Annotated in this window: 51 protein-coding genes and 1 pseudogene (1 of these 52 cut by a window edge); 25 read left to right on the top strand and 27 right to left on the bottom strand. The window is 61.8% G+C overall.

The window, feature by feature from the left end; translation table 11 throughout:
- A protein-coding gene (rhlB, locus tag ACVDHI_RS18920; protein ID WP_029313424.1) for an ATP-dependent RNA helicase RhlB crosses the window boundary here: on the bottom strand, positions 1–1048 show its 5' portion. 242 nt of this gene lie to the left of the window's left edge; only the first 1048 of its 1290 coding nucleotides appear in the window; it begins with the start codon at positions 1046–1048; the stop codon falls past the left edge of the window.
- A 113-nt stretch (positions 1049–1161) separates the two neighbouring features.
- Here rhlB and trxA point away from each other — a divergent pair, with 113 nt between their 5' ends.
- From trxA to fre, 5 genes are all read left to right on the top strand, one after another.
- Positions 1162–1488, top strand: a complete 327-nt coding sequence (trxA, locus tag ACVDHI_RS18915; RefSeq protein ID WP_010672369.1) for a thioredoxin TrxA — start codon at positions 1162–1164, stop codon at positions 1486–1488.
- A gap of 207 nt (positions 1489–1695) precedes the next feature.
- Positions 1696–2961 carry a transcription termination factor Rho gene (rho, locus tag ACVDHI_RS18910; protein WP_010672370.1) on the top strand — a complete coding sequence of 422 codons (1266 nt, stop codon included), beginning with the start codon at positions 1696–1698 and terminating at the stop codon, positions 2959–2961.
- A gap of 106 nt (positions 2962–3067) precedes the next feature.
- Complete coding sequence (locus ACVDHI_RS18905) at positions 3068–4075, top strand: hypothetical protein (RefSeq protein ID WP_010672371.1); 1008 nt, start codon at positions 3068–3070, stop codon at positions 4073–4075.
- A 33-nt stretch (positions 4076–4108) separates the two neighbouring features.
- Positions 4109–5578, top strand: coding sequence for a 4-hydroxy-3-polyprenylbenzoate decarboxylase (gene ubiD, locus ACVDHI_RS18900; protein WP_447212407.1), 1470 nt, complete (start codon positions 4109–4111; stop codon positions 5576–5578).
- Positions 5579–5733: 155 nt separating this feature from the next.
- On the top strand, positions 5734–6432 hold the full coding sequence (fre, locus tag ACVDHI_RS18895; protein ID WP_010672373.1) for an NAD(P)H-flavin reductase: 699 nt from the start codon (positions 5734–5736) through the stop codon (positions 6430–6432).
- A 138-nt stretch (positions 6433–6570) separates the two neighbouring features.
- Here the strand turns inward: fre and ubiK are convergent, their stop codons facing one another.
- Positions 6571–6828, bottom strand: coding sequence for a ubiquinone biosynthesis accessory factor UbiK (gene ubiK, locus ACVDHI_RS18890; protein WP_010672374.1), 258 nt, complete (start codon positions 6826–6828; stop codon positions 6571–6573).
- A 301-nt stretch (positions 6829–7129) separates the two neighbouring features.
- Here ubiK and ACVDHI_RS18885 point away from each other — a divergent pair, with 301 nt between their 5' ends.
- Positions 7130–9550, top strand: coding sequence for a VolA/Pla-1 family phospholipase (locus ACVDHI_RS18885; RefSeq protein WP_324050797.1), 2421 nt, complete (start codon positions 7130–7132; stop codon positions 9548–9550).
- 405 nt (positions 9551–9955) lie between these two features.
- Here the strand turns inward: ACVDHI_RS18885 and glpG are convergent, their stop codons facing one another.
- Together glpG and glpE are read right to left on the bottom strand one after the other, a co-directional pair.
- Positions 9956–10789 carry a rhomboid family intramembrane serine protease GlpG gene (gene glpG, locus ACVDHI_RS18880; protein WP_201895268.1) on the bottom strand — a complete coding sequence of 278 codons (834 nt, stop codon included), beginning with the start codon at positions 10787–10789 and terminating at the stop codon, positions 9956–9958.
- A gap of 29 nt (positions 10790–10818) precedes the next feature.
- Entirely contained in the window at positions 10819–11142 is a 324-nt protein-coding gene (glpE, locus tag ACVDHI_RS18875) for a thiosulfate sulfurtransferase GlpE (RefSeq protein WP_124244180.1), read from the bottom strand.
- A 163-nt stretch (positions 11143–11305) separates the two neighbouring features.
- Here glpE and ACVDHI_RS18870 point away from each other — a divergent pair, with 163 nt between their 5' ends.
- Positions 11306–11899: a LysE family translocator gene (locus ACVDHI_RS18870; RefSeq protein WP_010672378.1), complete on the top strand. Its 594-nt coding sequence runs from the start codon at positions 11306–11308 to the stop codon at positions 11897–11899.
- Here ACVDHI_RS18870 and ACVDHI_RS18865 read toward each other — a convergent pair.
- The 6 genes from ACVDHI_RS18865 to ACVDHI_RS18840 all read right to left on the bottom strand — a co-directional run bounded on the left by ACVDHI_RS18865 (position 11878) and on the right by ACVDHI_RS18840 (position 17753).
- On the bottom strand, positions 11878–12723 hold the full coding sequence (locus ACVDHI_RS18865; protein ID WP_279987478.1) for a helix-turn-helix transcriptional regulator: 846 nt from the start codon (positions 12721–12723) through the stop codon (positions 11878–11880). The genes ACVDHI_RS18870 and ACVDHI_RS18865 overlap by 22 nt on opposite strands.
- Positions 12724–12805: 82 nt before the next feature.
- Entirely contained in the window at positions 12806–13507 is a 702-nt protein-coding gene (locus ACVDHI_RS18860; RefSeq protein WP_010672380.1) for an ABC transporter ATP-binding protein, read from the bottom strand.
- A gap of 10 nt (positions 13508–13517) precedes the next feature.
- A complete protein-coding gene (livG, locus tag ACVDHI_RS18855; protein WP_010672381.1) occupies positions 13518–14291 on the bottom strand; it encodes a high-affinity branched-chain amino acid ABC transporter ATP-binding protein LivG in 774 nt (257 codons plus the stop codon).
- Entirely contained in the window at positions 14288–15556 is a 1269-nt protein-coding gene (locus ACVDHI_RS18850) for a high-affinity branched-chain amino acid ABC transporter permease LivM (protein ID WP_039041002.1), read from the bottom strand. The genes livG and ACVDHI_RS18850 overlap by 4 nt, the downstream gene beginning before the upstream one ends.
- A gap of 82 nt (positions 15557–15638) precedes the next feature.
- A complete protein-coding gene (livH, locus tag ACVDHI_RS18845) occupies positions 15639–16565 on the bottom strand; it encodes a high-affinity branched-chain amino acid ABC transporter permease LivH (RefSeq protein ID WP_119197145.1) in 927 nt (308 codons plus the stop codon).
- A 66-nt stretch (positions 16566–16631) separates the two neighbouring features.
- Complete coding sequence (locus ACVDHI_RS18840; RefSeq protein ID WP_039041003.1) at positions 16632–17753, bottom strand: branched-chain amino acid ABC transporter substrate-binding protein; 1122 nt, start codon at positions 17751–17753, stop codon at positions 16632–16634.
- A 435-nt stretch (positions 17754–18188) separates the two neighbouring features.
- Here ACVDHI_RS18840 and ACVDHI_RS18835 point away from each other — a divergent pair, with 435 nt between their 5' ends.
- Entirely contained in the window at positions 18189–19193 is a 1005-nt protein-coding gene (locus ACVDHI_RS18835; RefSeq protein ID WP_041214151.1) for a substrate-binding domain-containing protein, read from the top strand.
- Between the two features lie 82 nt (positions 19194–19275).
- On the opposite strand, the gene norR is transcribed toward ACVDHI_RS18835, so the two are convergent.
- Positions 19276–20802 carry a nitric oxide reductase transcriptional regulator NorR gene (gene norR / locus ACVDHI_RS18830; RefSeq protein ID WP_041214150.1) on the bottom strand — a complete coding sequence of 509 codons (1527 nt, stop codon included), beginning with the start codon at positions 20800–20802 and terminating at the stop codon, positions 19276–19278.
- A gap of 170 nt (positions 20803–20972) precedes the next feature.
- On the opposite strand from norR, the gene norV reads away from it, so the two are divergent.
- From norV to ACVDHI_RS18790, 8 genes are all read left to right on the top strand, one after another.
- A complete protein-coding gene (gene norV, locus ACVDHI_RS18825; protein WP_447212406.1) occupies positions 20973–22457 on the top strand; it encodes an anaerobic nitric oxide reductase flavorubredoxin in 1485 nt (494 codons plus the stop codon).
- Positions 22454–23620, top strand: coding sequence for an NADH:flavorubredoxin reductase NorW (norW, locus tag ACVDHI_RS18820; RefSeq protein WP_447212405.1), 1167 nt, complete (start codon positions 22454–22456; stop codon positions 23618–23620). Before norV ends, norW begins: the two co-directional genes overlap by 4 nt.
- A gap of 51 nt (positions 23621–23671) precedes the next feature.
- Positions 23672–24010: a DUF1971 domain-containing protein gene (locus tag ACVDHI_RS18815; RefSeq protein WP_447212404.1), complete on the top strand. Its 339-nt coding sequence runs from the start codon at positions 23672–23674 to the stop codon at positions 24008–24010.
- A 122-nt stretch (positions 24011–24132) separates the two neighbouring features.
- Positions 24133–25350: a 4Fe-4S binding protein gene (locus ACVDHI_RS18810; protein WP_447212403.1), complete on the top strand. Its 1218-nt coding sequence runs from the start codon at positions 24133–24135 to the stop codon at positions 25348–25350.
- A gap of 177 nt (positions 25351–25527) precedes the next feature.
- Positions 25528–25611 (top strand): tryptophanase leader peptide, encoded by an 84-nt coding sequence (gene tnaC, locus ACVDHI_RS18805; protein ID WP_069652909.1) that lies wholly within the window; start codon positions 25528–25530, stop codon positions 25609–25611.
- Between the two features lie 203 nt (positions 25612–25814).
- Complete coding sequence (gene tnaA, locus ACVDHI_RS18800; RefSeq protein WP_010672391.1) at positions 25815–27281, top strand: tryptophanase; 1467 nt, start codon at positions 25815–25817, stop codon at positions 27279–27281.
- Between the two features lie 70 nt (positions 27282–27351).
- Positions 27352–28566, top strand: a complete 1215-nt coding sequence (locus ACVDHI_RS18795; RefSeq protein WP_323908280.1) for an aromatic amino acid transporter — start codon at positions 27352–27354, stop codon at positions 28564–28566.
- 198 nt (positions 28567–28764) lie between these two features.
- A complete protein-coding gene (locus tag ACVDHI_RS18790; protein ID WP_039041010.1) occupies positions 28765–29985 on the top strand; it encodes an aromatic amino acid transporter in 1221 nt (406 codons plus the stop codon).
- 93 nt (positions 29986–30078) lie between these two features.
- On the opposite strand, the gene ACVDHI_RS18785 is transcribed toward ACVDHI_RS18790, so the two are convergent.
- The 3 genes from ACVDHI_RS18785 to ACVDHI_RS18775 all read right to left on the bottom strand — a co-directional run bounded on the left by ACVDHI_RS18785 (position 30079) and on the right by ACVDHI_RS18775 (position 32525).
- On the bottom strand, positions 30079–30483 hold the full coding sequence (locus ACVDHI_RS18785) for a hypothetical protein (RefSeq protein ID WP_010672394.1): 405 nt from the start codon (positions 30481–30483) through the stop codon (positions 30079–30081).
- A gap of 338 nt (positions 30484–30821) precedes the next feature.
- Complete coding sequence (locus ACVDHI_RS18780) at positions 30822–31595, bottom strand: hypothetical protein (protein ID WP_128343212.1); 774 nt, start codon at positions 31593–31595, stop codon at positions 30822–30824.
- 165 nt (positions 31596–31760) lie between these two features.
- Positions 31761–32525, bottom strand: coding sequence for an EAL domain-containing protein (locus ACVDHI_RS18775; RefSeq protein WP_124812784.1), 765 nt, complete (start codon positions 32523–32525; stop codon positions 31761–31763).
- 497 nt (positions 32526–33022) lie between these two features.
- On the opposite strand from ACVDHI_RS18775, the gene ACVDHI_RS18770 reads away from it, so the two are divergent.
- Positions 33023–33529: an AAA family ATPase gene (locus ACVDHI_RS18770; RefSeq protein ID WP_447212402.1), complete on the top strand. Its 507-nt coding sequence runs from the start codon at positions 33023–33025 to the stop codon at positions 33527–33529.
- 165 nt (positions 33530–33694) lie between these two features.
- On the opposite strand, the gene ACVDHI_RS18765 is transcribed toward ACVDHI_RS18770, so the two are convergent.
- The 3 genes from ACVDHI_RS18765 to glyQ form a co-directional block, all read right to left on the bottom strand.
- Complete coding sequence (locus ACVDHI_RS18765; RefSeq protein ID WP_447212401.1) at positions 33695–34855, bottom strand: hypothetical protein; 1161 nt, start codon at positions 34853–34855, stop codon at positions 33695–33697.
- A gap of 148 nt (positions 34856–35003) precedes the next feature.
- Complete coding sequence (glyS, locus tag ACVDHI_RS18760) at positions 35004–37073, bottom strand: glycine--tRNA ligase subunit beta (protein WP_447212400.1); 2070 nt, start codon at positions 37071–37073, stop codon at positions 35004–35006.
- Positions 37074–37082: 9 nt separating this feature from the next.
- Entirely contained in the window at positions 37083–38006 is a 924-nt protein-coding gene (glyQ, locus tag ACVDHI_RS18755; protein ID WP_041212022.1) for a glycine--tRNA ligase subunit alpha, read from the bottom strand.
- Between the two features lie 187 nt (positions 38007–38193).
- Between glyQ and ACVDHI_RS18750 the strand changes: the two genes are divergently transcribed.
- The gene (locus ACVDHI_RS18750) at positions 38194–38772 is read left to right on the top strand and encodes a DNA-3-methyladenine glycosylase I (RefSeq protein ID WP_447212399.1); all 579 of its coding nucleotides are present in this window, start codon (positions 38194–38196) and stop codon (positions 38770–38772) included.
- 55 nt (positions 38773–38827) lie between these two features.
- Here the strand turns inward: ACVDHI_RS18750 and ACVDHI_RS18745 are convergent, their stop codons facing one another.
- Positions 38828–39388, bottom strand: a complete 561-nt coding sequence (locus ACVDHI_RS18745) for a cysteine hydrolase family protein (RefSeq protein WP_128344751.1) — start codon at positions 39386–39388, stop codon at positions 38828–38830.
- A gap of 424 nt (positions 39389–39812) precedes the next feature.
- Here ACVDHI_RS18745 and ACVDHI_RS18740 point away from each other — a divergent pair, with 424 nt between their 5' ends.
- Both ACVDHI_RS18740 and ACVDHI_RS18735 read left to right on the top strand, forming a co-directional pair.
- Positions 39813–40055 carry a hypothetical protein gene (locus tag ACVDHI_RS18740; RefSeq protein ID WP_039041018.1) on the top strand — a complete coding sequence of 81 codons (243 nt, stop codon included), beginning with the start codon at positions 39813–39815 and terminating at the stop codon, positions 40053–40055.
- Positions 40056–40218: 163 nt separating this feature from the next.
- A complete protein-coding gene (locus ACVDHI_RS18735; RefSeq protein WP_010672405.1) occupies positions 40219–40875 on the top strand; it encodes an OmpA family lipoprotein in 657 nt (218 codons plus the stop codon).
- A 256-nt stretch (positions 40876–41131) separates the two neighbouring features.
- Here the strand turns inward: ACVDHI_RS18735 and ACVDHI_RS18730 are convergent.
- From ACVDHI_RS18730 to tusA, 3 genes and pseudogenes are all read right to left on the bottom strand, one after another.
- Positions 41132–41221 (bottom strand): annotated as a pseudogene (locus tag ACVDHI_RS18730) (endoribonuclease L-PSP); the annotation flags it as partial.
- Positions 41222–41367: 146 nt separating this feature from the next.
- Positions 41368–41715, bottom strand: a complete 348-nt coding sequence (locus ACVDHI_RS18725) for a RidA family protein (protein WP_447212398.1) — start codon at positions 41713–41715, stop codon at positions 41368–41370.
- 18 nt (positions 41716–41733) lie between these two features.
- The gene (gene tusA, locus ACVDHI_RS18720; protein ID WP_041214136.1) at positions 41734–41979 is read right to left on the bottom strand and encodes a sulfurtransferase TusA; all 246 of its coding nucleotides are present in this window, start codon (positions 41977–41979) and stop codon (positions 41734–41736) included.
- Positions 41980–42260: 281 nt separating this feature from the next.
- Here tusA and ACVDHI_RS18715 point away from each other — a divergent pair, with 281 nt between their 5' ends.
- On the top strand, positions 42261–42452 hold the full coding sequence (locus ACVDHI_RS18715; protein ID WP_010672410.1) for a hypothetical protein: 192 nt from the start codon (positions 42261–42263) through the stop codon (positions 42450–42452).
- A 44-nt stretch (positions 42453–42496) separates the two neighbouring features.
- Here ACVDHI_RS18715 and ACVDHI_RS18710 read toward each other — a convergent pair whose 3' ends face one another.
- From ACVDHI_RS18710 to ACVDHI_RS18685, 6 genes are all read right to left on the bottom strand, one after another.
- Positions 42497–43753 carry an ABC transporter substrate-binding protein gene (locus tag ACVDHI_RS18710; RefSeq protein WP_039041362.1) on the bottom strand — a complete coding sequence of 419 codons (1257 nt, stop codon included), beginning with the start codon at positions 43751–43753 and terminating at the stop codon, positions 42497–42499.
- Between the two features lie 3 nt (positions 43754–43756).
- Positions 43757–45202: an ATP-binding protein gene (locus tag ACVDHI_RS18705; protein ID WP_010672412.1), complete on the bottom strand. Its 1446-nt coding sequence runs from the start codon at positions 45200–45202 to the stop codon at positions 43757–43759.
- A gap of 113 nt (positions 45203–45315) precedes the next feature.
- The gene (locus tag ACVDHI_RS18700; protein ID WP_010672413.1) at positions 45316–46038 is read right to left on the bottom strand and encodes a response regulator; all 723 of its coding nucleotides are present in this window, start codon (positions 46036–46038) and stop codon (positions 45316–45318) included.
- Positions 46039–46385: 347 nt separating this feature from the next.
- Positions 46386–47549, bottom strand: coding sequence for an acetyl-CoA C-acyltransferase FadA (fadA, locus tag ACVDHI_RS18695; RefSeq protein ID WP_042881333.1), 1164 nt, complete (start codon positions 47547–47549; stop codon positions 46386–46388).
- Positions 47550–47570: 21 nt separating this feature from the next.
- On the bottom strand, positions 47571–49718 hold the full coding sequence (fadB, locus tag ACVDHI_RS18690; RefSeq protein ID WP_447212397.1) for a fatty acid oxidation complex subunit alpha FadB: 2148 nt from the start codon (positions 49716–49718) through the stop codon (positions 47571–47573).
- A gap of 204 nt (positions 49719–49922) precedes the next feature.
- On the bottom strand, positions 49923–51860 hold the full coding sequence (locus ACVDHI_RS18685; RefSeq protein ID WP_447212396.1) for an acetoacetate--CoA ligase: 1938 nt from the start codon (positions 51858–51860) through the stop codon (positions 49923–49925).
- A gap of 196 nt (positions 51861–52056) precedes the next feature.
- Between ACVDHI_RS18685 and pepQ the strand changes: the two genes are divergently transcribed.
- The 4 genes from pepQ to hemG are packed head-to-tail and all read left to right on the top strand — an operon-like array spanning position 52057 to position 56022.
- Complete coding sequence (pepQ, locus tag ACVDHI_RS18680) at positions 52057–53379, top strand: Xaa-Pro dipeptidase (protein WP_447212395.1); 1323 nt, start codon at positions 52057–52059, stop codon at positions 53377–53379.
- On the top strand, positions 53379–53996 hold the full coding sequence (locus ACVDHI_RS18675) for a YigZ family protein (protein ID WP_010672418.1): 618 nt from the start codon (positions 53379–53381) through the stop codon (positions 53994–53996). Before pepQ ends, ACVDHI_RS18675 begins: the two co-directional genes overlap by 1 nt.
- A 36-nt stretch (positions 53997–54032) precedes the next feature.
- Positions 54033–55490 carry a TrkH family potassium uptake protein gene (locus ACVDHI_RS18670; protein ID WP_010672419.1) on the top strand — a complete coding sequence of 486 codons (1458 nt, stop codon included), beginning with the start codon at positions 54033–54035 and terminating at the stop codon, positions 55488–55490.
- Between the two features lie 7 nt (positions 55491–55497).
- Positions 55498–56022 carry a menaquinone-dependent protoporphyrinogen IX dehydrogenase gene (hemG, locus tag ACVDHI_RS18665; RefSeq protein ID WP_029313439.1) on the top strand — a complete coding sequence of 175 codons (525 nt, stop codon included), beginning with the start codon at positions 55498–55500 and terminating at the stop codon, positions 56020–56022.
- Positions 56023–56299: the final 277 nt, after the last annotated feature.

Here is a 56299-nt window from a genome sequence, read left to right as displayed (position 1 = left end):
CGCGGCCGGTACGACCGATGCGGTGGACATAGTCTTCGGCATCATCGGGCAGGTCGTAGTTGAAGACGTGGGTCACGTCGGGGATGTGCAGACCACGGGCGGCCACGTCGGTGGCGACCAGGATATCCAGGGTGCCCTTGGTGAACTCTTCCAGGATCTTCATCCGCTTCTTCTGCGGCACGTCGCCGGTCAGCAGACCGACGCGGTGGCCGTCATTCTCCAGCCAGGCGTGAACGTCTTCACAGACGTGCTTGGTGTTGGCGAAGACGATGGCTTTCTCGGGCCACTCCTCTTCCATCAGGGAGAGCAGCAGCAACATCTTGTCTTCGTTGGAGGGGTAGAAGAGCTCCTCCTTGATCCGCACGCCGGTCATCTGTTCCGGTTCGACCTGCACATGTTCCGGGTGGTTCATGTGTTCATAGGCCAGCTCCTGCACCCGCAGGGAGAGGGTGGCGGAGAACAGCATGCTCAGACGCTCGGTGGCGGGGGGCATGCGGCGGAACAGGAAACGGATGTCCTTGATGAAGCCCAGATCGAACATGCGATCCGCTTCGTCCAGAACCACGACCTGGATGTTGCCGAGATCGATGACCTTGGACTTGAAGTAGTCGATGATGCGACCCGTGGTGCCGATAAGGATGTCGACGCCCTGTTCCAGCACGGCCAGCTGCTTGTCGTAGCCTTCGCCACCATAGGCGAGACCGAGCTTGAGCCCGGTGGAGGCGGACATGCTCTCTGCATCGTTATAGATCTGGACGGCCAGCTCCCGGGTCGGGGCCATGATGATGGCGCGGGGCTGGTTGACGAGGCGCGGCCTGGTCAGCGGATGGGTCAGCAAATAGTTGAATGTCGCCGCCAGGAAAGCCAGGGTTTTGCCGGTCCCCGTCTGAGCCTGACCGGCAAGGTCATGACCTTCAACCAGCAGGGGCAGGGACAGTGCCTGGATGGGCGTACAATAGTGAAATCCCTTTGATTCCAGACCAGCCAGAACTTCGGGTTCGAGGCCCATTTGGGCGAATTTTTCGGTCGTTAGATGTGTTTTGCTCATGGCGGTAGGTTATCAGGTTAGGCTTGCAATAATAAACAGGATCATTTCAAATAGGGCAACTATTGCCTTTGTTGAACCATCAATAAAGCCTTAATTACTGACTGGAGTTGGAGATGAGTGACAAGATTGTTCAGCTGAGCGATGCCAGCTTCGAGGCCGATGTAATCAACGCCGACAGCCCTGTTCTGGTCGATTTCTGGGCCGAATGGTGTGGACCGTGCAAGATGATTGCCCCGATCCTGAACGAAGTTGCTCAGGAATATGAAGGTCGCGTGACCGTGGCGAAATTGAACATCGATCATAACGCCGACACTCCGCCCAAGTACGGCATTCGTGGTATCCCGACCCTGCTGCTGTTCAAGAATGGTGAAGTGGCAGCGACCAAGGTCGGCGCCCTGTCCAAGACCCAACTGAAAGAGTTCCTGGACGGTAACCTGTAATAATCAAGAAGGAGCGCATTGCAATAATGCGCTCCTTGTGTTTTATCACCTAGACGCTCACCCTGATTGGTGCTAGTTTATCGCTCGTTTGCTAACCTTTTTGCCTGACTCTTTGCTTAACTACCAGCCTGGCAAGTCAAATCCGATCAGCATCAATCCAGCAGACTGTCTCCTCATTTCAATCCTTGCTTACAGACTTTCACCACTATGAATCTGACTGAACTTAAGAACACTCCTGTGTCCGAGCTGGTCCAGCTTGGCGAATCCATGGGGTTGGAAAATCTGGCTCGGGCGCACAAGAAAGACATTATCTTTGCAATCCTCAAGGCGCACGCCAAGGGCGGCGAGGATATCTTTGGCGACGGTGTGCTGGAAATCCTGACCGACGGTTTCGGTTTCCTGCGCAGTGCAGACGGCTCTTATCTCGCTGGTCCGGATGACATCTATGTCTCCCCGAGCCAGATCCGCCGCTTCAACCTGCGTACCGGCGATACCATTTCCGGCAAGATCCGGCCGCCGAAAGAGGGCGAGCGCTATTTCGCCCTGCTCAAGGTCAACGACGTCAACTACGACCGTCCGGAAAACTCCCGCAACAAGATCCTGTTTGAAAACCTCACTCCCCTGCACGCCAACGAGCGTCTGCGCATGGAGCGTGGCAACGGTTCCACCGAAGACATCACCGCCCGCGTACTGGATCTGGCATCCCCGATCGGCAAGGGCCAGCGCGGTCTCATCGTTGCACCGCCCAAGGCCGGTAAGACCATGCTGCTGCAGAACATCGCCCAGAGCATCGCCTACAACCACCCGGATTGTGAGCTGATCGTGCTGCTGATTGACGAGCGTCCGGAAGAAGTGACCGAGATGCAGCGGATGGTGAAGGGCGAAGTGATCGCCTCCACCTTCGACGAGCCGGCCTCCCGTCACGTCCAGGTCGCCGAAATGGTGATCGAGAAGGCCAAGCGTCTGGTCGAGCACAAGAAGGACGTAGTGATCCTGCTGGACTCCATCACCCGTCTGGCCCGCGCCTACAACACCGTCATCCCGTCTTCCGGCAAGGTGCTGACCGGTGGTGTGGACGCCAACGCCCTGCACCGTCCGAAGCGTTTCTTCGGTGCGGCGCGCAACGTCGAAGAGGGCGGCAGCCTGACCATCATCGCCACCGCGCTGATCGATACCGGCTCCAAGATGGATGAAGTCATCTACGAAGAGTTCAAGGGTACCGGCAACATGGAACTGCACCTCTCGCGCAAGATTGCCGAGAAGCGCGTCTACCCGGCCATCGACATCACCCGCTCCGGCACCCGCAAGGAAGAGCTGCTGACCGCACCGGACGAGCTGCAGAAGATGTGGATCCTGCGCAAGATCATTCACCCCATGGGCGAGATCGACAGCATCGAGTTCCTCATCGACAAGCTGGCTGCGACCAAGACCAACGACGAGTTCTTCGACTCCATGAAGCGTCAACAGAAGTAACAGCCTCTTCAATGACAAAACCGCGGCCCAGGTCGCGGTTTTTGTTTATCTATTTCACGGCTGGCTTAGTAGTATGAAGCCTCGATGTCACAAGGAAAGGGACGTCATGAAGCTGGTGTTGTTCATATGGATGGGTTGGTTGTGGCTGGCGGCCCCGGTGCATGCCGACTCCCCGCCGCAATTGCAGGCTCCCCTGGTGGCGGACGAGGGACTGGAGGGGCATCGGGCGTACCTGGACGGCCGTATGGCGCTCGGGCAGTTTGATGCCATGGACTCGTTGCTCGAGACCCTGTCGGTGGGGCAGCGGGAGTTCCTGTTGTTCCAGTTGCTGGGTGAGCTCAAGTCATCGGGCGCACCGAGCCCAGCGCTGCTGGCCTGGGTGCGGGCACAAGCGGCCAAGGCGCCACAATGGCTGGTGGAAGGGAAGGTGGACGGTTTCCTGGTGCAGCTACCCGCCTATGACTTCCCCGCCGAGGCCCGGCTGGTGCTGAGCCACTGGCAGCAGCTGGCCTGGCAGGACAACTATCGCCAGTTGCTGGAGCAGGATCGCTTCGACTTCAAGCAGGTCTACTACAGCCGCAATCCCGAGCTGGCACAGCAGCAGCAGGCCCTGCTGGCGGTGCTCGATCGGCAGCCGGTATCCGTGCTGCGTCGGGAGGCGCAGCGGCTTGCCGCCCTCAATCTCTTCCTGCCGGACAACCAGTTGCTGCTGCACTTCATCGAACAGACCGGGGAGACGGCACTCTACCTCAAGCTGTGGCGTCAGCCAGTGGATCACGATAGCCTGACTGCTCTGCACACCATTTCCCGCTTTTATTCAGGTCAGGAGGCGAGCGATCTGCTGATCGCCGCCAGCCAGAACAGCCGCCTGATGGTCCCCGCCCTGCACCAGCTCAGCCGCCTCTCCCCCTTGCCGGACGGGGCCCAGCAGTTCCTCCTGGCCGAACTCGGCAAGCACCAGTATGGCGGGTTGGTGGCCGGCCTGTTGTTGCAGATGGACGAGCCCAGGCTCCTGGGTCAATTGGCAAACCGGCTGACGCTTCAGGAGCGGCGACACGCCTCGTCCGTCATGAGGTCCGATACGGGTACACCGGATACGCCGCCAGGGTTATAATGCGGGACCACCTGATCCCGCTGGGGTACTTGCATGAAATACAAGGACTTGCGTGATTTTATCGCGCAGTTGGAACAAAACGGACAGCTCAGGCGCATCAGTCGCGAGATAGACCCCTATCTGGAGATGACCGAGATCAGCGACCGTACCCTGCGTGCGGGGGGCCCGGCCCTGCTGTTTGAGAATCCCAAGGGCTACACCATGCCGGTGTTGACCAACCTGTTCGGCACGCCGGACCGGGTTGCCATGGGCATGGGCCAACCCAACGTCAGCGCCCTGCGCCAGGTGGGGACCTGGCTCTCCTACCTGAAAGAGCCGGAGCCGCCTCGCGGGCTCAAGGAGCTGATGGAGAAGCTGCCCATCTTCAAGCAGGTGCTCAACATGCCGACCAAGCGGCTCTCTTCGGCCCCCTGTCAGCAGGTGGTGCTGGAAGGGGGCGCGGTGGATCTGGATCAGATCCCCATCCAGCACTGCTGGCCCGGGGATGTGGCGCCCCTGGTCACCTGGGGTCTGACCATCACCCGCGGTCCCTACAAGAAGCGGCAGAACCTCGGCATCTATCGTCAGCAGAAGATCGGCAAGAACAAGCTGATCATGCGCTGGCTGGATCACCGGGGCGGCGCCATCGATTTTCGCGAGTGGCAGGAGGCCCACCCGGGCGAACGCTTCCCGGTGGCGGTGGCGCTGGGCGCCGATCCGGCGACCATCCTGGGCGCGGTGACGCCGGTGCCGGACAGCCTCTCCGAATACGCCTTTGCCGGTCTGCTGCGGGGCAACCGTACCGAGGTGGTGAAGGCGCTGAGCTGCGATCTGGAAGTGCCCGCCAGCGCCGAGATCGTGCTGGAAGGCTATCTGGAGCCGGGGGAGATGGCCCCCGAAGGGCCTTACGGCGATCACACCGGCTACTACAACGAAGTGGACGAGTTCCCGGTCTTCACCATCACCCACATGACCATGCGCCGGGATGCCATCTACCACAGCACCTACACCGGCCGTCCGCCCGATGAGCCGGCGGTGCTCGGGGTGGCGCTCAACGAGGTGTTCGTGCCGCTGTTGCAGAAGCAGTTCCCCGAGATAGTGGATTTCTACCTGCCGCCGGAGGGGTGCTCCTACCGGATGGCGGTGGTGACCATCAAGAAGCGTTACCCCGGCCACGCCAAGCGGGTGATGCTGGGGGTCTGGTCCTTCCTGCGCCAGTTCATGTACACCAAGTTCGTGATCGTCTGCGATGACGACATCAACGCCCGCGACTGGAAGGACGTTATCTGGGCCATCACCACCCGGATGGATCCGGCTCGGGACACCACCCTGATCGAGCACACCCCCATCGACTACCTGGACTTCGCCTCGCCGGTCTCCGGGCTCGGCTCCAAGATGGGGCTGGATGCCACCAACAAGTGGCCGGGGGAGAGCAACCGGGAGTGGGGTCAGCCCATCGTCCAGGATGAGGCGGTAAAGCAGAAGATCGATGCCATCTGGGACGAGCTGAAGATCCTCGACTGAGGGATCCCCGATGCGGCGCGGCCATTGTGACGCAAAAGTGCGGTATTGCCGTGCCGAATTGGGTATGCTCGACGGACCTGACCACCAACTGGTCGCCATAAAAACAGTGAAACCATGAGCGAAGCGGGCCGGGCAGGCCCCTCACAAGGACAAGAATGCAACGTATCAAGTGCCGCGTAGAGGAACTGCGCGAATATGTCGACACCATCTGGCACGTGGCGCTGGCGCCGCAGCAGGAGGTGAGCTTCAAGCCGGGCCAGTATCTGCTGGTGGTGATGAGCGATTCGGACAAGCGCCCCTTCTCCATCGCCAACTCGCCGACCCGCTCCGGCGTGCTGGAGCTGCAGATCGGTGCCACTCCCGAGAATGCCTATGCTGGTCAGGTGCTGGCCCGCATGCGCGAGCAGGGAGAGATCGAGGTCGAGCTGGCCGCTGGCAAGGCGTTCCTGCGCGACGAATCCCCCCGACCGCTGATCCTGATGGCGGGCGGCACCGGCTTCTCCTATGCCCGCGCCATCCTGGAATACCTGATCGGCAGCGGCAGCAAGCGTCCGGTGTTCCTCTACTGGGGGGTACGCCAGGCGCACTGGCTCTACGAGCTGGAGCAGATGCAGCAGTGGGAGCGCGACTACGCGCCGCTGACCTTCATTCCCGTGGTGCAGGAGCCCGAGAGCGACTGGACCGGCAGGACCGGGCTGGTGCACAAGGCCATCATGGATGACTTCGTCAGCCTGCATGACTACGACATCTATGTGGCGGGCCGCTTCGAGATGGCCGGTGCCGCGCGGGAAGAGTTCAAGGTGCTGGGCGCCGAGCCCGAGCGCATCTTCGGCGATGCCTACGAGTTTATCTGACCACGGCCAACCGCAGAGCGTCGATCTGCCCCCTTATCGTCTTGCGAGAGAGGGGGGATGAGAAACTCGTTGTCCCCATAAAAACGACAAACCCCAGCCTGGCTGGGGTTTGTGCTATCTACGGCGGGTCACGCCGGATCATTCGCCCTTGGCGGCGAGCTGCTGCTCGAGCTGGGCCAGCTTGGCCTCGAGGGCGGTCAGCTTCTCCCGGGTGCGCAGCAGCACCTTGGTCTGCACGTCGAACTCCTCGCGGCTCACCAGATCCAGCTTGTTGAGCTGGGCCTGCAAGACCTGACGGGTCTTTTTCTCCACCTCTTCACCCATGCTGCGAATGCCGGGGGGCAGGGCGTTGTGTATCTGTTTGGCGATCTCTTCCAGTTTTTTCGGGTCGATCATGGGGGTCTCCTTAAGCAATGGCGCCATTCTACCGACAAATCGTCCCCTTTGCCGAGATCGGGGCGGCTTTTTGCGCCATGGATCCCATCGGGCTCTGGTCGGGTCTGGTTGATGCACCCTGGCTGCTACCCTGTGACACCGGGAATCAATTCCAATTCCTTGATGGTGTACACAAAAAAATCAGATCAGATGACTGACCAGAGGCTTATTAATTGTTGCGTTGCTGTTAATATGATTCGGTCGGGTTTGAACCCTACCCCGTCAGGCTCATCATGGATAACAACATAAAAGAGATAAGGATATGAAGAAAAAGCTAATTTACGCGGCCGTCGTCAGTGCGCTGCTGAGCGGTTGTGGTGGCAGTGACGACAACACAGGCGATACCTCAAGCTATCTCGATTATCTGCTGAGCGGCTCCAATGCAGTCCGACCCAGCGCCCTGGCAGCCCGTGCGACCGACGGTACCCTGAAATTCTCCACGGAAACGGCGGATCTCTCCAACCCGGTGTCCGCCCTCTCCACCCTGGATGGCTGGTCGACTACCCAGGCGATCCAGATCGTGCCGGTGACGGCCTCCGGCATCCAGGTCAAGGCGCCGGCCGCTGCTGAATTCGCAGCCTCCGTGGCACCCCTCTACCTGATGGAGCTGGAGTTTGACAGTGCTGCCCTGCGTCCGAGCGGTGTGAAAAAGGTGCTGACCTACGGGGTGGACTTCGTGGTGGCCGAGACGACCGGCAAGCTGAATCTGGTGCCGCTCAAGCCGCTCAACCCCTCTTCCTACTACATGATAGTGGCGACCGATACCCTCAAAGACAGCACGGGCGCCCCCCTGCGACCGGGTAGCGACTACAGCAACTACAAGACCAGCACCGGCAGCAACGCCCAGGAGCAGACCATCAGCGGCCTGATTGCGCTGCAGGAAGGGCTGTTCAAGGCAGCCACCGGCATCACCAGCGACCACGTGATCTTCTCCGACTGGTTCGGTACCCAGTCCGGCGCCGACGTGCTGGTGGCGGTGAAAGGGGCGGCCGCATCCGTGCTCAAGAGCCCGACCCTGGACGCGGCTGCATTGTGGAAAGAAGATGCCCTGGGTAACACCAGCCTGCCGGGAACCTACACTATCGCCAGTTTGGATAGCGGTACTGCCTTCTTGACCAAGCTGGATGCCGAGCAATTCCTGCCACAAGAGCAGAAGGATGCCATTGCCGCTGCCGTTGACGCTAACCCGCAATTGAAAGGTCTTGCCGGTATGACCCAGGTCTATACCGGTACGGTCAAGCTGCCCTATTTCCTCTCCTCGCCAGCCACCGCCGGCTCCTGGGACAAGGCCAGGACCCAGTCCTGGCACGGCGCCATCCCCAGCCTCTACGCCATCGCCAATGCGCTGAAGGCACAGGATGCCGAGGTGATCGGCGGTCTGGTGGGCGCCGGTGTGGATCCGGCCCTGCTGGGCGAGCTCATCGCCGACCCGAGCCGTCAGGCCGAGCTGCTGGCGGAGGCGAGCAAGCTGATCGGGGTGACCCTCACCTCCGGCGGCAAGGCGCTGGATCCCGAGATGAATATCGGGCGCTTCAACCCGCTGCCGGCACTGGAAGAGGTGCAGTCCGTCCCGATGCGGATCTTCGCCGCCGCACCGCTGGCGAACATCACCGACGTGATCATCTATCAGCACGGCGTCACCTCCGTGAAGGAGAACGCCTATGCGCTGGCCCTTGGCCAGATTGGTGCCGGTGGCCAGGCGAGCAAGAACGTGGCCGTGGTGGTGATCGATCATCCCCTGCATGGTGAACGCGGCTTCGCCCTGACCGGCAGCATGGACTCGGTGACCACCTCCGACAACCCGACCCCCTACCTGAACCTGAGCTACCTGACCGTGGCCCGCGACAACCTGAAACAGAGCGTGGCGGATCTGCTGGGCCTGCGTCTGGCGGTGGGGCTGGCCAATGCCAAGGGCGCCATCGGCACCGCAGGCAGCCTCAAGGTACACTTCCTGGGTCACTCTCTGGGCGCCATCGCGGGGGCCAACCTGCTGGCGGTGGCCAACCAGTCTGTTGGCAACCCGACGGCAGACGCCCTGTTCAAGTTCGACACTGGCGGCCTGGCCATGCCGGGTGGCGGCATAGCGCCGCTGTTGCTGAACTCGCCGACCTTCGGTCCGACCATCCAGATGAGCGTGCTGACCGCTGGCAGTGCGGCCCTGAAGGCAGCTTTCACCGCCTACGCCCCGAACTGCAAGACGGCAGTACCGACCTGCTTCGTCAACGAATTCCTGCCGAGCCAGGATGCGGCCACCCAGGCCACGGCGGCCAGTACCTTGCAGAGCTACAGCTTTGCGGCGCAGTCGGTGCTGGATTCGGCAGACCCCATCAACCTGGGGAGCGGCATCGCGGCGAACTTCCCGCTGTTTGCCACCGAAATCGTCGGCGACGGCGCCCTGAGCCTGTCGGATCGAGTGATCCCGAACAGCATCGCCACCGCCCCGCTGGGTGGCACCGAGCCGCTGTTCAAGGTCCTGGCCCTGCAACCGCTGACCGCCACCGGCGCCGCCAACCACAGAGCGGCCCGCTTCGTGGCCGGGGGTCACAGCTCGCTGCTGGCACCGGACGAGAACTTCGATCCGACCGGCGCCGTCACCACCGAGATGCAGACCCAGTTCGGCAGCTTCTTCGCAAGCGGCGGTACCGCGGTCAAGGTGACCGACGGCAGCCTGCTCAAGCAGTAAGCCGGCCGACCAATAAAAACGCCGCCCCAAGGGGCGGCGTTTTTTTATGGCAAATCGGCTCAGGCTGGCCGGTGGTGCCTGTCCAGCCAGCCCTGGGCAAGGCCGACCAGCAGACCCGCCAGGTGACCATGTTGGTGGTCGCTTTGGTTGCCGAGCCGTTGCCGGCAACCAGGCCTCACCCCGGCCTGTGGTGCCTGTCCAGCCAGCCCTGGGCAAGGCCGAGCAGGCCCGCCAGGTGAGCCATGTTGGCGGTCGCTATGGTTGCCGAGCCGTTGCCGACAACCAGGCCTCACCCCGGCCTGTGGTGCCTGTCCAGCCAGCCTTGGGCAAGGCTGACCAGCAGGCCTGCTAGGTGACCATGTTGGTGGTGGCTTTGGTTGCCGAGCCGTTGCCGACAACTAGGTCTCACCCCGGCCTGTGGTGCCTGTCCAGCCAGCCCTGGGCAAGGCCGACCAGCAGGCCGACCAAATGGGCCATGTTGGCGGTGGGGGTACCGAGCATGTCCAAGAAGCCGAGCACCAGCCAGACCAGCATGAAGCCCATCAGGGCTGGCGGCATGGCGAGGCCGCAATCCGGTTGCAGCCTGGTTCGCAACCAGCTGTAGCCGAGCAGGGCATAGACCACCCCGGAGAGGCCGCCAAAGCGCGGGCCGCTGGCAAAGAACTCGGCGATATTGGGCAGGGCAGCCCCGACGATAAGCAGGATGAACAGCTTGCCGCTGCCGAGGCGCTGCTCTATCTGGCCACCGAGATACCACCACCACAACAGGTTGAACACCAGGTGCAGCACCGAGAAGTGGATGAAGGCCGGGGTGACGTAGCGCCAGGCCTGCCAGTCGGTGAACTGGGCCAGGGTGGGGTGGAAGGCGAGTTCGTCGAAGATGGGCAGGCCGATGGCATCCAGAGCGTAGATGGCCAGGCAGGCGATGATGACCACCAGGGTCAGAGGGCCCGCCTGGTGGAGGAAGTCGGTGACCGGATCCGTCATCCCCTTGCTGTAGTCGATCCGGGCATCGGCATGGCCGGATTGCCAGGAGGCCTCCATGTAGCGGGGGTGATTGGGTTCGCTCAGGAAGCGTTTGACCTCCTGCTGGGCCTGGGCGAGGCGCCGTTCGTCCGCCAGCCAGACCGAGACGCCGAGCTCGGACTGGGTCAGCTCGCACGAAATGCCCAGGGTAGCGAGATAATCCACCAGCGCCTGGGCCATGCGGGCGTCACCCAGCACCAGCAGCTGGATCATGCCGGTGGAGGAGGAGCGACCCGCCTCTGTCATGCGTCCCCCGCCTGGATGGGGAACTCCCTGCGCCAGGCCTCGAAACCGCCATCCAGGCTATAGACCTCGTCATAGCCCTGTTGCAGCAGGTACTGGGCCACCCCCTGGCTGCTGTTGCCGTGATAGCACATCACGATGACAGGGGTATCGAAGTCCACCTCGTTCATAAAGCGAACCAGGGTGCCGTTGGTGAGGTGGAAGGCGCCGACCGCGTGGGCCGTCTCGAAGGATTGGGGATCGCGAATGTCCACGAGACGGGCTTCGCCTGCGCTCAGCTTCTGGTGGGCATCATGGGCGCTGATATGGGCAAACTGGTCCATTGAGATGTCCTGAAAATGGAGGGTTGAAGGGCAGTTTACCGCAAGCGGCGGTTTGCGCTAAGTGTGCAATGGGGGCGGCATCCAGGGGATCGCAATTTTCTTCAATATCGGGCCGCCCAGGCCGGGTAGGCTCAGACTTCCCTCAATTGAACGAGCATCATCCATGGAATTCAGTCTGCTGTTATCCATGGCCGGGTTTGCCCTGGCCATGTCCATCTCCCCGGGGCCGGTCAATCTGGTCGCCCTTGGCACCGGCGCCCGGTACGGTTTCACGGCCAGCCTGCGCCACGTGGTGGGGGCCACCCTCGGCTTCATCCTGCTGCTCCTGCTGATGGGGCTGGGTCTTGGCGGCGCCCTGTCCCGCTGGCCTGTGGCGCTGGGGGCCATTCACTGGGGCGGCGTGCTCTTTCTCGGCTGGATGGCCTGGCAGTTGCTGGTGGACAGCGGCGAGGTGGAGGAAGTGGAGGGCGTACCCCCCGCCTTCTGGTACGGGGCCTTGATGCAGTGGCTCAATCCCAAGGCCTGGCTCGCCGCCAGCATGGGGATGGGAGCCTATGGGATCGCGGGCGGCATGAGCCAGATCGCCCTCTTTACCGGCATCTATCTGGTGATCTGCCTCGGCTCCATCGCCTGCTGGGCCTATGCGGGCAGCCGATTGCAGGGGTGGCTGGTCTCTCCTCGCCGGTTGCGCTGGTTCAATCGGGCCATGGCGCTCTTGTTGCTGCTCAGCGCCGCCTATCTGGTGCGCTCGTCCTGAGGGACGAGCTGCGCTCTGTACTGGCCCGGGGTGGCTGCCACCCGGCGTTTGAACTGGCGCTGGAAGTGGGCCTGATCGGCAAAACCGCTGGCAAGGGCCACTTCCGCCAGGGGCTGCCCCTGGCGCAGCAGGGTGCGGGCGTGGCGAATGCGCTGATCGAGCAGGTAGGCGTGGGGCGTCATGCCGTAATGGCGGCTGAAGGCGCGCACGAAGTGGGAAGGGGTAAGCCCGGCCACCGCACTCAGCTGTGCCAGGGTGAGGGCGCAGGCACTCTCGTCCTGCATCAGCTCGGCGGCTCGCTGCAGGTGCTGGGGAGGGCGGTCATCCCACCTGGCCGGGGTGAGCCTGGCCAGAAGCTGGCGGCTGAAGAGGTGGCAGGCCACTTCGCGAGCCAGGGGATCCGGCTCCTCCACCAGTTGCCGATGAAGCCGGCAGAGCCCCTGGTAGAGCAGGGGATCCCGGCTTGCGGTCATGTCGAAGGGGCGAAACGCGTTGCCGAGCCCGGCCTCCTCCTGCTGGCGCTGCAACCAGAGGTTGTCGATGTAGAACATCAGATAGGACCAGGGCTGGTCAGCGACGGGATTGCAGGCGTGCACCTCTTCCGGGTTCATCAGCACCAGGCTGCCGCGGCCGACCTCTTGCAGGCTGCGCTGGTTGAGGTAGTGGCTGTGGCCGCCGGTGATGGCGCCGATGGAGAAGTGGGGGTGGCTGTGCTTGTCGTAGCAGACGCGCCGGCCATCCTGCACCGCCCGCGCCTCGATGAAGGGCAGGGCGGGATCATGCCAGAAGTGGTGCTGATCCTGCGTCGCCCGCGCACGGCTCACGATGTGCTCCTCGGCGGGGGGCTGTTCCCCTGCCGGGCTCGGAGAGCGCGGCAGGGGAAGGGTGACGATGGTTGCTGCATCCTCAGCCGCCGAGATAGGCCTGGCGGACGGCGGGGTTGGCCAGCAGGGCCTCTCCCGTGTCTTGCAGCACCACCCGGCCGTTCTCCAGCACATAGCCGCGATCCGCCAGCTTGAGCGCCTGGTTCGCGTTCTGCTCCACCAGGAAGATGGTCATCCCCTTCTGGCGCAGCTGCTCTATGGTGTCGAAGATCTGCTGGATGACAATGGGCGCGAGTCCCAGGGAGGGTTCATCCAGCAGCAGCAGGCGCGGCTTGCTCATCAGGGCGCGGCCGATGGCCAGCATCTGCTGCTCGCCGCCGGACATGGTGCCTGCCCGCTGCTCCAGCCGCTCGTGCAGGCGGGGGAACAGGGTAAATATCTGATCCAGCAGGCCGCGCTGCTCCGCCTTGTCGACGAAGAAGGCCCCCATCAGCAGGTTCTCCTCCACCGTGAGGCGGGCGAAGATGCGGCGCCCCTCCGGCACCACGGCGATGTCCTTGCGCATGATGCGGGCGGTGGTGAGGGAGTCTATCTGCTCCCCCTCGAACCAGATGGAACCGCTGCTGGGCTTGGGCTCGCCACACAGGGTCATCAGCAGAGTGGTCTTGCCGGCGCCGTTGGCGCCGATCAGGGTGACGATTTCCCCCTCTTTCACCTCGACGCTGACGTCGTGCAGCGCCTGAATTTTGCCGTAGTGGGTCGATACGTTGCGAAGTTCTAACATCTTTTTGTCCTTACGACTCGCCCAGATAGGCCTTGATCACCGCCGGATTGCTGCGGATTTCGTCCGGTTTGCCGTGGGCCAGCGGGGTGCCCTGGTTGACCACGAAGATGCGGTTGGAGATCTCCATCACCAGCTTCATGTCGTGCTCGATCAGCAGCACCGAGACCCCGAACTCGTCCCTCAGGTTGGAGATGAGCTCGTTGAGCTCGTCGGTCTCCTTGGGGTTGAGGCCTGCGGCCGGTTCATCCAGCATCAGCAGCTCGGGCCGGGTCGCCATGCAGCGGGCGATCTCGAGGCGGCGCTGCTGGCCGTAAGCCAGGTTACCCGCGGCGCGGTTGGCGAGATCCTTGAGGCCCACCTTTTCCAGCCAGAAGGCGGACTGCTCCAGCCCCTCTTTCTCGGCACGGCGGAAGGAGGGGGTCTTGAACAGGCCGGCGATGAAGCCGGTATTGAGATGCCTGTGCTGGGCCACCAGCAGGTTTTCTACCGCTGTCATTTCCTTGAACAGGCGCACGTGCTGGAAAGTCCGCACAATGCCCTTGCGGGCGATGAGGTGGCCGGGCAACCCCTGGATCTCCTCACCCTTGTAGCGAATGACACCGCCACTCGGGCGATAGAAGCCGGTCAGGCAGTTGAAGATGGTGGTCTTGCCCGCCCCGTTGGGGCCGATGATGGAGATCACCTCCCCCTTTTCCACATCCAGCTTGACGCCGTTGACCGCGAGCAGGCCGCCAAAGCGCATCGACAGATCTGAGACATCCAACAATGGTTGATTGTTGCTCATTTACGCAGCTCCATATGGGGTCGACTCATGGGCAGCAGTCCCTGCGGCCGCCAGATCATCATGAATACCATCAAGAGACCGAACATCAGCATGCGATATTCGTTGAACTCGCGGGCGAGCTCCGGCAGCACCGTCATCACGATGGCCGCCAGCACCACCCCGATCTGGGATCCCATGCCCCCCAGCACCACAATCGCAAGAACGATGGCCGACTCGATGAAGACGAAGGATTCCGGGCTGATGAAGCCCTGGCGCGAGGCGAAGAAGCTGCCGGCAAAGCCCGCGAAGCAGGCGCCTATGGTGAAGGCGGTCAGCTTGATGATGGTGGGGTTGAGCCCCAGGGACTTGCAGGCGATCTCGTCTTCCCGCAGCGCCTCCCAGGCACGGCCGAGCGGCATGCGCAGCAGGCGGTTGATGACGAACAGGGTCGCCACTACCAGCACCAGGGCCATCAGGTAGAGGAAGATCACCTTGTGGTTGGCGTTGTAGGCGATGCCGAAGAAGTCGTGGAAGGTGCCAAAGCCCCCATCCTTGACGGTGCGGTTGAACTCGAGCCCCCCCAGGGTCGGTTTCGGAATGCCGGAGATCCCGTTCGGACCGCCGGTCAGGGTGGTCATGTTGTTGAGCAGGATGCGGATGATCTCGCCAAAGCCCAGGGTGACGATGGCCAGGTAGTCCCCCCGCAGCCGTAGCACCGGGAACCCGAGCAGGAAGCCGAAGGTGGCCGCCAGCAGACCGGCGATGGGCAGACACTCCCAGAAGCTCAGACCGAAGTAGGTGTTGAGCAGGGCGTAGCTGTAGGCGCCGACCGCATAGAAGCCGACATAGCCGAGGTCGAGCAGACCGGCGAGGCCCACCACCACGTTCAGTCCCAGCCCCAGCATGATGTAAATCAGGGTGAGAGTGGCCAGATCGATGGCGCCGCGAGAGGCCATGAAGGGCCAGCTCACCGCAAACAGCAGCACCAGCACGGCGGTGAGGTTATAGAGCTTGGGGGCCTCTTCGGGGCTTGGCAGCACCAGCTTGGTGAAACCGACGGAGAAGCCGCTGATGGAAGCCTGGAACAGCCGGCTTATCTGGCCGCGCAGCATCTGGAACCAGAAGACGATGGTGGCGCCCCCCAGCAGCCAGGCCAGCGATACATCGAGGCGGCTCACCACCAGCAGGCGGGAGCCATCGGTCTCCAGCTTGAAGCCGAGCAGCCAGAAGGAGAGCACCAGCAGCACCAGGCTGGCGATGCAGGCATGGATAAATTGACGTTTCATCAGACTTTCTCCACTTCCGGACGGCCGAGAATGCCAGTGATGGTCATGAACAGCAGCACGAGGGCATACATAGATTGGTTTTTCATACCTTCTCGACCTCCGGACGACCCAGGATGCCGGTGGGCATGAAGAGCAACACGAAGATGAGCAGGGCGAACGCCATCACATCCTTGTACTCGGTGCTGAGATAGCCCGCGGTGAGCGCTTCCACCACGCCGAGCAGCAGGCCGCCCAGTACGGCACCGGGAATGCTGCCGATGCCGCCCAATACCGCAGCGGTGAAGGCCTTCAAGCCCGCCATGAAGCCGAGATAGGGGTTGATGACACCGTAGTACATGCCGAGCAGCACCCCCGCGACGGCGGCCAGGGCGGCCCCCAGCACGAAGGTGATGGAGATGACCACGTGGGTGTCTATCCCAAGCAGGTTGGCCATCTTGATGTCTTCGGAACAGGCACGGCAGGCACGCCCCATGCGGGAGCGGCCGATGAACTGGGTCAACGCCAGCATGGTGATGAAGGTCACCACGAAGATGATGAGCTGCATGTAGGAGAGGCTGGCCTGGAAGCCATCCTCGCCGCCGAGGGTCCAGCCCCCGGAGATCAGAGTGGGCATGGCGATGTCACGCGAGCCCTGGGCCATCCGCATCATGTTCTGCAGGAAGATCGACATGCCGATGGCGGAGATGAGGGGGATCAGGCGGTTGCCGCCCCGCAGTGGACGATAGGCCACCCGTTCTATGGACCAGCCATAGCTGCCGGTGATGATGATGCTGACCAGGAAGGCGCCCCCCAGCAGCAGCACGGTGCTGTCGATGCCCATCATCATGAGCCCGGCCATCACCATGAAGGCGACATAGGAGCCGATCATGTAGACCTCGCCGTGGGCGAAGTTGATCATGCCGATGATGCCGTAGACCATGGTGTAGCCGATGGCGATCAACGCATAGGTGCTGCCTATGGTCAATCCGTTCAGCAACTGCTGAACCAGATAAAGAAGGTGTTCGGACATACCGCGTTCCCTGTGTACTTGCCCGCAAAGAAAGGAGGGGTGACTCACGTCACCCCGACCGGCAGATTATTTGAGTTGAGTGGAGGTACCGTCGGCGTGCCACTGGAACACACCGAATTCGAAGCCTTTCAGGTCACCGTTCGGCGCCCAGGTCAGGGGGCCCATCACGGTGTCGATCGGTGCGGCCTTGATGGCGGCAGCGACGGCAGCCGGATCATCCTCGCCCGCCTTGGCGATACCGGCCGCCAGGGCCTGCATGGCGGCGTAGGTGGTCCAGACGAACGGACCGGAGGAGTCCTGACCCTTGGCCTTGAACGCTTCTACGATGGGGGCGTTGGCCGGCACCAGGTCATATTTGTTCGGCAGGGTCACCAGCAGGCCTTCGGAAGCCGGGCCGCCGATGGCGGAGATGTCCTTGTTGCCCACGCCTTCCGGACCCATGAACTTGGCCTTCAGACCCTTCTCGCCAGCCTGGCGCAGGATCAGACCCAGCTCGGGGTGGTAGCCGCCGTAGTAGACGAAGTCGACGTTCTCTTTTTGCAGCTTGGCGATCAGGGCGGAGAAGTCCTTGTCGCCGGCGGTGATGCCCTCATAGGCAACGACCTTGACGCCGGCCTTGTCCAGCGCGGCTTTCACGCTGGAGGCGATGCCTTCACCGTACTGTTTCTTGTCGTGGATGACGGCCACGCGCTGGGGTTTGACCTGCTCGATGATGTACTTGGCGGCGGTCGGGCCCTGGTCGCTGTCCAGACCGATGGTGCGCAGGGTCAGCTGGTAACCGCGCTCGGTGATCTTGGGGTTGGTGGAGGCGGGGGTGACCATCAGGACCCCTTCATCTTCATAGATGTCGGAGGCGGGCAGGGTGTTGTCGGAGCAGAGGTGGCCGACTACGAACTTGACGCCGTCGTTGATCACCTTGTTGGCGATGGCCACGGCCTGCTTGGGATCGCAGGCATCATCATAGATGACGGCTTCGATCTGCTTGCCCTTGATGCCGCCCGCCTTGTTGATCTGCTCGACCGCCATCTTGCCGCCGGTGAACTGCATGTCACCGTACTGGGCGACCGGGCCGGTCAGGGGGCCGGCGATGCCGATCTTGATGGTATCGGCCGCATTGGCCATGGAAACTGATCCAAACAGAGCCAAAGAAACCGCTGCTCTGACTGCCATTTTGCTGAAGTTATGCATTGATTCGTCCCTTAATCAGTGAATTGTTTCATTTTATGCACGTCATTCCGAGCCTGTGTCCCGCCAGCCCGGCGATAGATAAGGTTCTATCATTCCTCGCCGGGCAATAACAAGATGTTAAAGATACTAACCGGAGCAGGCGCGAGAGGGGTTTTGTGAAACTAACACGCAGTTTTTTGCTTTTTACTGGAGTTTAATGTCGCTGTGATGGTGCAACATACAGATAACAAATTGTCATGGTGACAATTTACAGAGTAAAAAACTGACGATATTTCATTCTGCGTCCGCTCTCATTTTGACCAAAATCCGTTTGCGCAAAAAGAAATGACCGCATAGATTAGCCAGCATTGATAATTCACTGGCAGCGCCCGTTAAAACCAAGCCTTTATTCGGGAAATCTGCTACTGTTCCGCCTTTGTTATTCAGGAGACAGAGATGGCAACTATCAAGGATGTCGCCTCGCGCGCAGGCGTATCCATCTCCACCGTCTCACATGTACTCAATCACACCCGTCGGGTCAGCGAAGACGCAACCCAGAAAGTGCTTGAGGCGGTGGCAGAGCTGAACTACGCGCCCAACTCGGTGGCGCGCAGTCTCAAGATCAATTCGACCAAGACCATTGGCATGCTGGTGACCACCAGTGCCAACCCCTTCTTCGCGGAAGTGGTACAGGGGGTGGAAGCCTACTGCTTCGAGCAGGGTTACAGCCTGATCCTGTGCAACACCGAGAACCAGCCGCCACGCCAGCAGCACTATCTGCGCATGCTGATGGAGAAGCGGGTGGACGGTCTGCTGGTGCTGGGGACCGATATCGACACCCAGTTCAGGGACATGCTGCGCATCCACAAGAAGGTGCCGCAGGTGGTGCTGGACTGGGGCAACGAGTGCGATTTCGCCAACGTGATCAACGACAACGCCCGCATCGGCGCGCGGCTGGCCATGCGCCATCTGCTGGAGCAGGGCCATACCAACATCGTCTGCATCACCGGCCATCTCGCCAAACCGACCACCCAGCAGCGGCTGGACGGGGTGCGCGATGCCCTGGCCGAACAGGGGATGACCCTGACAGAAGAGCAGATCTTCGAAGGGGACTACGAGAGCCAGAGCGGCTTCGATGCCATGCAGCGCATCCTGGCCCTCACCCCTCGCCCGACCGCGGTCTTCGCCTTCGACGATCCCATGGCCATCGGTGCCATCTGCGCCGCCTGGGAGGCCGGGGTCAAGGTGCCGGACGATATCTCCATGATCGGCTATGACGACGTGGAGATGGCGCGCTTCTCCAGCCCGCCGCTCACCACCATCCGCCACCCCAAGGCCGAGCTCGGCCTGCTGGCGGTGCAGCAACTGGTGAGCCGGATCCGCAACAAGGAGCTGGAAGTGGAGTCCATGACGGTGCAGCCCGAGCTCATCGTCCGCCGCTCGGTCAAGTCCCTGCGCTGACGGCGCCACGGGTGCCATGAACAAGAAACCCCCTCGCCAGCGAGGGGGTTTCTGTTTTTGGGCCCCTCTGGTATCTGGGGCGTCAGGCCTTGAGGCCGAGCCGCCTGGCGAGGCGGTGCAGGTTGCCGCCATCCAGATCCAGCGCCCGGGCGGTGGCGGCCCAGTTGCCGTCATGGGCCGTCAGGGTCTGCTCGATGAGCTGGCGCTGGAACAGATCGGTGGCGGCGCGAAGGCCAAGGCCGGCAATGGCCGGGGAGGCGGGCTGGCTGACGGTGTCGGCGGGCAGGGATGAGCCCGTCGTCCCCAGGTTGAAGTGGTGGGGTTCCAGGGTCGGCGAGGGGCTGCCCTGCTCGGCCCTGGCCAGCACGGCGGCGCGGTGGATGGCGTGCTCCAGCTCCCGCACGTTGCCGGGCCAGTCGTGGCGCTCGAGCAGTTGCAGCGCCTGTGGCTGGATACGCAGCTGCTCCAGCCCCAGGCCGAGCCGGCAGCGCTCGCAAAAGTAACCGGCCAGCAGGGGAATGTCGCCTGGGCGCTCCCGCAGTGCCGGGGCGTGGATCGGAAACACGCTCAGCCGGTGGTAGAGGTCGGCCCGAAACTGCCCCTCGACCACCGCCTGTTTCAGATCCCGGTTGGTGGCCGCCAGGATGCGCACATTCACCTTGAGCGGGGTGTCGTCACCGATCCGCTGCAGATCGCCGTATTGCAGCACCCGCAGCAGCTTGGCCTGCAGCGCCAGGGAGAGCTCCCCTATCTCGTCGAGGAACAGGGTGCCCTTGTCCGCCAGCTCGAACTTGCCCGCCCGATTGTGGATGGCGCCGGTGAAGGCCCCCTTCACGTGACCGAACAGCTCGCTCTCGGCCACGGATTCGGGCAGGGCGGCGCAGTTGAGGTAGACCAGGGGGGCATGGGCGCGGGGTGAGCCGCCATGCACCGCCTTGGCGATCAGCTCCTTGCCGACCCCGGTCTCCCCCAAAATCAGCACGTTCAGCTCCGAGCTGGCCACCACGTCTATCTCGTGGCGCAACCGGGCCATGGCGGGGGAGTGGCCTATCATCTCCGGCTGCTCAGGGCCGGGCCGGGTGCCGGGGACCAGGGGCTCGCTGCTCTGGCGGGCGAGCCGCTCCAGCAGCAGGGCGTTGTCGAGGGCGGCGGCGGCCAGGGCCCCCACCAGACGCAGCTCCTCGTCGCTGATGCCGTCGAACTGGGTCGGGTTCATGCCGTCTATGGTCAGGGCGCCGATCAGCGCCTGATCCGAGAAGAGCGGCAGGCCGACACAGGCGTGCACCTTGAAGTCGTCGTGATCCGGCAGCAGGCCGTCATAGGGGTCGGGCAGGGCGCTGTCGGCGGGGAAGCGCACCACATCCCCGGCGCGGGCGATGGCCTCGAGGCGCGGGTGATCCTTGAGGGCGAAGCGGCGCCCCAGCACGTCCTGCATCAGGCCGTCGATGGCCAGCGGGATAAACTGGCCCCCCTCGTAGCGCAGCAGGGCCGAGGCATCCGAGTTCAGCAGGCTGCGCACGCTCTGGATCAGACGGTGGAAGCGGTCTTGATGAGAGATGCCGAGTTGCAGGTCGAGGGCGATGCGCGCCAGGCTGTCGGTCGAGATCACGATAATTGTCCAAATGACAGTGTGTTTGTGATTTTGACTATAAAGGCATGGTGTCATAATGACAATGTGTGATATGCGAAACCATTAAAAACAACGAGTTACATTTTGGCACGTCCGCTGCAATAGCTGGTTCAGTTGAACATCCACTATTGCATTCGAGGAACTGCCTGATGAGCATTCACGTCAAGAACAACATCCACTGGGTCGGCCAACGGGACTGGGAGGTACGCGACTTCCACGGCACCGAGTACAAGACCCACAAGGGCACCAGCTACAACAGCTACCTCATCCGCGAAGGGAAAAACGTGCTGATCGATACCGTCGATCACAAGTTCAGCCGCGAGTTCGTGCAGAACCTGGCGGCCGAGATCGATCTCGCCGCCATCGACTACGTGGTGATCAACCACGCCGAGGAGGATCACGCCGGCGCCCTGACCGAGCTGATGGCCCGCATCCCAGGCACCCCCATCTATTGCACCCACAACGCCATCGACTCCATCACCGGCCATCATCACCACCCGGAGTGGAACTTCCACCCGGTCAAAACCGGTGACAGCCTGGACATCGGCAACGGCAAGCAGCTGGTGTTCATCGAGACCCCCATGCTGCACTGGCCCGACAGCATGATGACCTACATGACCGAAGATGCGGTGCTCTTCTCCAACGACGCCTTCGGCCAGCACTACTGCGACGAGCACCTGTTCAACGACGAGGTGGACCAGAGCGAGCTGATGGAGCAGTGCCAGCGCTACTACGCCAACATCCTTACCCCCTTCAGCCCGCTGGTGACCGCCAAGATCAAGGAGGTGCTGGGCTTCAACCTGCCGGTGAGCATGGTGGCCACCTCCCACGGCATCGTCTGGCGCGAGGACCCCACCCAGATCATCCTGAAATACCTGGAGTGGGCCGACCACTATCAGGAAGACCGCATCACCTTGTTCTACGACTCCATGTCCAACAACACCCGCATGATGGCCGACGCCATCGCCCAGGGCATCCACGAGGTGGACCCGGGCGTGGCGGTGAAGATCTACAACGTGGCCCGCCACGACAAGAACGAGATCCTGACCCAGGTGTTCCGCTCCAAGGGGATACTGGTGGGCTCCTCCACCATGAACAACGTCATGATGCCCAAGGTGGCGGGTATGCTCGAAGAGATCACCGGCCTGCGTTTTCGCAACAAGCGTGCCTCGGCCTTCGGCAGCTACGGCTGGACCGGCGGTGCGGTGGACCGGATCCAGACCCGATTGATGGATGCGGGCTTCGATATCAGCATCTCCCTCAAGGCCAAGTGGCGCCCGGATGGTTCGGCGCTGGCCGAATGCCGCGAGCATGGCCGCCAGCTCGCCCGTCAGTGGGCGTTGCACCCCCTGGACGCTCCCCGCCCGATCACCACAACCCAGACAACCGTGACGCCCGTCCTCGCGATGCCTGCTGTTGAGCCGCAAGCCGCAGCGGCCGCCGCCGAATGGAACGATGACCAGGCCATGCTCTGCACCGTCTGCCAGTGGGTCTATGACCCGGCGCTGGGCGAGCCGGATCAGCTGGTGGCGCCGGGCACCCCCTGGGCCCAGGTACCGGACAGCTTCCTCTGCCCGGGTTGCGGCATCGGCAAGGAGGTATTCGAACCCTGCGCCGTGGAGGTCTGTGTATGAGCGCAGCAATGCAAACTGACGCCGGCATCAGCCGGGAGATAGTGGTGATCGGCAGCGGCTTCGCTGCCCAGCAACTGGTCAAGAGCCTGCGCAAGCTGGATGCCGAGCAGCCCATCCGCCTCATCACCGCCGACAGCGGTGACGAGTACAACAAGCCCGACTTGAGCCACGTGGTGAGTCGGGGCTGCCCTGCCGCGGCCATGACCCGCCAGAGCGGCAGCGATTTTGCCGAGCAGCAGCGCATTGCGCTGCTGCCCCACTGCCCGGTGCATGGCATCGACCCTGTCCGGCGGTTGGTGCTGACCGAGCAGGGGGAGTTCCCCTACGGCAAGCTGGTGCTGGCCACCGGGGCGAGCGCGGCGCGCCCCGATCTGCCGGGCAGCGAACATCTGGTCACCCTCAACAGCCAGCAGGAGTACGCCGCCACCGAGGCGCAACTGCGTCAGGCCCGCCGCATCCTGGTGCTGGGGGCGGGGCTCATCGGCTGCGAGCTGGCGATGGACATGGCGAGCGCAGGAAAAGAGGTGACGCTGGTGGACTTGGCGGACAGCCCCTTAAGCGCCCTGCTGCCCGCCGCCCTGACCCAGCCGCTGCAACAGGCCCTGCGCACCCAGGGGGTCAGTCTGCAGTTCGGGACGGGTCTCGCCAGGATAGATGCCCAGCCGGGGGATGGCTGGCGCGTCACCCTGACCGACGGGCGCGTCAGCGAGCAAGATCTGGTGATCGCCGCCATCGGCCTGCGGCCGAATCTGGCCCTGGCCCGCGGGGCCGGGCTGGCAGTGGAGCGTGGCATCCTGGTCGACGATCGGCTGCAGACCAGCGACCCCCATATCTTCGCGCTGGGGGATTGCGTGCAGTGGCAAGGTCAGTTGCTCCCCTTCCTGCAACCCATCGTGCTGGGGGCCAATGCGCTGGCGCGCACCCTGCTCGGCACGCCGACCCTGCTGGCCCTGCCGCCCATGCTGGTGAAGGTGAAGACGCCGCGCTACCCGCTGCAACTGGCCGGTCGCACCAAGGGCGAGGATCTTGCCTGGCAGTGCCGCTGGAACAGCCACGGCATGGTGGCCGAGGCGCGCGACCAAGCCGGCGAGTTGTGCGGCTTCGTGGTGGGGGGTGACCAGATGAGCGCCGCCTTCGCGCTGCTGCGTCAGCTGCCCCGTTAACCCCTTTCATTGCACCGGCCGGGTCGACCCGGCCACTCGAGGAGAACCGATATGGTCATGCAACTGATTCCGTCTCACTGGGTGGTGCGCCGCTCCACTCCCTTCTTTACCCGCGAGAATGTGCCCCAGGCCCTGCTCACCCATCACAACACCGCGGCCGGGGTGTTCGGCCAGCTCTGCGTGATGGAGGGCACCGTCACCTATCACGGCTTTGCCGACGAACAGGCCGAGGAGCCCGAGGTGAGCCTGGTGATCCGGGCCGGGGAGTTTGCCACCAGCCCGCCCCAGTACTGGCACAGGGTCGAGTTGTCGGAGGATGCCCGCTTCAATATCCACTTCTGGGCCGAGCAGGCAGAATCCGACCTGCCGCTGTTCCACAGCCGCAAATAACGGGGTTTAAGGCTCAGGGGGCGGAGCGGGCAATTGCCCCCTCTGCTCATGCAGATCAAAATAATCAACTCAGATGTTGGTTATCCTGCCCCCTCGATTCGGATGAGCACAGTGAGGGAAACATGAGCCTGTTGGAAGCCCTGACCATGACCTCGGGTCTGGTCTATCTGGTCCTGTTGTTGTGGCAGGGCCGCAGCGGTTGGGGCTGGACGCTCTCTCTGCTGTTGGCCGCCGCGCTCTGGCTGCTGGTGGCGGATTCGGTACTCTGGCTCGCACTGGGGCTGGTGGCCACGACCCTGGCGCTCTGGCTGCGCTATCGCCCCCTACTCATGCTGGCCCACATAGACAGTCAACGTCTCAGAACGGCCACCAGGCAGCTATTGCTGCTGTGTTGGGTGTTGGTGGCGGTTCAATATGTTGTTCATATCGGACAGTTGGGGCTGGGGATGACCCCCTGGCTGGTACGCCCTGATGTGGTGGACGGTTTCCTGCCCATCGCCGGTGGTCTCGGGCTGCGGGCCTGGCTCGGGCAGGGGCTGACGGACCCCCACCACCCGGCGGCCACCGTCACCGTGCTGGTGCTCTCCCTGTCGGCCCTGCTGCTGGGTCGGGCGTTTTGTGCCTGGTTCTGCCCGCTCGGGCTGGTGGGGGAGTGGCTGCACGGCCTGCGCTCGCGCCTGTTGCCGGGGGAGTGGACCCCGCCGCGCTGGCTCGATGCCGTGTTGCGCGGCCAGAAGTTTCTGGTGCTCGGCTTTCTGCTCTTCATCATATTGCTGGCGGTACCCGCCGCCGCCCTGCCCGGCTACCTCGCCAGCCCCTACCATCAGGCGGCGGACATGAAGATGGGGGCCTTCTTCTTCAACCTGACCCTGATCTCGGGCCTGTGCCTTGGCTGGGTGCTGCTGCTCACCGCCACCTTCCGGCAAGGGTTCTGTCGCTACCTCTGTCCCTATGGCGCCTGGTTCGCCCTGCTCGGCCTGCTGACCCCGCTGCGCATTCGCCGTGACCCGGCCCGTTGCTTGCGAAGCCTGGGCCACGACTGCGACAAGTGCAGCCGGGCCTGCCCGTCTCGCATCCAGGTACACCAGCTCATCGCGGTGCAGAGCCTCGAGTGCACCAGTTGCCAGAGCTGCGTGGCCGCCTGCCCCAAGCGGGCCGATGCCCTGCATCTTGGCACGCAAGGGCAGCGACTCGCCCCCCGCCAACTGCTGGGGCTGCTCTGTCTGTTGCTGCTGGTGTTGCCGCTGCTCGCTTACGGCTTGCTGGATCTCTGGGTCAGCCAGACACCGATCCCTGACCGCTACGAGTTGTTGCAGCGGCTGCCCTGGCTGAGCCACTGAGTGGGGAAAGGGCAAAAGGTGGATGATGGGGGGATCTTTCGGATTGGCGATAATAAGCTGTATAAAAATCCCCCGCCAAATTGTTAGCGCCATCCCACTTTGCTCATATTGCAATTGATCATATAGCGCTCCCCACCATAATGGGTGCTGTTATTTGGCGTTGTTAATATCAATTGGATGAGCAACAACATGAATATCAAGGTCAGCTATCCCAAGTGGTTTACCCTGGACCATAAGATCGCGTTCTTCTTCCCGCTGTAATTCCCCGCGGCGGCGCGGCATGCCTGCCATGCCACGAGCCCGCCTCCATTCCTGAACTGAAATAGCTGCACCCGTCTTCGCCTGTTTATTCTGGCGAGGCGATGTCGTGCACCCATTTCCCAATATTTCCCACCTGCCGGACATTTTATTTTCGGCAGGGGAAGAGACTCAGTCTGAATATTTAAATCTGGGGTGTTTATATTATGGAAAACTTCAAGCATCTGCCCGAACCCTTCCGTATTCGTGTCATCGAGCCGGTCAAGCGCACCACCCGTGCCTATCGGGAAGAGGCCATTGTCCGGGCGGGCATGAACCCCTTCCTGCTGGACAGCGAAGACGTCTTCATCGACCTGCTGACCGACAGCGGCACCGGCGCCATCACCCAGGACATGCAGGCCGCCATGCTGCGCGGTGACGAGGCCTACAGCGGCAGCCGCAGCTACTATGCCCTGCAACAGGCGGTGCAGGAGATCTTCGGCTACTCCCTGACCATCCCCACTCACCAGGGGCGCGGCGCCGAGCAGATTTACATCCCCGTGCTCATCAAGAAGCGGGAGCAGGAGAAGGGGCTGGATCGCAAGAAGATGGTGGCCCTCTCCAACTACTTCTTCGACACCACCCAGGGCCACACCCAGATCAACTGCTGCGTGGCGAAGAACGTCTACACCAGGGAGGCGTTCGATACCTCGGTCACCGCCGACTTCAAGGGCAACTTCGATCTGGTGAAGCTGGAAGAGGCCATCCTGGAGGCGGGCCCCGCCAACGTGCCCTACATCGTCAGCACCATCACCTGCAACTCCGCCGGGGGGCAGCCGGTCTCCATTGCCAACCTGAAGGCGGTGTACGAGATCGCCAGAAAGTACGACATCCCGGTCATCATGGACTCCGCCCGCTTCGCCGAGAACGCCTACTTCATCCAGCAGCGGGAGCCCGGCTACGCGAACTGGACCATCGAGGAGATCACCAGGGAGTCCTACAAGTACGCCGACGGCCTCGCCATGTCGGCGAAGAAGGATGCCATGGTGCAGATGGGGGGGCTGCTGTGCTTCAAGGATGACAGCATGCTGGACGTCTACACCGAGTGCCGCACCCTGTGCGTGGTGCAGGAGGGCTTCCCGACCTATGGCGGCCTGGAAGGGGGCGCCATGGAGCGCCTGGCGGTGGGCCTGCGGGACGGCATGCGCCAGGACTGGCTGGCCTATCGCATCGGCCAGGTGCAGTACCTGGTGGACGGGCTGGAGGCCATCGGCGTGGTGTGCCAGCAGGCAGGGGGCCATGCGGCCTTCGTGGATGCGGGCAAGCTGCTGCCCCACATCCCGGCGGATCAGTTCCCGGCCCACGCCCTGGCCTGCGAGCTCTACAAGGTCGCCGGCATCCGGGCGGTGGAGATAGGTTCCCTGCTGCTGGGGCGCGACCCCGCCACCGGCAAGCAGCACCCCTGCCCGGCGGAGCTGCTGCGCCTGACCATTCCCCGTGCCACCTATACCCAGACCCACATGGACTTTGTCATCGAGGCCTTCGGCGAGGTGAAGAAGAACGCCCACCGGGTGAAGGGGCTCGACTTCATTTACGAGCCGGCCGTGCTGCGCCACTTCACCGCCAGACTGAAAGAGGTCGAGCATAACGACCCGTCAGCCGGCAAGACGCAGAAAAAATTGATAGAAGCATAACGAGTCAGGGGCACAGATTTTTCTGTGCCCTTTTTTTTCACTGCTCTGTGAAAGATTTGGAGTGACACACATGACATCAACACCGTCCGTCATCGGAGGGGCCTGCATCATTGCCAGCGTCTGTGTCGGTGCCGGCATGCTGGGGCTGCCGAGCGCGGGAGCCGGGGCCTGGACCAGCTGGTCAACCCTCGCCATCATTCTCACCATGGTCATCATGACGGTTTCAGGCTGGATGCTGCTGGAAGCCCTGAAACCCTACGCATTGACTGCCTCCTTCAACTCGGTGACCAAGGATCTGCTCGGTCGCAGGATCAATCTCTTCAACAACCTCACCGTCTATTTCGTGGGCGGCATTTTGCTCTATGCCTACATCACCTCGTCGGGTCTCATCCTGGGCGGCCTGCTGGGCATCGACAGCCAGCTGGCCTCGGTGTTGTTTGTGCTGGTGTTCTCCTGGTTTGTCTGGCATTCGACCCGGGCGGTGGACAGGATTTCGGTCGTCCTGATCGTCTTCATGGTGTTGAGCTTCGTGTTCGGGGTCTCCGGGCTTGCCAGCAAGGTCGACACCGCCAAGCTGTTCAACTCCTTTGCCGAAGAGCTGGGCCGCGCCCCCTATGCCCTGGCCATGTTGCCGGTGGCGCTCACCTCGTTTGGCTACCACCACTCGGTGGCATCGATGCGCGCCTATTACGGCGAGGAGCAGAAAGCCAGGCAGGCGATCCTGGGGGGGACCCTGATCGCCCTGGCGCTCTATCTGCTGTGGCTGCTCAGCATCTTCGGCAACCTGCCTCGTCCCGCCTTCGGCCCCGTCATCGCCAAGGGGGGCGACGTGGATGTGCTGCTCGGGGCGCTGGCCTCGGTGATAGAGTCCAGGCAGGTCTCCCAGGCCATCAACCTCTTCTCCATGGCGGCCATCCTCTCCTCCTTCATCGGGGTGGGGCTCGGGGTGTTCGACTATCTGGCGGATCTGTTCCGGTTCGACAACAGTCGCCGGGGGCGGGCCAAATCCTGGGCGGTGACCTTCCTGCCCCCCCTGGCGCTCTCCCTGATGTTCCCGTTCGGCTTCGTGGTGGCCATCGGCTATGCCGGGGCCGCGGCGACCGTCTGGGCCTGCATCATCCCGGCCCTGCTGGCGAAGAAGTCCCGGGAGCTGGCCCCGGACGAGGCGGGGTTCAAGGCTCCCGGCGGCCAGCCCATGGTGGTGGCCGTCATCGTCTTCGGGGTGCTTACCGCCATCTTCCACCTGATGGCCATGGCGGGTCTGCTGCCCGTCTACACCGGCTGACCCTGGTGCGCTGAACCTGGCCCCATCCCGAGCATATTCCACGGATGGGACGCAGGATCCGGCCCGTTTCCCCCCATTTCCCCTCCGGATTTGATACCCGAAGGCATGCAGGGTAAAGTCCCCCGGCGCCAGCAGTGGCGAACGCAGGAGAAGCACGGCGGTGTGCCGTGACCAGTCGACAATCCGTTTGGGGGAGTAATGGAACAGAAACCATCGTTGGTGGGCGGGGCATGCATCATTGCCGGCGTCTGTGTGGGGGCCGGCATGCTGGGGCTGCCGAGTGCGGGGGCGGGCGCCTGGACCCTCTGGTCCATGCTCGCGGTGGCACTGACCATGGTGGTGATGACGGTCTCCGGCTGGATGCTGCTGGAGTCCTATCGGGGCTATCCCCTGCGCGTCTCCTTCGATACCGTGACCCGGGATCTGCTGGGGGAGAAGGTCAACGCCCTCAACAATCTCAGCGTTTATTTCGTCGGCGGCATCCTGCTCTATGCCTACATCACCTCGGCCGGCCTCATCATCGACGGCATGACGGGGATGGGCAGCCAGTGGGCGTCCGTGCTCTTTACCCTGGCCTTCTCCCTGCTGGTGTGGCACTCCACCCGGGCGGTGGACCGCATCTCGGTGCTGCTGGTGATCCTGATGGGGCTGAGCTTTGCCTTCGGCATCTCCGGCCTGTCGATGAACGTGCGCCTCGATCTGCTGCTCGACCGGGTGGGCAGCGAAGTGAGCTACGCCCCCTATGCCCTGGTGATGCTGCCGGTGGCGCTCACCTCGTTCGGCTACCACCATTCGGTCTCCTCCATGCGCGCCTACTACGGTGAAGAGCGCCGTGCCAGCCGCGCCATTCTGGGGGGCACCCTGATCGCGCTCGCGTTTTACCTCATCTGGCTGGTGAGCGTCTTTGGCAACCTGCCCCGCAGCGAGTTCGGCCCGGTGATCGCGGAGGGGGGCAACGTGGATGCCCTGCTCAAGGCCCTCGGCTCGGTGATCGAGTCCAAGGCGGTGGCCAGCGCCCTCAACGCCTTCTCCATGGCGGCCATCCTCTCCTCCTTCATCGGGGTGGGGCTCGGGGTGTTCGACTACCTGGCGGATCTGTTCAAGTTCGACAACAGCCGGGGTGGCCGCGCCAAGTCCTGGGCGGTGACCTTCCTGCCGCCCCTGGTGCTCTCCTTGCTGTTCCCGTTCGGCTTCCTGGTGGCCATCGGCTATGCGGGCGCCGTGGCGACCCTGTGGACCTGCATCATCCCGCCTCTGCTGGCCTGGAAGGTGCGGGCGGCCCGGCGCGAAGACGGTGGCGAGGGCTTCCGCGCCCCCGGCGGCCTCTTCATGATCGTCCTGGTGATCCTGTTCGGCGTGCTGACCGCCGCCTTCCACCTGCTCAACATGGTGGACCTGCTGCCCGCCTACAAGGGCTGAGCCGTTACCCGGGTCGCAGTGCCAGCACACAATGACAAAGAAGGAGCCTCATGGGCTCCTTCTTGCTTGTCACACAGGCAATATTGGCGTCGGTTACTGAATGCCGACCGACAGGGAGTGGGGGACCTTGGCGCCTTTACGGGCGGTGGCGCGCATCTGGTAGACCTGGATCAGGTACTTGCCCGACTTGGGCAGGGTGCCTTGCCATTTTGTGTCCACGTTGCCGCCGCCCAGTGCCTCGGCCTGACCCGGGATGGCGCCCGGTGCGAAGACGTTGAAGTTGGCATTGGTGCTGCCGGTGATGGCGACCGTCATGGTCTGGCCTTCTTTGGCGCCCAGGGTGTAGTTGATGGTGTCATAACCGGAGAAGGTGCCGTCAACCTTGGCGCTGTGCGCGCCTTTGGCGAAGTGCACCGGCACCGTGGTCACCTTGTCTGCCGCCTGAACCGAGGCCGCCATCATCATGGCCAGCAAGGCGGCCGTTACTGCTTTTTTCATTATGTATTGCTCCTGTGATCGTGCCCTGGCACGGGCCTCGAGGGGAAGATATGCCTTAACGATGACGGGACTCCATCGAAATGATGGGGCGGTCGGAGCGGGGGATGTTGCAAGATTTGGGGTATGCACAGACGTACATGGTGCCTTTTGGCCGCAAGCCAGATGAACACAAGGTCGATGGGATTTTATATGGCGAGTTCCCTGATACAAGGGGCGTTTTTGTCAACGTGGTGTTGACGAACAGGGTGCCCGCTGCGGCCATGAGTCTGCGACAGAATTGATCGCCCCGGGTCTCCTGCATGGTCAGGGCGCGAGAGGGCTTGCGGAAAAAGAGGACGTTAAGGTTGGCTGGTGCCCTCAGTCGCCATGGCCTGCTGCTCATAGCGCGCCACAGTGCCGTCCTGCTTCATTTGCCGGATCACGCCGGCAAGGGGGGCCAGCAGATCCTGATGCCGTTCGTGCAGATAGACGTAAGAATCGGCCAGCTCCATCACCCCGGCGGAGTAGATGCCGGCATAGCCCGGGGCCTGGCGCGTCAGGGCGGCCAGGGCCTGGCTGGCAATCAGGGTCTGCTCCACATAGAGGTCACTGCGCCCCTTGAGCAGCTTGCCCATCCCCTGCTCGGCGGTGGCGATGGCAAAGAGCCGGTCCGGTGCCACCACCTTGCCCAGCATCATCTCCGGCAGCTTGGCGCCACGGCGAAACTCGACCCGATAACCGGTGCCCTGCAGGCTGTGCCACCCCTGCAACTGGATCCCGGGCTGGTGGGCATAGGCCTGATAGGAGACGGCGAAATGGGGCTCGGGCACGCGCTGGAGGGTGCGGGTCTGCTGCTGGTAGCTGGCGGCGCGGTGGATCTCGCCATCGACCTGTCCCTGCTCTGCCAGCAGGGGGGCCCGCCCCCCGGGGTAGCCCTGGTACTGGAAGTCATAGCCCAGGCGGGCGAACGCATCCCGATAGATGAGATCGAGCCAGCGACCATAGGGGGACTCCCTGGTTTCAAGGGAGCTCACCAGTGTGATGTTGCCCCTGCCTTGCGCCCCCCATACCTGGAAGGCCAGCAGCAAGAGCAGTGAAAGAGCGAAGAAGCGGTATCCTGAAACCTGCGCCATGGTGTCCCTGTCAGAGCGGTGGTTGCAAAGGGTGACAGTCCCATCCTAGCCCAGGGGGTTGCCCGGTCCAGCGCTTTCTGCCGTCCGCCCGTGGATACCCTCCGGGCCGCCTCCCGTCCCGCCTTGCCCGACTGAACGCCAACCAAGGGAGATGGCCAGCGCCGCTCACAGGCTGGCGAAATCCACCTCGGGCAGGGTTTCGAAGCCGGGGCGGGCAAACAGATAGCCCTGCATCAGGCTGACGCCCATCTCCCGCAGGCAGGCCATCTCGTCGCGGGTCTCGACCCCTTCCGCCAGCGGGGTGATCTGCAACTCCGTAAACAGCGCCAGACAGTGGCGCACTATGGCCTGACGGATCGGGTCCTGGTCGATGCCGCGCAGCAGGTGCATATCGAGCTTGACGATGTCGGGGCGAAAATCGGCCAGCAGGCTCAGGCCCGAGTAACCGGCGCCAAAGTCGTCGATCGCCGTTTTGAAGCCAAGGGCCTGATAGTGATCCACGATGCCGCGAATATGACGGTTGTCCTGCACCTGCTCCACCTCGGTGAACTCGAACATGATCTGCTCGATGGGAAAGAGATGCTCGCGGGCCGCCTGCAACGTGGTGCGGATGCAGCGCTCCGGGCGATAGACCGCATTGGGCAGGAAGTTGATGCTCAGCATGCCCCGCATGTCGAGGCGGGCGGCCAGCGCGATGGCCTTGATCCGGCACAGCTGATCGAAGCGGTAGCGGTTGTCGTCGTTGACCCGGTCAATCACGCTCTGCGCCGACTCGTTGTTGAGCCCCCGCACCAGGGCCTCATAGCCGAAGAGGGTGCGCTGGCTGCAATCGACGATGGGCTGGAAGGCCATGGTGAAATCGAAGTCGAGATCCACCTGCTCATGACACTGCTGGCAGAGGGTGGAGGACGGGGCGGCAGGTATGTCCATGACGTTCCTTTCAAGGCGTGGGGTCGCGAGAGATTGCCTCAAAGGATAACAGCTCCTCTCTCGCCGGCAGAGGTTATTCCTTCGGATAGGCAGGCCGTCTTCTGGCATATCAGAGGTTGGTCTGGTTTCTGCCCGACCGGCGGCCATGGTGGGTCAGGCGCCGACGCTTGTGGGTCTGTTTGTCCCTTTTCCGGGACCGGGATTGACCTCGCTGGCATCCTTCAAGGCCATGTTTCACCTGCCAACCGGTCGGGGCAAGCCCCGTAGGTTCGATTAGCGGAGCGTAATCGGACGAACGAGAGGTGTTGATAGTGGTTGTTGCCGTGCAACAGGAGCGGCCAACCGGAGTGGAAAGTTCGGCTGGCCGTGATGGCGGGAGAGTCCATTTACGCGAACGTCCGATTACGCCTGGCGGCTAATCGAACCTACGGGCTGTGGGTGCGATGGTAATCCGATACCATATGGCTCGGATTCTTCTTTCATCACGGGAATGGAACATGCTGATCATCTTCAGTGGTTTGCCGGGCAGCGGAAAAAGTACTATCGCGCGAGCCTTGGCCCGGCGGTTGAGGGCCGTCTACCTGCGCATCGATACCATAGAGCAGGCCATTCGTGCCGCCGAGCAGGGGGATAACGAGATGGGGCCCGCCGGTTATTTCGTCGCCTATGGGCTGGCCAGAGAGAACCTAGCACTTGGCTCGACCGTCATCACGGATTCCGTTAACCCCATCCAGCTCACCCGGGATGCTTACCACGACATCGCCCGTTCGGTCGGGGTGCCCTGTCTCGATGTCGAGGTGGTCTGCTCCAATCCGACGCTGCACCGCGAGCGGGTCGAAAACCGGACGGTGGATATCGAGGGGCTGGCATTGCCGGATTGGCAAGCGGTGATCAATCGCGACTATCACCCCTGGGACAGTGAGCGTCTGGTATTGGATAGCGCCACCCTGTCGGTCACCCAGAGCGTGGAAGCGATTGTCGCCGCGTTGGCACAGGAATCGTAGGTTCGATTAGCGCAGCGTAATCGGACGAACGAGAGGCTTTGGTTGCAGTTGTTGCCGTGCAGCTGGGGCGGCCAGCCGGAGTTGGAAATTCGGCTAGCGGTTATGTCGGGAGAGCCTATTAACGCGAACGTCCGATTACGCCTGACGGCTAATCGAACCTACGGGCTATGGATTTATATTTGGTTGAGACATTGAGCTTCTTAATAGATACCCGGTGAATTCATGAACATTTAAATAATAATATGGAAACCCTATGTTATACGATTTTCCTTCTAGTAAAAGTGGTTTGGATCCCATTGTGTTTGATTTTGTCAATGACTCTCCCATATGAACAAATTTAGACCTGTCATTATAAAGGTCTTTTATCGCCGTCATCACTGATTTTTTATTTAATGAATGTGTTTTTACAAAATCATTAAATTGATTTGTTATTTTACGTTGGGGCTTATCAATTGGAGTGCCACAGTTATCACATGTGACCGTGATAGTTTTTTCAGTAGTATCTAATAGAGATTCTATCGCAGATACATATCCTAAAAGTTCGTACTGAATCTTAAATGAATTATGTATGCGATCATGCTCAACCTCATGTCTTAACTTGATGGATTCTGCAAATCTGAGAGCTGAGTTCTTACATTTATCATCTCTAATTATTGCTGAAATTATTTTATTAGCCTCGTGCGGTAAATATAATTTATCATGTTTTATTATTTCGTCAGCATCCACAAAACCATTCTTATCAATAAATAAGTTCTCATTTGTGATGTTATTATCGATATCTGTGTAGTATATTTTATTGTTTGGTTCGTATTCGAATAGGTGTTGTGTTACTAGAGTGAATATCGCACAGGTGAGCTTTACTCTTTCCAATATATACATATCTAATTGGGGCTTTGATATGTATTCTACAGAGAAATAGAAATATAGATTATCATTTATACTACTTATCCCTAAATTGGATTCAGGGAAAAAGTAATCACATCCAAAGTGGTATTTAGATCTCACAGGGAAATAAATTCTCCCTGCATTCATTACGGTGCGCAGATCTATTTTGTTAGCACCTTTAATTATATCTGCGATCGCTTTTTCATGATTACTATTTATAGATGTGCTCTCATACGTAACATCAAGAACTACCCTGTAAATTCCTTTGTTTGTATGGTTGTAAAACTGCATTCTAGCAGAGAATGGTAATGATCTATGTGCCCAATTAACATCGTATATATAGACTTGAGGATCGCCTGTTTCAATATAAAAGTGCTGGCATGCAACAGGTCCGATTTCTTTAGAGAATCTATCCCAAAGAAACTCTAAAAAATCATTCACATTGGTCTTTTGTATATTGAGAGGTATATCTATCATCAAATATGACTCTAAACTCAACCAGTTTAACAACTTACGTATTTAGATGTGTATGGTCAATTAAAAAGGCGCCTATCGGCGCCTTTTTTGATCTCAATCCCAAACTTCGCTTTTACTGCAGCAGGGAGATATCCGCGACTTGCAGGAACAGGTTGCGCAGGTTGTTCAGCAGTGCCAGACGGTTGGCCTTGAGGGCCTCGTCGTCGGCCATCACCATCACTTCGTTGAAGAAGGTATCGACGGGCCCCTGCAGGGCGGCCAGACGGGTAAGGGCAGCCTGATAGTCACCGGCGGCGAACAGCGGGGCCAGTTCGGCTTGCAGTTCGGCAACCTGGGTGGCCAGCACCTTCTCGGCGGCATCGACCAGCAGTTCCGGTTTGACGGCAGTCGGCAGTTCGCCTTCGACCTTGGCCAGGATGTTGCTTACGCGCTTGTTGGCGGCAGCCAGTGCCAGTGCTGCATCCAGTGTGCGGAAGTGGCTGACGGCCTTGACGCGACGATCGAAGTCGAGCGGGCGGGTCGGGCGTCGGGCCAGTACGGCCAGCACCACGTCGGCACCGATGCCTTCGTCCTGATAGGCGGCGCGGAAGCGGCCCAGCATAAAGTCGACCACGTCGGTAACGACGGTTTTGTTGGTCAGCTTGTCGCCGTAGACGCGTACCGCTTCTTCAACCAGTTCAACCAGATCCAGATCCAGCTGCTTCTCGGTCATGATGCGCAGGGCACCGATGGCGGCGCGACGCAGGGCGAACGGGTCTTTGTCACCCTTGGGCAGCATGCCGATGCCGAAGATACCGGCCAGGGTGTCGAACTTGTCTGCCAGCGCGACGGCGCAGGCCACCAGACCGGACGGCAGGGCATCACCGGCAAAGCGCGGCATGTACTGCTCGTTGAGGGCCACGGCCACTGCTTCGTCTTCGCCATCGTGACGGGCGTAGTGCATCCCCATGACACCCTGGGTGTCGGTGAACTCGCCGACCATGTTGGTCATGAGATCACACTTGGAGAGCAGACCGGCACGCTTGGCCTGAGCCACGTCGGCACCGATACGCTCGGCGATAAAGCCGGCGACGGTCTCGATGCGCTCGACCTTGGCCTTGACGGTGCCCAGCTGTTGCTGGAACAGCACGGTTTCAAGGCGCGGCAGGCGGGAGGCCAGGGTCTGCTTGAGGTCAGTCTTGAAGAAGAACTCGGCGTCAGAGAGACGGGGACGAACCACCTTCTCGTTGCCGCTGATGATCTGGCTCGGGTCTTTGGACTCGATGTTGGTGACGAAGATGAACTTCGGCAGCAGCTTGCCGTGCTTGTCGTAGACCGGGAAGTACTTCTGGTCACCCTTCATGGTGTGCACCAGCGCTTCAGCCGGAACGGCCAGGAACTTCTCTTCGAAGTTGGCGGTCAGCACCACAGGCCACTCGACCAGTGCGGTCACTTCTTCCAGCAGGGCGTCGTCCAGATCGGCCACGCCACCGAAGGCGGCAGCGGCCGCTTCGACGTCAGCCTTGATCTTGGCCTTGCGCGCCATAAAGTCGGCAATCACCATGCCGCGCTCCTGCAGGATCTGCGGGTACTGGCTGGCGTTGTCGATGGTGAACTCGCTCTCGCCCATAAAGCGGTGGCCGCGAATGGTGCGGGCAGAGTCGATACCCAGAATGTGAGCGGGAACCAGCTCGCCATCCAGCAGCAGGGTCACGGTGAACACCGGACGCACGAACTGGATGGTCTTGTCGCCCCAGCGCATCATTTTCGGGATCGGCAGCTTGGCCAGTGCTTGGCTAACCAGCTCGCCCAGCAATTCTTTGGCCGGACGACCTTCAACCTTGGCGGTGTGAACCAGCCACTCGCCCTTGTCGGTGACCAGACGCTCGGCCTGCTCAACGGTGATGCCGTTGCCACGGGCCCAGCCTTCGGCAGCCTTGGTCGGCTTGCCTTCGGCATCAAACGCCTGGGCCACGGCCGGGCCGCGCTTCTCGACGCTCTTGCTCGGCTGTTCGCCAGCCAGCTCGCTTACCTTCAGCGCCAGACGGCGCGGTGAAGCAAACCACTCGACGTCGCCGAAGGCCAGATCGGCCTTGGTCAGTTCGGCTTTGAAGTTGTCGGCAAAGGCTTCGGCCAGGGAGCGCAGGGCTTTGGGCGGCAGCTCAGCAGTACCGATCTCTACCAGAAATGTATGTTGTGCCATGTCCGTTCCTTAACCTTGCTTGTTCTCTGTGCGCTGACACATGGGGAAACCCAGCGCTTCGCGGGAGGCGTAGTATGCCTCTGCCACGGCCTTGGTCAGGGTGCGAATGCGCAGGATGTAGCGCTGACGCTCGGTGACCGAGATGGCCTTGCGGGCATCCAGCAGGTTGAAGGAGTGAGCGGCTTTGAGGATGCGCTCGTAGGCAGGCAGCGGCAGCGGTTTTTCCAGTGCCAGCAGGTTCTGGGCTTCCTTCTCGTACTGCTCGAAGCAGTGGAACAGGAACTCCACGTCGGCGTGTTCGAAGTTGTAGGTGGATTGCTCCACTTCGTTCTGGTGGAATACGTCGCCGTAGGTGGTCTTGCCCAGGGGGCCGTCAGACCAGACCAGATCGTAGACGCTGTCCACGCCCTGAATGTACATGGCCAGACGCTCGAGACCGTAGGTGATCTCGCCGGTGACCGGCTTGCACTCGAGGCCGCCAACTTGCTGGAAGTAGGTGAACTGGGTCACTTCCATGCCGTTCAGCCAGACTTCCCAACCCAGACCCCAGGCACCCAGCGTCGGGTTTTCCCAGTTGTCTTCCACGAAGCGGATGTCGTGGATCTCGGGATCCATGCCCAGCTCTTTCAGGGAGCCCAGATAGAGTTCCTGAATGTTGTCGGGGGAAGGCTTGATGATCACCTGGAACTGGTAGTAGTGCTGCAGGCGGTTCGGGTTCTCACCGTAGCGGCCGTCAGTCGGACGGCGGGACGGTTGTACGTAGGCGCAGGCGATGGGCTCCGGGCCCAGGGCGCGCAGGCAGGTCATGGGGTGGGAGGTACCGGCACCCACTTCCATATCCAGCGGCTGAATGATGGTACAGCCCTGGCGGGACCAATAGTCCTGCAACTGCAGGATCAGGCCCTGAAAGGTTTTGACATCGAATTTTTGCATAGTGTTTTTCGCGCGAAATGAAATCAGAGCAAGATTTGCTGAATGTGAACCGAGGGAGTATACCGTCTGGCATGGTCGGATAATAGGCGAAATTACAGGGGATTAGTGGGGCTATGTTGCCGCTTGCCCTATGATGTCGCCGACGCAAGCGGCCTGCCGATGGCCGATGAAAAACAGGGGAGAGGAAATGGAACTGCGCTGCGCCTGGGTGACCAGAGACCCGGAATACATCGAATACCATGACAAGCAGTGGGGCAGGCCGGTGTATGACGCCCGCGAGCTGTTTGCCAAGCTCTGCCTCGATGGCCAACAGGCGGGGCTGTCGTGGATCACCATCTTGAAGCGCACCGAGAGCTACCATCGCGCCTATGCGGATTTTGATCCGGTGCGCATCATGCAGTTCGACGAGCAGGATGTGGAACGGCTGATGCAGGACAGCGGCATCATCCGCAACCGGCTCAAGGTGCAATCGATCATCAAAAACGCCCGCGCCTATCTGGCGCTGGAGGCGGAGGGCATCGACTTCGTCGATTATCTGTGGGGCTTCGTGGGCGGCGCCCCCATCGTCAACCAGCGTCAGGGCAACGGCGACATTCCGGCGACCTCGCCGGAGTCGGATGCCATGTCCAAGGCCCTCAAGAAGCGCGGCTTCACCTTCGTCGGCAGCACCATCTGCTACGCCTTCATGCAGGCGGTGGGCATGGTGAACGATCATCTGGTGACCTGCCCTTGCCACGCCGAGTGCCAGCAAGCAGCGGCGACGTGAAGGGGAAATGCACGAAGAAGGGAGGCTCAAGCCTCCCTTCTTTTTTTGCTCTGAATCAGCAGGGCTCAAGGGTGCGGTCGAGCGCCTCGCACACCTCGTCGCTGCTCATCAGCCGCACGAAGGGGCCGGCCAGGGTGGCGTTGTGATGGGCGATGATCTGGGGGGCGGTCAGTTGCGGCGTGTCCATGCAGGTGTGGGCATCGCTCACCAGCACTACGGTGTAGCCGAGATCTGCCGCCGCCCGGCAGGTGGTGTCGATGCAGTACTGGGTCTTCATGCCGGTGACGATCAGGGTCTGCACGCCGTCCTCTTTCAGCCAGCCATCGAGACCGGTGCCATGGAAGGCGCTGGGGCGCTGCTTGTCGAACACCCGATCGGCCTCGCCGACGACCAGCTCAGGCGCAAGCTGCCAGAACGGACTGCCGGCGGCGATGGGGCTGCCGGCCGGGCCCGTGTGGCGCACCGCCAGCACAGGGAGAGCGGCACTGCGGGCCGCCTGGCCCAAGCGATTGATGTTGGCCAGGGTCTCGGCCCCGGCATGGGGGGCTTCCGGGCCGTGAAGGAGGCCCACCTGGATGTCGATGATGAGCAGCGCGGGGCGGGAAAGGGACGACATGGTCATGGCTCCGTGAGAAATGTCACCCACTCTGGGGCCATGGGCTCTAATGAGACAACCCCGCATCTGGGGGGCAACCACTCCAGACTCCGGGAGCATGTTCCGTTACGCCGGGCCAGGGGCCTTTTCGCCCCTTGGTACAGCCGGGATACAGTCACACGGGTTCACCATCGGGAGCGCCATCACGAGGGAGTCCCGTGTCACTGAGCGCCGTTCGCCCTCTCTTCCCCGGCCTGATCGGCTGCACTCTGGGGATGACGTTGCTCGTCAGGGCAAACATGAGGGGAAGCCGGCCCTGTGCAAGAAGGTCCGAGGCTGCACAAACGACGCCCCCGAGGGCCGAGTCTGCGCTACCGGGATCTTGCCCCTCCCCTATCATTGAAAGACGCCGGACCGGTTCAGGTTGTCTGGCGAAGGAGCCATCATGAAGAAGTCCGTATTGGCGCTGCTTGCCGCCACCGCCTTGCTGGCCGCCCTGCCTGCACAGGCCACCAAGCAGGCCCAGGAGCGCCGTGACGCCCGCGATGTGCGTCAGGATACCCGTCAGGAGTCCCGTGACGCGAAACAGGAGTGTCGTGAGGGGGTGGTGGGCAATGCCGACTGCCGCCAGGAGCATCGTGACAACAAGCAGGAGGGGCGAGACAAGGCCCGGGATATCAAATATTGATGCGGGCCCGTCCGAAGAGGGGCCTGCACCGGGTAAGTCGCTAGGGGCAGGGGGGCATGTTGCCCCCCTGCCCATCTTCGCAATGGGCGCGTCACACTCTGGCGCCTCTCTGGGTTAGAATGCGCGGCCATCGGCTAGAGTCGTTCTTTTCAGAGGTTTTTTCATGCATTTCAAGAAACTGGTTCCTGCACTTGCCCTGACCGTCGCCATCACTGGCTGTACCACCAACCCCTATACCGGTGAATCCCAGACCTCCAAGGGCGCCTGGGGCGCGTTGGCGGGTGCGGCGACCGGCGCAGCCGTGGGGGCGCTCTCCTCCAGCAAGGGCGACCGCAAGAAGGGCATCCTGACTGGCGTCGCCGCCGGTGCGGCCCTGGGTGGCGGTATCGGTTACTACATGGATGTGCAGGAAGCCAAGCTGCGCGAGAAGCTGCAAGGCACCGGCGTCAGCGTGACCCGCAACGGTGATCAGCTGATCCTCAACATGCCGAACAACGTCACCTTCGACAGCTCCAGCGCCCAGCTGAAAGCCGCCGGTGCCAACACCCTGTCCGGCGTGGCCCTGGTGGTTGCCGAGTTCGACAAGACCCGTCTGAACGTGGTCGGCCACACCGACAGCACCGGCTCCCGCGAGCTGAACATGAAGCTCTCCCGGGATCGCGCCGATGCCGTCGCCGCCCAGCTGATCGGCCAGGGCGTGTCCGGCAGCCGCATCGCCATCAGTGGTGTGGGCCCGGACCAGCCGGTGGCCAGCAACAGCACCGCCGAAGGCAAGGCCCAGAACCGTCGGGTGACCATCACCCTGACCCCGACCGCCTAAGCGGTCCGGTTCGATGCCATGAAAAAGGCCCCGCCAGCGATGGCGGGGCCTTTCTATTGGCGCCGGTGCGTGCCCTTTGCTCCTTGCCCCCTTCTCCCCTTGCGGGAGAAGGGTCGGGGATGAGGGGATAACCGCCTCTTAGACAGCGGCTGTGAGCTGCGCTTCTACCCTGTAGCCTTCGTGGGCGAGACGGGCCTGCACGCAGGCGCGGCCCGGGGCTGTGTCGGCATCAGGGGAGCCAGGCATCCCGCTTTGTTTAGACAGCGGCAGTGAGCTGTACTTCCACCCTGTAGCTCTCGTGGGCCAGACGGGCCTGCACGCAGGCGCGCACGGGGGCGGTGTCGGCATCAGGGGAGCCAGGCATCCCGCTTTGTTTAGACAGTGGCAGTGAGCTGCACTTCTACCCTGTAGCCTTCGTGAGCGAGACGGGCCTGCACGCAGGCGCGGACCGGGGCTGTGTCGGCATCAGGGGAGCCAGGCATCCCGCTTTGCTTAGACAGCGGCAGTGAGCTGTACTTCCACCCTGTAGTCTTCGTGGGCGAGACGAGCCTGCACGCAGGCGCGAACGGGGGCGGTGCCTGCCGGGATCCAGGCATCCCACTGCGCGTTGAAGGCGGCGATGTCTTCAATGTCCTTGAGATAGATGTTGGCCATCAGGATCCTGTCGACGTCGGAACCGTTGGCTTCCAGCAAACGCTGCAGGCTTTCCAGCACTTCACGGGTCTGCTGGTGGATGTCGGCGGTCTCGGTGGCGGGCACTTCCACCACGTAGAGGGTGCCGTTGTGGATGACCACATCAGACCAGCGCTGGGTGGTCCCGATACGGGTAATGGATGTCATGTTTGCTCCGGTACGGGGTTATTGACCCTTGCGGATCAGGTAGCGGTAAGGGGCCTGCTCAGTCTCGCTGGCGACCAGGGTATGGTCCATGAAGCGGCAGAAGCTGGGAATGTCGCGGGTGGTGGAGGGGTCGTCGGCGCTGACCAGCAGGGTCTCCCCATCCGCCATCAGCCGCACTTTCTTGCGAACCATCATCACGGGTTCGGGGCAACGAAGCCCGATTGCGTCCAGCTCGTGGGTCGCATTGCAGAATTCAGTACTCATGAATAATCAACCTTCAGCCGCACCTTCTTGCGCGCTATCGTCACGGGTTCGGGGCAACGAAGCCCGATTGCGTCCAACTCGTGCGTTGCGTCGCAGAATAAAGCACTCATCAATAATCAATCTTCAACCAATTCGGCCAGTAATGATACTCACGGCGAAAAAATAATCAAACCATGAGGCGGTTATGCAGCATATGCTACCAAAATGTGAACCGGCTCTACCCAGGCTTCGCTCGATGAGTAATATAAAAATTGAACCATATTCAACAAGGAGGTGTGAATATGCAGGTCTCCTACGGCAGATTGCAAGCCTACGCAGGCATGGGGTTCTTGTCGTTCGCCATGATAGTGCTGGGCAGCCCGATAGGTAATACCGGTACCTGGTTCGGCTCCATGGTGATGATCGGACTGGGGCTCTGGATCGAACTCAGCGACTACTACGACGAGGATGAGGACGAGAACGATCCCTCCTGAGAGCCTGGCTCTCGGCACTCAAAGGCGGACGATGTCCGCCTTTGTCATTTCTGCTCCGCGCCGGAACGGGTCGAGCGCATGGCGCGCTCCAGCTGCTGCGCCGTCTGCTCGGGGTTGGCCCTGGCGTCGTTGAAGAAGCTGCTCAGCACATCCATGATCCCCTGGCGCATGTTGGTGGGCACCGCCATCCCCTCCGCCATGCTGGGCAGCAGGTTGTCCTGTTGCTCGGCGTGGAGGAAATCCTGATAGGAGCGGATGGCGCAACGATCGAACTTGCTCATGTCCGGCTTGATGAGCGCCGGGATGGAGCCCTTCACCCGGTTGAACTCCTCCTGAAAGCGCGGCGTCATCAACAGCCTGGCTAGCTCGCCCTGGGCCTGCAACTGGGCGGGATCCCGCTGCTTGAACATGGCGATGGAGTCGAGGTTGTAGCTGAACAGCCCCTGGCTGCCCGGGCTTGGCAGGCACTCGATATCCTCGCCGGGGCGGTAGTTGCCGGCGCTCAGCTCCCCTTTCACCCAGTCCCCCATCACCTGCATGGCGGCGCCGCCGCTCTCCAGCAGGTTGGTGGCCTGGTGCCACTTCAGGCCGGCGTATTTCTCGGGTACATAAGCGCGCAACTGCTGGAAGCGGGTCAGCACCCGCACCATGTCTGGGCCGGTCAGGGTGGCGCTGTCCTGTTCGAGGAAGGCCTTGCGATAGAAGGTCTTGCCCCCTTCGCCGAGGGCCACCGTTTCGAACAGCACCGCGATCTGCCAGGGTTCGTTACCGATGGCGAGGGGGGTGATGCCCTGCTCCTTGAGCTTGTCCGCCACCGCCACGAACTGGGCCCAGTCGGTGGGGGGCTTGAGCCCCTGTCGCTCGAATACCTTGCGGTTGAGCCACAGCCAGTTGACCCGGTGGATGCCGGTGGGGACCGCCATCAGGGCGCCGTTCTGGCTGAGGGTATCGCGCACCATGGGGGGCAGCTGAGGGTACCAGCCGAGGTGCTCGGCCATGGGGGTGAGGTCGCGCAGAAAGCCCAGGCTGCCCCACTCGTGCAGCTCGAACCCCTTGAGGTGGGCTGCCTCCGGCGGGTTTGCCGCCAGGGCCCGGCTCTTGAGCACCGTCATGGCGCTCTTGCCGCCCCCCCCCTGTACCGCGAAGTCGTTCCACTGGTTGCCCTGTTCGGCCCACTCGGACTTGAGCACTTCCACGGCCCTGGCCTCGCCGCCGGAGGTCCACCAGTGCAATACCTCCACCTGGGAGGCACAAACGGGCAGGGAGAGCAGGGCGATGACAGAAAAAGACAACCACTTCATACATTACTGCCTTGGTAGGGAGAGGGTGGCCTGCAGGCCGCCCTGGGGGCGATTTTCCAGCACCAGATCGCCGCCGTGGGCGTGGGCTATGTTGCGGGCGATGCCAAGGCCCAGCCCGGTGCCGGCGGCATCGGTGCTGAGGCGGTAGTAGGGCTCGAAGATGCGCTCGAACTGATCGTCCGGCAGGCCGGGCCCCTCGTCCATGATGAAGAGGATTAGCATCTCCTCGTCATCCATGATGATGATGCGCACCTTCTGGCCGTACTTGATGCCGTTGTCCACCAGGTTGCCGATGCAGCGCTTGAGGGCCAGCAGCTTGCCGCGATAGGGCCACTTGCAGTGCCCCTCGATGGTGAGCAGATCCTCGTGCAGGTTCATGGCCTCCGCCATCTGCTCCAGCAGGGCGTTGACGTCGATCTGCTCAAGGTTCTCGTGAATGTCCGTCTCTTTGACCGTCTGCAGCGCCCCTTTGACCATCAGCTCCAGCTCGTCCAGGTCCTTGTTGAACTTAGCGATCTGCACCTCGTCGTCCAGCAGTTCGACCCGCAGTCGCAGCCGGGTGATGGGGGTCTTGAGGTCGTGGGAGATGGAGCTGAAGAGGCGCTCCCGATCGTCGATGAAGCGGCGAATGCGCTGCTGCATGATGTTGAAGGCGCGGGTCGCCGCCACGATTTCGGAGGCACCCTCCTCCTTGAGGGACGGCTGGTCGATGTCCTTGCCGAGGTTGACCGCCGCCTTGGCGAGGCGACGCAGGGGGCGGGTCTGCCAGCGCACCAGCATGAAGGTGAAGAAGCAGAGGAAGACCGTCATCAGGGCGATGAAACGCACCTGATTGCTTGGCATCACGGTGTCATCCAGCGTCATGTAGGGGGCGGGCAGCAGGGCCGCCAGATAGAGCCACTCCCCCGGTTCTATCTCGATCTGGGTCACCAGCACCGGCGGATTGATGGGCTCCAGGGACAGAGTGTAGCGGGCCCAGGAGGAGGGGAGATCCGCCAGCAGGGTGTCGTTGTTGAAGACGTGCAGCTCCTCGGGGCGGGAGAAATCCACCTTGATCGCCATGGCGTCGGAGAGCTTGCGGCTGAGCACCTCCTGCACCTCTTTGAGCACCAGCGTCTTGCGCTCGCTGTCGGGGATGGCGCTGATGTGGATCTCTTCCTCGTTCAGGGAGACGAAGAAGCGGCTGCCCCCCATGTTGCGCAGCTGATCCAGGGCGATGTGGCGGTATTGCAGGGGCAGGGACTTGAAGAAGTTGACGGTGGAAGCCGCCGACAGCGCCAGGTTGCGGGTGGTGCTGAGCATGCCCTCCAGCTCCCGCTTCTGGATCTGCTGCATCCAGATGCCGGTGAGGATGGTCTGGGAGAGCAGGATGGCGAGCAGCAACAGCAGCAGCATCCGCGACAGCAGGGAGCGGGGCACCAGGGCCCGCCAGAACTTCTGCCCCGTCATGGCAGCGTGTGTCTCTTGTCGATCAGCATGGGGTGCTTACCTCTGTGCCTTGCCATTGCCCCGTGATGGGTCTCTCTTCTGCCCGTTCAAGGTCTCGCCGTAGCGTCTGTCTGCTACGGGATCTCGTGGACTTCGGCGATCAGCATGTAGCCGCTGCCGCGAATGGTCTTGATGATGCGAGGGCTCTTGCCGTTGTCACCCAGCTTCTGGCGCAGGCGGCTGATCTGCACATCGATGCCGCGCTCCATGGGCAGGCTCTCGCGACCGCGGGTGGCGTCCGAGATGGTATCCCGGTCCAGGACCACGCCGGGCTGTTGCAGGAACATGCCGAGCAGCAGGGCATCGCTGCCGGAGAGATCCAGCAGGCTGCCATCTTCGTGGGTCAGCTGGTGGCTCAGGGTGTCCAGGGTCCACTCGGCGAAGCGCAGCCGACGGCTCGGTTCCTTCTCTTTCTCCGGCTGGCGGAATTCGGCGCGGCGCAGCAGCGCCTTGATGCGGGCCTGCAGTTCGCGCGGGCTGAACGGCTTGGCGATGTAGTCGTCGGCGCCAAGTTCCAGACCGATCACCCGATCCGCTTCGTCGGAGGCGGCGGTCAGCATGATGATGGGTACCTGGGAGTCGCGGCGTATCTGCTGGCAGAGGGTAAAGCCGTCGTCGCCGGGCATCATGATGTCCAGAATGATGAGGTCCGGGCTGTGCTGGGCCAGTTGTTGGCGCATCTCGTTCCCTTCGGCCGCGGTCAGTACCTCGAAACCAGCCCGGGTCAGGTACTCGTTGAGCAGCTCGCGGATCTCCCGATCGTCGTCGACGATAAGCAGTTGTTTGCTCGTTGACATATGTATGTGCATCCACCCATTTTTTTGTGCAGATTGAACCTGTCGGGGGAGCAAAAAGCAAGCAAGCCCCCCCTCTAATGTGAAGTTATGGGCAATATAGCCTCAGGATTGGCCCCGATCGCGGGAAAAGAATAAAAAAGGCCGACCCAAACGGGCCGGCCAACACGCAGATTCCGACGGCAGGAGCGCACCCCGTGTGGCGCGTTCCACAGACTCGACAGCAGGGTCGGCAGGCCGACCCGGTATTCGTGATGGGGCCGCTGTGCCGGGAAGCAGGGCCGCCTTCTGTCTGTTGTTGCCGCCCCGAGGCGGCGTCCCTGACCGGTGAGCGGTCAGGAGTGATTCACTTACACCCGTTCGAACACGGTGGCGATGCCCTGACCCAGGCCGATGCACATGGTGGCGACTCCCAGGGTGGCGTCCTTCTCTTCCATCAGGTTGATCAGGGTGGTGGAGATGCGGGCACCGGAGCAGCCGAGCGGGTGACCCAGGGCGATGGCGCCACCGTTCAGGTTTACCTTCTCGTCCACCAGATCCTGCAGACCCAGATCCTTCACGCAGGGCAGGGACTGGGCGGCAAACGCCTCGTTCAGCTCGAAGAGGTCGATGTCGCCGATGGTCAGCCCGGCCCGCTTGAGCGCTTTCTGGGTGGCCGGCACCGGGCCGTAACCCATGATGGCGGCGTCACAGCCGGCGATGGCCATGGCGCGCACCCTGGCGCGGGGCGTGAGGCCGAGGGCCTTGGCGCGATCCGCACTCATCACCAGCATGGCGGCGGCGCCATCGGACAGGGCCGAGGAGGTGCCGGCGGTGACGGTGCCGTTGACCGGGTCGAACACCGGGCGCAGCTGGCTCAGCGTATCGACCGTGGTCTCCGGGCGGATCACTTCGTCGTAGTCGTAGAAGAAGCGGGCGCCGCTGGCGTCATGGCCTTCCAGCCCGACGATCTCCTTGGCAAAACGCCCTTCCACGGTGGCGGCGTGGGCACGGCGGTGGGAGCGGGCGGCAAACTCGTCCTGCTGCTGACGACTGATGCCGTGCAGCTTGCCGAGCATCTCGGCGGTCAGCCCCATCATGCCGGAGGCTTTCGCCACCGACTTGGCCATGCCGGGGTGGAAGTCCACCCCGTGGCTCATCGGCACGTGACCCATGTGCTCGACGCCGCCGATGATGAAGATATCCCCATCACCTACCTGAATGGCACGGGAGGCATCGTGCAGCGCCTGCATGCTTGAGCCGCACAGGCGGTTGACGGTGACCGCCCCCACCTGCTTGGGAATGCCGGCCAGCAGTGCGGCGTTGCGGGCAATGTTGAAGCCCTGCTCCAGGGTCTGCTGCACGCAGCCCCAGTAGATATCCTCGATCTCGTTCGGGTCGAGGTTGGGGTTGCGCAGCAGGATGGATTTCATCAGGTGCGCGGACAAGTCTTCTGCACGCACGTTGCGGAAGGCGCCGCCCTTGGACCGGCCCATGGGGGTCCGGATACAGTCGACAATGACTACGTCTTTCATGAATGGATCTCCTTTCCGCAATCAGTAGAAGGTTTTGCCCTGGGCAGCCATCTCGCGCAGCTTGTCGCTGACGCGGTAGAGCGGGCCCAAGTCGGCATACTGGTCGGCCATGGCCACGTAGCGATCCAGACCGATAGTGTCCAGATAGCGGAACACGCCGCCGCGGAAGGGAGGGAAGCCCAGACCGTAGACCAGTGCGATGTCGGCTTCGGCTGGCGTGGCGACTATGCCCTCTTCCAGGCAGAGCACCACCTCGTTGATCATCGGGATCATCATGCGGGCGATGATGGCCTCCTTGTCGAAATCCTGCTTCGGCTTGGCGATGGGGGCCAGCAGCTCGTAGCTGGCTGCGTCGGCCACCTTCTTCGGCTTGCCCTTCTTGTCCTGCTCGTAGGCGTAGAAGCCCTTGCCGTTCTTCTGACCGAAGCGGCTGGCGTCATACATTACGTCGATGGCGGTACGACCTTCCTTGCTCATGCGCGCCGGGAAGCCTTGCGCCATCACGTCACCGGCGTGGTGCCCGGTGTCGATGCCGACCACATCCAGCAGGTAGGCAGGGCCCATGGGCCAGCCGAACTCCTTCTCCATCACCTTGTCGACGGCGGCGAAGTCGGCGCCATCGGCGACCAGCTTGTTGAAGCCGAAGAAGTAAGGGAACAGCACGCGGTTGACGAAGAAGCCGGGGCAGTCGTTGACCACCACCGGGGACTTGCCCATGGCGGCGGCGTAGGCCACCACGCGGTTGATGGTTTCATCGGAAGTTTGCTCGCCGCGGATGATCTCCACCAGTGGCATGCGGTGCACCGGGTTGAAGAAGTGCATGCCGCAGAAATTCTCGGGGCGCTTCAGTCCCTTGGCCAGCAGGGAGATGGGGATGGTGGAGGTGTTGCTGGCGAGCACGGCGTCTTCGCCGATGATCCCTTCCACTTCACTCAGCACGGCGGCCTTCACTTTCGGGTTCTCGACCACGGCTTCGACTACTACGTCCGCATGCTTGACGCTGTCATAGCTCAGGGTCGGCGTGATGGCGGAGAGCACCTGGCCCATCTTGATGCCGTCGATGCGACCGCGCTCGAGCTGGCCGTTGAGCAGCTTGGTGGCCTCATTCATGCCAAGTGCCAGCGCTTTCTCGTTGATGTCCTTCATCACCGCCGGGATGCCTTTGATGGCAGACTGGTAGGCGATGCCACCCCCCATGATGCCGGCACCCAGCACGGCGGCATGGCCGGTGGCCTTGTTTGCCTGCTTGGCGGCCTTCTTGGCCAGCGTCTTGATGTGCTGATCGTTGAGGAAGATACCGACCAGAGCCTTGGCCACGTCGGTTTTCGCCAATTTGATGAAGGTGGCGGCCTCGGCGGCCAGCGCTTCGTCACGGCCCATGCCAGCGGCGGCCTCCACCGTCTTCACGGCGGCCATGGGGGCCGGATAGTGTTTGCCCGCCACGGCGGCAACCATGCCGGAGGCGGTGGTGAAGCTCATCATGGCTTCCAGTTTGGAGAGGCGCAGCGGCGCTTTCTTGGCGGCACGGCGGCCCTGCCAGTCCAGCTTGCCCTTGATCGCGTCCTTGATCATCTGCACGGCGGCGCTGTGCAGCGCGTCCGGGGCGACAACGGCATCGATGGCACCCACCTTGAGGGCGTCATCGGCACGGTAATCCTTGCCGGTGGTGATCCACTCCAGCGCGTTGTCGGCCCCGATCACCCGCGGCAGACGGACGGTGCCGCCAAAGCCCGGCATGATGCCGAGTTTGGTCTCGGGCAGGCCGATTTTGGCGCTGGTATCAGCCAGGCGGAAATCGGTGGAGAGTATCGTCTCGCAGCCGCCACCCAGGGCGTGACCTTTGATGGCGGAGAGGGTCGGCACCGGCAGATCTTCGATGGCGTTGAAGATGTCGTTGGCCTTTTTCAGCCAGCCGAGCAGGTCTTCTTGCGGCAGATCGAACAGTTCCAGGAATTCGGTGATGTCGGCGCCGACGATGAAAGCGTCTTTGCCGGAGGTGAGGATCAGACCCTTCAAATCGGCTTGTTGCTGTAATGCGGCGATCGCTTCGCTCAGGGAGAGCAGGGTAGCGCGATCCAGCTTGTTGACTGAACCCGGGGCATCGAACCTCAGCTCGGCAATGCCGTCTTCGAGGTAGCTGACCGTCAGGGTTTCGCCTTGGTAGATCATGAGAGTGTCTCCTTGTTCCCACTCTGTGGGGAATGGTGCTCCTTTATCCCCAGCAGGGGGCGAGGCTCACTATTGATCCAAAAGGAGACATTTTCAACACCTATTTAAAACATTTGTTTAACAGTTGTCGAGTAAAAGCTCTTCATCACAAAACGGGCAAAAAAGAGGCGCCTTGCGGCGCCTCCGATGGAGATGAGCGTGGTATCAGCTAGCCAGTTCCGGCCGGTTGCGATACTGGTTCAGGACCTCGGGATCGGCGAGGGCGTGGGTGTTGTTGACGGGGCGGTTGTGCACCACTTCCCGCACCGCCAGCTCTACTATCTTGCCGGACTTGGTGCGGGGGATGGCATCCACCTGCAGGATGCGGGCGGGCACATGACGGGCGGTGCAGTGCCGCTTGATCTGCTGGCAAATCCGCTCACGCAGTCCGTCGTCCAGCTTGCAACCCGCCTTGAGCTTGACGAACAGCACCACCCGCTCGTCCTGTTTCCATTGCTGGCCGATGACGATGCTCTCTTCCACCTCGTCGAGTTGTTCCACATAGCGGTAGATCTCGCTGGTGCCGATGCGCACGCCGCCCGGGTTGAGGGTCGCGTCGGAGCGGCCGTAGAACAGGATGCCGCCAGTCGGGGTCAGCTCGATCCAGTCCCCGTGGCACCAGATGTTGTCGAACCGCTCGAAGTAGGCGGCGTGGTACTTGTCGCCATTTTCGTCACCCCAGAAGTAAATGGGCTGGGCCGGGAACGGCTTGGTACAGACCAGCTCGCCCTTCTCACCCAGCACCGGCTGGCCCGCCTCGTTGAATACCTGCACCGCGAGACCGAGGCCGCGCCCCTGGCTCTCGCCGCGATAGACGGGGCTCAAGGGGTTGCCGATGACGAAGCAGGAGCAGATGTCGGTGCCGCCAGAGATGGAGCTGAGCTGCACATTCTGCTTTATCTGCTGGTAAACGTAGTCAAACCCCTCCGGCGACAGCACGGATCCGGTGCTGCAGATGAGGCGCAAGGCAGGCAGGTCGTGGGTATTGATGGGGGCATAACCCTGCTTGTGCAGCGCATCGAGATACTTGGCCGAGGCGCCGAACAGGGCGACCTCTTCGTCCCGTGCCAGATCCCACAGCACGTTGCCATCCGGGTAGAAGGGGGAACCATCGTAGAGCACCAGGGTGGCGCCGGAGGCGAGGGCGCTCACCAGCCAGTTCCACATCATCCAGCCACAGGTGGTGAAGTAGAAGATGCGCTCCCCCGGCTTGATGTCGCAGTGCAACTGGTGCTCTTTCAGGTGTTGCAGCAGGGTGCCGCCAATGCCGTGCACGATGCACTTGGGTTTGCCGGTGGTGCCGGAGGAGTAGAGGATGTAGAGCGGATCGTTGAAGGCCATGGTCTCGAAGGCGAGTTGGGCATCATGCTGGCTTGCCAGCAATTGCTGCCAGTTGTGACCAAGCTGCAGCGGGTTGCCGAGCAGGGGGATCATTACCGTCTGCTCTAGGCTGTCGAGCTGACCGACGACGCTGGCCACCTTGTCCTGAATGTCGATGGCCTTGCCGCCGTAGCGGTAGCCATCCACCGCGAACAGCACCCTGGGACGGGTTTGGCCGAAGCGCTCCACCACGCTGGCCTCGCCAAAATCGGGACTGGTGGAGGTCCAGATCGCGCCGAGGCTGGTGGTTGCCAGCATGGCCACCACGGTTTCCGGGATATTGGGCAGGTAGGCTGCGACCACATCACCCCGGCCTATGCCCTGGCTGCGAAGCCACTGGGCCAGGCGGGCGACCTGATCTGCCAGCTGATGCCAGCTCAGGGTCCGGCTTGGACCCCCTTCGATGCGGGAGATGATGGCCGGGCTCTCATCCTGACGGCGCAGCAGGTTCTCGGCGAAGTTGAGCTGGCTGTCGGGGAACCAGCGGGCGCGCTGCATATCCTGGCGGTTCTCCGCCACAATGTTGCCAAGCTCGCCCTTGACGCCGCAGTGCTGCCACACCAGGGGCCAGAAGCGGGTGGTCTTCTCCACCGACCATTGATACAGGTCGGCATAGCTGCGCAGTTGCAGGCCATGGAAGTGATTGACCTCGGCCATGAACTGGTGGAGGTTGGAGTGCTGCATCCTGTCCTGATCCGGTGTCCACAGACAAAGGTTTTGCATGAGTCGTTCCTGACGGCTGATATCTACTGTCTGTGGGCAGTGTATTGAATTGTTCTTTGTTTGTTAATTGTCTGTTTTATCTTCATAACAAAAAGCCTGTAACCTATGCGTTACCTCACGAAGCGAAAGCCGGGTGGCTCGAGCCTTGATTCGCTTGATGTTATGCTGAAGTCACATTCGCCCGGAGCAGGACGCCATGAGCAGTTACAGCCAACTTTTTGCCCAGCATCTCGACACCCTTCAGCAGCGTACCCGCGACATCCTGCAACAACAGGGTCTTGGCGGTCTCGCTATCCACTCCGGCCAGACTCATCGTATCTTCCTCGATGACCAGGATTATCCCTTCAAGGTGAATCCCCAGTTCAAGGCCTGGCTGCCGGTGCTGGACAACCCTCACTGCTGGTTGCTGGTGGATGGCGTGAGCAAGCCGGTGCTGCTGTTCTACCGGCCGGTGGACTTCTGGCACAAGGTGGCGGAGTTGCCCAACGCCTTCTGGGTCGACTTCTTCGACATTCGCTTCCTGACTCGCCCGGAGCAGGTTGCCGATCACCTGCCGGCCAACAAGCAGGAGTGGGCCTATCTGGGCGGCCATCTGGAAGTGGCCGAGCTGCTGGGACTGGGCCAGCCCAATCCGGAGGCGGTCCTCAACTACCTGCACTACCACCGTGCCTACAAGACGCCCTATGAGCTGGAATGTCTTCGCGATGCCAACCGCATCGGCGTACGCGGCCACATCGCGGCCAAGGACTCCTTCATGGCGGGGGCGAGCGAGTTCGAGATCAACCTGGCCTACATGAAGGCGGTCGGACAGGGGGCCAATGAGGCGCCCTACGGCAACATTGTTGCCATCAACCGCAATGCGGCCATCCTGCACTACACCCATCTCTCCACCCAGCGGGTGCCGGATGCGGAGCGTTACTCCTTCCTCATCGATGCCGGTGTGGACGTGCACGGTTATGCCTCCGACATTACCCGAACCTGGGCCTGGCGCCGCGGTGAGTTCGCCGATCTGATTGCTGCGCTGGATGCACAGCAACAGGAGATCATCGACGAGATCAAGCCGGGCCGCCGCTACAGCGAGTTGCACCTGCAGATGCACCACAGGCTGGCGCGCCTGCTGCAAGCCACCGAACTGGTAGACATGTCGGTGGACGAGATGATCCACACCGGGGTGACCAATGTCTTCTTCCCCCACGGTCTCGGTCACTTCCTCGGCCTGCAGGTACACGATGCCGGCGGCTTCATGCAGGATGAGCGCGGCACCCACCTGGCGGCCCCCGAGCAGTTCCCCTATCTGCGCTGCACCCGGGTGATGGAAGTGGGCCAGGTGTTCACCATCGAGCCGGGTCTCTACTTCATCGAGAGCCTGCTGGAGCCGCTGCGCCAGGGTGAGCAGGGCAAGCGGATCAACTGGAACAAGGTGGAGGCGCTGCGCCCCTATGGTGGCATTCGCATCGAGGACAACGTGGTGCTGCATGCCAACGGGGTGGAGAACCTGACCAGACAAGCAGGGCTCTGATGGCGACGGATTACCCCATACCTGCAGCCCCGCTGGAGGTGAGCGAAGAGATCAAGAAGAGCCGCTTCATTACCTACATCGCCCACACTCCGACCGTCGAGGCCGCCAAGGCCTGGATAGACGAGATCAAACAGCAACACCCGGGAGCCCGGCATCACTGCTGGGCTTTTGTCGCCGGCGCCCCCCAAGACAGCCAGGTTTATGGTTTCAGTGATGATGGCGAACCCTCGGGCACAGCGGGCAAACCCATGCTGGCCCAGTTGATGGGGGCCGGTCTGGGTGAAGTCGCCGCCGTGGTGGTGCGCTATTACGGTGGAGTGCTGCTGGGGACCGGTGGCCTGGTCAAGGCCTATGGCGGTGGTGTGGGGGCAGCACTCAAGCAACTTGAAACCTGTATCAAGCGTCAGCTGACCTCTTCCGTGATCCAGTGTGACTACACCGACATGGGGGCCGTGGAGTCCCTCATCTCTGCCCATCAAGGGCAGTTGCTGGTGGCCGATTATGGTGCCAGCGTCACCCTTCAGGTAGCGTGGGAGTCTGCGCTCTGGGCCCGTATCGCACAGGAATTGACCGACCGGACCCAGGGTCGGGTATCCCTTCGTCCCTTAGATGGCTAGAATCCATCGCTCTTTTAGTCTGAAGAGGGAGCCGGAATGCAGATTCTGAGCATCATTCGTATCGTCGGTCTGCTGGTTGCCCTGTTCAGCTCGACCATGCTGCTGCCCGCGATGGTCGCTTTTGGGTATCGTGATGGCGGTGGTACCGAGTTCGTCAACTCCTTCGTCATAGCCCTCCTGCTCGGCCTCCTGCTCTGGTTCCCCAACCGCCACCAGAAAAAGGAACTCAGGTCCAAGGAAGGCTTCCTCATCGTGGTGCTGTTCTGGGTGGTGCTGGGGAGCGTGGGTGCCGTCCCCTTTATCATCAGCGACGTGCCGAACATGTCGGTCTCGGAGGCATTTTTCGAGTCGTTTTCCGGCCTGACTACCACGGGCGCAACGGTGCTGACCGGGCTGGACAATCTGCCCAAGGCGTTTCTCTTCTACCGCCAGCTGCTGCAATGGCTCGGTGGCATGGGGATCATCGTGCTGGCGGTGGCCGTGCTGCCACTGCTGGGTATCGGGGGCATGCAGCTCTATCGCGCCGAGATCCCGGGGCCCGTCAAGGACAACAAGGTGACCCCGCGCATCGCCGAGACGGCCAAGGCGCTCTGGTTCATCTATCTGTTGCTGACTTCCCTCTGCGCTCTCGCGTACTGGATGGCGGGGATGACGTTGTTCGATGCCATCTGCCACTCCTTCTCCACCTTGTCGGTTGGGGGGTTCTCGACCCACGACGCCAGCATCGGTTTCTTCGACAGCCCGGCCATCAACCTGATCACAGTGGTGTTCCTGTTGCTGGCGAGCGTCAACTTCGCGCTTCACTTTATGGTGTTTGCCCATAAGCCGGTGCGCGTGAGCAGCTATCTGCGTGACTCCGAGCTCAAGGTGTTTCTGAGCATCCAGTGCGTGCTGGTGCTGATCTGCTTCGTCTCTCTGCTGTTCCACGGTCATTACGCCACCTGGCAGGAGGCGCTCAACCATGGTCTGTTCCAGGCGGTGTCGCTGGGCACGACCACGGGGTACAGCACCACCAGCTATGCGGATTGGCCCTCCTTCCTGCCCATGCTGTTGATGTTCTCTGCCTTCATCGGCTGTTGTGCCGGCAGTACCGGGGGGGGCATCAAGGTGATGCGTTTCATGATCCTGTTCCTGCAGGGGATGCGTGAACTCAAACGGTTGGTGCATCCGCGGGCCATCTACACCTTGAAGCTGGGACGCCGTGCCGTACCGGAACGGATCGTGGAAGCGGTCTGGGGCTACTTTGCCACCTACATCATCCTGTTCTTCATCTTCATGCTGTTGCTGCTGATGACGGGGCTGAACGAAGTGACGGCCTTCTCCGCCGTGGCTGCGGCATTCACCAACGTGGGGCCGGGTCTGGGGGAGGTGTCGGCCAACTTCGGCAATATCTCGGCCACTGCACAGTGGATATTGATCGTGGCCATGTTGTTTGGTCGATTGGAAATCTTCACACTTCTGGTACTGTTTACTCCTGCATTCTGGCGTAGTTGAGGTTGGTATGGACAAGATTTTGGTGCTTTATTCTTCCCGGGACGGGCAAACGCGGAAAATCGTGGATGTCATGCTGGAGGAAATATCAGGATGCGAAGTGGTGATGCACGACCTGCACACCCTGCCCATGTGCAACCTCAGCAAGTATGCCAAGGTGTTGATTGGCGCTTCCATTCGCTATGGTAACTTCCACCCCAGCCTGCTCAGCTTCATACACGCACATCATGAACAGTTGGAAGTAGCCAATGCGGCGTTCTTCTGCGTGAACCTGACGGCACGCAAGCCCGAGAAGCAGACGCCGCAGACCAACGCCTACATGAAGAAGTTTCTGCGCCTCTCTCCCTGGAAGCCCAAAACTCTGGGGGTGTTTGCCGGGGCATTGCAGTACTCCCGTTACAACTGGTGGCAGACCCGCATCATTCAGTTGATCATGAAGATCACCGGGGGCAGCACGGATACCAGCAAGGATCTGGAATTCACCGACTGGGACAAGGTGCGCGGCTTTGCCCGTGAGTTTTGGTCAAAAAAGTAACAGCGACGTCATTCAAAGCGGCCAGAGCCCTGCGTAAGCAGGGCTTTTTGTTTGATAAGTAGGCGTTCGAGCCACAAAACGGTAAAAAGGACTATTTTTCGCAAAATAGCCCTTGTCATCCCGGCGCGGCTCCCTATAATGCGCCCCTACCAGCACGGCGGACCACGCCGAACTGATGAGCTAGCTTCCTCGTGAAGCCAGCGCCGAAAGAAAAGCGAAAACAACCGCTTGACTTTCGAAGTGAGGAGCGTAAGATGCGCCTCCTCAACGCGATAAG

It is taken from the genome of Aeromonas sp. 25-248 (assembly GCF_053005425.1).
The sequence above is the reverse complement of the archived record's forward strand: the minus strand, read 5'-3'. Positions and strand labels throughout refer to the sequence as shown.

Bases quoted from the DNA above. Each gene is read 5' to 3' on its own strand.
- trxA (WP_010672369.1), top strand. From the start codon at position 1,162: ATGAGTGACAAGATTGTTCAGCTGAGCGATGCCAGCTTCGAGGCCGAT.
- rho (WP_010672370.1), top strand. From the start codon at position 1,696: ATGAATCTGACTGAACTTAAGAACACTCCTGTGTCCGAGCTGGTCCAG.
- ACVDHI_RS18905 (WP_010672371.1), top strand. From the start codon at position 3,068: ATGAAGCTGGTGTTGTTCATATGGATGGGTTGGTTGTGGCTGGCGGCC.
- ubiD (WP_447212407.1), top strand. From the start codon at position 4,109: ATGAAATACAAGGACTTGCGTGATTTTATCGCGCAGTTGGAACAAAAC.
- fre (WP_010672373.1), top strand. From the start codon at position 5,734: ATGCAACGTATCAAGTGCCGCGTAGAGGAACTGCGCGAATATGTCGAC.
- ubiK (WP_010672374.1), bottom strand. From the start codon at position 6,828: ATGATCGACCCGAAAAAACTGGAAGAGATCGCCAAACAGATACACAAC.
- ACVDHI_RS18885 (WP_324050797.1), top strand. From the start codon at position 7,130: ATGAAGAAAAAGCTAATTTACGCGGCCGTCGTCAGTGCGCTGCTGAGC.
- glpG (WP_201895268.1), bottom strand. From the start codon at position 10,789: ATGATCCAGCTGCTGGTGCTGGGTGACGCCCGCATGGCCCAGGCGCTG.
- glpE (WP_124244180.1), bottom strand. From the start codon at position 11,142: ATGGACCAGTTTGCCCATATCAGCGCCCATGATGCCCACCAGAAGCTG.
- ACVDHI_RS18870 (WP_010672378.1), top strand. From the start codon at position 11,306: ATGGAATTCAGTCTGCTGTTATCCATGGCCGGGTTTGCCCTGGCCATG.
- ACVDHI_RS18860 (WP_010672380.1), bottom strand. From the start codon at position 13,507: ATGTTAGAACTTCGCAACGTATCGACCCACTACGGCAAAATTCAGGCG.
- livG (WP_010672381.1), bottom strand. From the start codon at position 14,291: ATGAGCAACAATCAACCATTGTTGGATGTCTCAGATCTGTCGATGCGC.
- ACVDHI_RS18850 (WP_039041002.1), bottom strand. From the start codon at position 15,556: ATGAAACGTCAATTTATCCATGCCTGCATCGCCAGCCTGGTGCTGCTG.
- livH (WP_119197145.1), bottom strand. From the start codon at position 16,565: ATGTCCGAACACCTTCTTTATCTGGTTCAGCAGTTGCTGAACGGATTG.
- ACVDHI_RS18840 (WP_039041003.1), bottom strand. From the start codon at position 17,753: ATGCATAACTTCAGCAAAATGGCAGTCAGAGCAGCGGTTTCTTTGGCT.
- ACVDHI_RS18835 (WP_041214151.1), top strand. From the start codon at position 18,189: ATGGCAACTATCAAGGATGTCGCCTCGCGCGCAGGCGTATCCATCTCC.
- norV (WP_447212406.1), top strand. From the start codon at position 20,973: ATGAGCATTCACGTCAAGAACAACATCCACTGGGTCGGCCAACGGGAC.
- norW (WP_447212405.1), top strand. From the start codon at position 22,454: ATGAGCGCAGCAATGCAAACTGACGCCGGCATCAGCCGGGAGATAGTG.
- ACVDHI_RS18815 (WP_447212404.1), top strand. From the start codon at position 23,672: ATGGTCATGCAACTGATTCCGTCTCACTGGGTGGTGCGCCGCTCCACT.
- ACVDHI_RS18810 (WP_447212403.1), top strand. From the start codon at position 24,133: ATGAGCCTGTTGGAAGCCCTGACCATGACCTCGGGTCTGGTCTATCTG.
- tnaC (WP_069652909.1), top strand. From the start codon at position 25,528: ATGAGCAACAACATGAATATCAAGGTCAGCTATCCCAAGTGGTTTACC.
- tnaA (WP_010672391.1), top strand. From the start codon at position 25,815: ATGGAAAACTTCAAGCATCTGCCCGAACCCTTCCGTATTCGTGTCATC.
- ACVDHI_RS18795 (WP_323908280.1), top strand. From the start codon at position 27,352: ATGACATCAACACCGTCCGTCATCGGAGGGGCCTGCATCATTGCCAGC.
- ACVDHI_RS18790 (WP_039041010.1), top strand. From the start codon at position 28,765: ATGGAACAGAAACCATCGTTGGTGGGCGGGGCATGCATCATTGCCGGC.
- ACVDHI_RS18785 (WP_010672394.1), bottom strand. From the start codon at position 30,483: ATGAAAAAAGCAGTAACGGCCGCCTTGCTGGCCATGATGATGGCGGCC.
- ACVDHI_RS18780 (WP_128343212.1), bottom strand. From the start codon at position 31,595: ATGGCGCAGGTTTCAGGATACCGCTTCTTCGCTCTTTCACTGCTCTTG.
- ACVDHI_RS18775 (WP_124812784.1), bottom strand. From the start codon at position 32,525: ATGGACATACCTGCCGCCCCGTCCTCCACCCTCTGCCAGCAGTGTCAT.
- ACVDHI_RS18770 (WP_447212402.1), top strand. From the start codon at position 33,023: ATGCTGATCATCTTCAGTGGTTTGCCGGGCAGCGGAAAAAGTACTATC.
- glyS (WP_447212400.1), bottom strand. From the start codon at position 37,073: ATGGCACAACATACATTTCTGGTAGAGATCGGTACTGCTGAGCTGCCG.
- glyQ (WP_041212022.1), bottom strand. From the start codon at position 38,006: ATGCAAAAATTCGATGTCAAAACCTTTCAGGGCCTGATCCTGCAGTTG.
- ACVDHI_RS18750 (WP_447212399.1), top strand. From the start codon at position 38,194: ATGGAACTGCGCTGCGCCTGGGTGACCAGAGACCCGGAATACATCGAA.
- ACVDHI_RS18745 (WP_128344751.1), bottom strand. From the start codon at position 39,388: ATGTCGTCCCTTTCCCGCCCCGCGCTGCTCATCATCGACATCCAGGTG.
- ACVDHI_RS18740 (WP_039041018.1), top strand. From the start codon at position 39,813: ATGAAGAAGTCCGTATTGGCGCTGCTTGCCGCCACCGCCTTGCTGGCC.
- ACVDHI_RS18735 (WP_010672405.1), top strand. From the start codon at position 40,219: ATGCATTTCAAGAAACTGGTTCCTGCACTTGCCCTGACCGTCGCCATC.
- ACVDHI_RS18725 (WP_447212398.1), bottom strand. From the start codon at position 41,715: ATGACATCCATTACCCGTATCGGGACCACCCAGCGCTGGTCTGATGTG.
- tusA (WP_041214136.1), bottom strand. From the start codon at position 41,979: ATGAGTACTGAATTCTGCAATGCGACCCACGAGCTGGACGCAATCGGG.
- ACVDHI_RS18715 (WP_010672410.1), top strand. From the start codon at position 42,261: ATGCAGGTCTCCTACGGCAGATTGCAAGCCTACGCAGGCATGGGGTTC.
- ACVDHI_RS18710 (WP_039041362.1), bottom strand. From the start codon at position 43,753: ATGAAGTGGTTGTCTTTTTCTGTCATCGCCCTGCTCTCCCTGCCCGTT.
- ACVDHI_RS18705 (WP_010672412.1), bottom strand. From the start codon at position 45,202: ATGACGGGGCAGAAGTTCTGGCGGGCCCTGGTGCCCCGCTCCCTGCTG.
- ACVDHI_RS18700 (WP_010672413.1), bottom strand. From the start codon at position 46,038: ATGTCAACGAGCAAACAACTGCTTATCGTCGACGACGATCGGGAGATC.
- fadA (WP_042881333.1), bottom strand. From the start codon at position 47,549: ATGAAAGACGTAGTCATTGTCGACTGTATCCGGACCCCCATGGGCCGG.
- fadB (WP_447212397.1), bottom strand. From the start codon at position 49,718: ATGATCTACCAAGGCGAAACCCTGACGGTCAGCTACCTCGAAGACGGC.
- ACVDHI_RS18685 (WP_447212396.1), bottom strand. From the start codon at position 51,860: ATGCAAAACCTTTGTCTGTGGACACCGGATCAGGACAGGATGCAGCAC.
- pepQ (WP_447212395.1), top strand. From the start codon at position 52,057: ATGAGCAGTTACAGCCAACTTTTTGCCCAGCATCTCGACACCCTTCAG.
- ACVDHI_RS18675 (WP_010672418.1), top strand. From the start codon at position 53,379: ATGGCGACGGATTACCCCATACCTGCAGCCCCGCTGGAGGTGAGCGAA.
- ACVDHI_RS18670 (WP_010672419.1), top strand. From the start codon at position 54,033: ATGCAGATTCTGAGCATCATTCGTATCGTCGGTCTGCTGGTTGCCCTG.
- hemG (WP_029313439.1), top strand. From the start codon at position 55,498: ATGGACAAGATTTTGGTGCTTTATTCTTCCCGGGACGGGCAAACGCGG.